This is a genomic window from Pseudomonas sp. MF6747 (genome assembly GCF_963890955.1).
In the GTDB taxonomy this organism is placed as follows: domain Bacteria; phylum Pseudomonadota; class Gammaproteobacteria; order Pseudomonadales; family Pseudomonadaceae; genus Aquipseudomonas.
Window position 1 is genome coordinate 168567 of sequence record NZ_CAWPSZ010000023.1, and the last position, 57671, is coordinate 226237.

At 57.6% G+C, this 57671-nt stretch carries 53 protein-coding genes (2 of these 53 cut by a window edge); 11 read left to right on the forward strand and 42 right to left on the reverse strand.

Going from position 1 to position 57671, the window contains the following annotated elements; genetic code table 11:
• From AACW30_RS19695 to AACW30_RS19705, 3 genes are all read right to left on the reverse strand, one after another.
• On the reverse strand, positions 1-132 hold the start of the coding sequence (locus AACW30_RS19695; RefSeq protein WP_200623118.1) for an acyl-CoA thioesterase. It extends 666 nt beyond the left edge of the window; 132 of the gene's 798 nt are visible here — the first part of the coding sequence; it begins with the start codon at positions 130-132; its stop codon lies beyond the left edge, outside the window.
• Between the two features lie 90 nt (positions 133-222).
• A complete protein-coding gene (locus AACW30_RS19700) occupies positions 223-984 on the reverse strand; it encodes a CHAD domain-containing protein (RefSeq protein ID WP_200623119.1) in 762 nt (253 codons plus the stop codon).
• A gap of 43 nt (positions 985-1027) precedes the next feature.
• A complete protein-coding gene (locus AACW30_RS19705; RefSeq protein ID WP_010176194.1) occupies positions 1028-1306 on the reverse strand; it encodes a hypothetical protein in 279 nt (92 codons plus the stop codon).
• A gap of 216 nt (positions 1307-1522) precedes the next feature.
• Between AACW30_RS19705 and AACW30_RS19710 the strand changes: the two genes are divergently transcribed.
• Complete coding sequence (locus AACW30_RS19710) at positions 1523-2560, forward strand: patatin-like phospholipase family protein (RefSeq protein WP_106576847.1); 1038 nt, start codon at positions 1523-1525, stop codon at positions 2558-2560.
• Positions 2561-2682: 122 nt separating this feature from the next.
• Here AACW30_RS19710 and AACW30_RS19715 read toward each other — a convergent pair whose 3' ends face one another.
• From AACW30_RS19715 to kdpF, 6 genes are all read right to left on the reverse strand, one after another.
• Entirely contained in the window at positions 2683-3372 is a 690-nt protein-coding gene (locus AACW30_RS19715) for a response regulator (protein ID WP_106576848.1), read from the reverse strand.
• Between the two features lie 37 nt (positions 3373-3409).
• Positions 3410-6061: a sensor histidine kinase gene (locus AACW30_RS19720; RefSeq protein WP_200623120.1), complete on the reverse strand. Its 2652-nt coding sequence runs from the start codon at positions 6059-6061 to the stop codon at positions 3410-3412.
• Between the two features lie 126 nt (positions 6062-6187).
• Positions 6188-6733 (reverse strand): potassium-transporting ATPase subunit KdpC, encoded by a 546-nt coding sequence (gene kdpC, locus AACW30_RS19725; protein ID WP_106576850.1) that lies wholly within the window; start codon positions 6731-6733, stop codon positions 6188-6190.
• A gap of 64 nt (positions 6734-6797) precedes the next feature.
• Complete coding sequence (gene kdpB, locus AACW30_RS19730) at positions 6798-8855, reverse strand: potassium-transporting ATPase subunit KdpB (RefSeq protein WP_442793489.1); 2058 nt, start codon at positions 8853-8855, stop codon at positions 6798-6800.
• A gap of 11 nt (positions 8856-8866) precedes the next feature.
• Complete coding sequence (kdpA, locus tag AACW30_RS19735) at positions 8867-10561, reverse strand: potassium-transporting ATPase subunit KdpA (protein WP_106576852.1); 1695 nt, start codon at positions 10559-10561, stop codon at positions 8867-8869.
• Positions 10562-10570: 9 nt separating this feature from the next.
• On the reverse strand, positions 10571-10660 hold the full coding sequence (gene kdpF, locus AACW30_RS19740; protein WP_003218754.1) for a K(+)-transporting ATPase subunit F: 90 nt from the start codon (positions 10658-10660) through the stop codon (positions 10571-10573).
• A 393-nt stretch (positions 10661-11053) separates the two neighbouring features.
• Between kdpF and eat the strand changes: the two genes are divergently transcribed.
• Both eat and AACW30_RS19750 read left to right on the forward strand, forming a co-directional pair.
• A complete protein-coding gene (gene eat, locus AACW30_RS19745; protein ID WP_200623122.1) occupies positions 11054-12418 on the forward strand; it encodes an ethanolamine permease in 1365 nt (454 codons plus the stop codon).
• Positions 12419-12528: 110 nt separating this feature from the next.
• Complete coding sequence (locus AACW30_RS19750; protein ID WP_083359476.1) at positions 12529-12696, forward strand: DUF2897 family protein; 168 nt, start codon at positions 12529-12531, stop codon at positions 12694-12696.
• Between the two features lie 8 nt (positions 12697-12704).
• Here the strand turns inward: AACW30_RS19750 and AACW30_RS19755 are convergent, their stop codons facing one another.
• Together AACW30_RS19755 and AACW30_RS19760 are read right to left on the reverse strand one after the other, a co-directional pair.
• On the reverse strand, positions 12705-13553 hold the full coding sequence (locus tag AACW30_RS19755; protein WP_119739307.1) for an urea carboxylase-associated family protein: 849 nt from the start codon (positions 13551-13553) through the stop codon (positions 12705-12707).
• Between the two features lie 14 nt (positions 13554-13567).
• Positions 13568-14212 carry a GntR family transcriptional regulator gene (locus tag AACW30_RS19760; protein WP_200623331.1) on the reverse strand — a complete coding sequence of 215 codons (645 nt, stop codon included), beginning with the start codon at positions 14210-14212 and terminating at the stop codon, positions 13568-13570.
• A 133-nt stretch (positions 14213-14345) separates the two neighbouring features.
• Between AACW30_RS19760 and AACW30_RS19765 the strand changes: the two genes are divergently transcribed.
• Positions 14346-14924 carry a TetR/AcrR family transcriptional regulator gene (locus AACW30_RS19765; protein WP_200623123.1) on the forward strand — a complete coding sequence of 193 codons (579 nt, stop codon included), beginning with the start codon at positions 14346-14348 and terminating at the stop codon, positions 14922-14924.
• A gap of 27 nt (positions 14925-14951) precedes the next feature.
• Here the strand turns inward: AACW30_RS19765 and AACW30_RS19770 are convergent, their stop codons facing one another.
• The 24 genes from AACW30_RS19770 to mtnA all read right to left on the reverse strand — a co-directional run bounded on the left by AACW30_RS19770 (position 14952) and on the right by mtnA (position 43739).
• Positions 14952-15284 carry a ComEA family DNA-binding protein gene (locus AACW30_RS19770; protein WP_200623124.1) on the reverse strand — a complete coding sequence of 111 codons (333 nt, stop codon included), beginning with the start codon at positions 15282-15284 and terminating at the stop codon, positions 14952-14954.
• 157 nt (positions 15285-15441) lie between these two features.
• Positions 15442-17439, reverse strand: coding sequence for a polysaccharide biosynthesis protein (locus tag AACW30_RS19775; protein ID WP_200623126.1), 1998 nt, complete (start codon positions 17437-17439; stop codon positions 15442-15444).
• Positions 17440-17559: 120 nt separating this feature from the next.
• Complete coding sequence (locus tag AACW30_RS19780) at positions 17560-18120, reverse strand: sugar transferase (RefSeq protein WP_106576857.1); 561 nt, start codon at positions 18118-18120, stop codon at positions 17560-17562.
• Between the two features lie 20 nt (positions 18121-18140).
• On the reverse strand, positions 18141-19253 hold the full coding sequence (locus AACW30_RS19785; RefSeq protein WP_200623129.1) for an acyltransferase family protein: 1113 nt from the start codon (positions 19251-19253) through the stop codon (positions 18141-18143).
• The gene (locus tag AACW30_RS19790; protein ID WP_200623131.1) at positions 19246-20256 is read right to left on the reverse strand and encodes a UDP-glucose 4-epimerase family protein; all 1011 of its coding nucleotides are present in this window, start codon (positions 20254-20256) and stop codon (positions 19246-19248) included. Before AACW30_RS19790 ends, AACW30_RS19785 begins: the two co-directional genes overlap by 8 nt.
• Before the next feature lie 2 nt (positions 20257-20258).
• Positions 20259-21365 (reverse strand): DUF1972 domain-containing protein, encoded by a 1107-nt coding sequence (locus AACW30_RS19795; RefSeq protein ID WP_200623133.1) that lies wholly within the window; start codon positions 21363-21365, stop codon positions 20259-20261.
• Positions 21355-22449 carry a glycosyltransferase family 4 protein gene (locus tag AACW30_RS19800; RefSeq protein WP_200623136.1) on the reverse strand — a complete coding sequence of 365 codons (1095 nt, stop codon included), beginning with the start codon at positions 22447-22449 and terminating at the stop codon, positions 21355-21357. The genes AACW30_RS19795 and AACW30_RS19800 overlap by 11 nt, the downstream gene beginning before the upstream one ends.
• Before the next feature lie 10 nt (positions 22450-22459).
• Positions 22460-23149, reverse strand: a complete 690-nt coding sequence (locus AACW30_RS19805) for an acyltransferase (protein ID WP_200623138.1) — start codon at positions 23147-23149, stop codon at positions 22460-22462.
• The gene (locus tag AACW30_RS19810; protein WP_200623140.1) at positions 23130-24023 is read right to left on the reverse strand and encodes a hypothetical protein; all 894 of its coding nucleotides are present in this window, start codon (positions 24021-24023) and stop codon (positions 23130-23132) included. Before AACW30_RS19810 ends, AACW30_RS19805 begins: the two co-directional genes overlap by 20 nt.
• A complete protein-coding gene (locus AACW30_RS19815) occupies positions 23998-25200 on the reverse strand; it encodes a hypothetical protein (protein WP_200623142.1) in 1203 nt (400 codons plus the stop codon). The genes AACW30_RS19810 and AACW30_RS19815 overlap by 26 nt, the downstream gene beginning before the upstream one ends.
• 29 nt (positions 25201-25229) lie before the next feature.
• Positions 25230-26678 carry a hypothetical protein gene (locus AACW30_RS19820; RefSeq protein ID WP_200623144.1) on the reverse strand — a complete coding sequence of 483 codons (1449 nt, stop codon included), beginning with the start codon at positions 26676-26678 and terminating at the stop codon, positions 25230-25232.
• A 13-nt stretch (positions 26679-26691) separates the two neighbouring features.
• Positions 26692-27951, reverse strand: coding sequence for an O-antigen translocase (locus AACW30_RS19825; RefSeq protein ID WP_200623146.1), 1260 nt, complete (start codon positions 27949-27951; stop codon positions 26692-26694).
• 2 nt (positions 27952-27953) lie between these two features.
• Positions 27954-29084, reverse strand: a complete 1131-nt coding sequence (locus tag AACW30_RS19830) for a DegT/DnrJ/EryC1/StrS family aminotransferase (protein WP_200623148.1) — start codon at positions 29082-29084, stop codon at positions 27954-27956.
• Positions 29085-30166: 1082 nt separating this feature from the next.
• On the reverse strand, positions 30167-30412 hold the full coding sequence (locus AACW30_RS19835) for a lipopolysaccharide assembly protein LapA domain-containing protein (RefSeq protein ID WP_106576868.1): 246 nt from the start codon (positions 30410-30412) through the stop codon (positions 30167-30169).
• Between the two features lie 24 nt (positions 30413-30436).
• A complete protein-coding gene (gene ihfB / locus AACW30_RS19840) occupies positions 30437-30733 on the reverse strand; it encodes an integration host factor subunit beta (RefSeq protein ID WP_003218804.1) in 297 nt (98 codons plus the stop codon).
• A 132-nt stretch (positions 30734-30865) separates the two neighbouring features.
• The gene (locus AACW30_RS19845) at positions 30866-31150 is read right to left on the reverse strand and encodes a hypothetical protein (RefSeq protein ID WP_200623150.1); all 285 of its coding nucleotides are present in this window, start codon (positions 31148-31150) and stop codon (positions 30866-30868) included.
• 163 nt (positions 31151-31313) lie between these two features.
• On the reverse strand, positions 31314-33008 hold the full coding sequence (gene rpsA / locus AACW30_RS19850; protein WP_064451489.1) for a 30S ribosomal protein S1: 1695 nt from the start codon (positions 33006-33008) through the stop codon (positions 31314-31316).
• Between the two features lie 119 nt (positions 33009-33127).
• Positions 33128-33817 carry a (d)CMP kinase gene (cmk, locus tag AACW30_RS19855; RefSeq protein WP_016971485.1) on the reverse strand — a complete coding sequence of 230 codons (690 nt, stop codon included), beginning with the start codon at positions 33815-33817 and terminating at the stop codon, positions 33128-33130.
• Positions 33814-36024 carry a bifunctional prephenate dehydrogenase/3-phosphoshikimate 1-carboxyvinyltransferase gene (locus tag AACW30_RS19860; RefSeq protein WP_234452488.1) on the reverse strand — a complete coding sequence of 737 codons (2211 nt, stop codon included), beginning with the start codon at positions 36022-36024 and terminating at the stop codon, positions 33814-33816. Before AACW30_RS19860 ends, cmk begins: the two co-directional genes overlap by 4 nt.
• A gap of 28 nt (positions 36025-36052) precedes the next feature.
• On the reverse strand, positions 36053-37165 hold the full coding sequence (hisC, locus tag AACW30_RS19865) for a histidinol-phosphate transaminase (RefSeq protein ID WP_119739277.1): 1113 nt from the start codon (positions 37163-37165) through the stop codon (positions 36053-36055).
• A 9-nt stretch (positions 37166-37174) separates the two neighbouring features.
• A complete protein-coding gene (gene pheA, locus AACW30_RS19870) occupies positions 37175-38269 on the reverse strand; it encodes a prephenate dehydratase (protein ID WP_003172650.1) in 1095 nt (364 codons plus the stop codon).
• A complete protein-coding gene (serC, locus tag AACW30_RS19875; protein ID WP_169368523.1) occupies positions 38269-39354 on the reverse strand; it encodes a 3-phosphoserine/phosphohydroxythreonine transaminase in 1086 nt (361 codons plus the stop codon). Before serC ends, pheA begins: the two co-directional genes overlap by 1 nt.
• Before the next feature lie 231 nt (positions 39355-39585).
• On the reverse strand, positions 39586-42243 hold the full coding sequence (gyrA, locus tag AACW30_RS19880) for a DNA gyrase subunit A (protein ID WP_106576873.1): 2658 nt from the start codon (positions 42241-42243) through the stop codon (positions 39586-39588).
• 425 nt (positions 42244-42668) lie between these two features.
• On the reverse strand, positions 42669-43739 hold the full coding sequence (gene mtnA / locus AACW30_RS19885) for an S-methyl-5-thioribose-1-phosphate isomerase (RefSeq protein WP_200623152.1): 1071 nt from the start codon (positions 43737-43739) through the stop codon (positions 42669-42671).
• Between the two features lie 109 nt (positions 43740-43848).
• Between mtnA and AACW30_RS19890 the strand changes: the two genes are divergently transcribed.
• From AACW30_RS19890 to AACW30_RS19905, 4 genes are all read left to right on the forward strand, one after another.
• Positions 43849-45180, forward strand: a complete 1332-nt coding sequence (locus tag AACW30_RS19890; RefSeq protein ID WP_200623154.1) for a TRZ/ATZ family hydrolase — start codon at positions 43849-43851, stop codon at positions 45178-45180.
• 63 nt (positions 45181-45243) lie between these two features.
• Entirely contained in the window at positions 45244-45942 is a 699-nt protein-coding gene (ubiG, locus tag AACW30_RS19895; RefSeq protein ID WP_003189760.1) for a bifunctional 2-polyprenyl-6-hydroxyphenol methylase/3-demethylubiquinol 3-O-methyltransferase UbiG, read from the forward strand.
• Between the two features lie 4 nt (positions 45943-45946).
• A complete protein-coding gene (mupP, locus tag AACW30_RS19900; protein ID WP_106576876.1) occupies positions 45947-46618 on the forward strand; it encodes an N-acetylmuramic acid 6-phosphate phosphatase MupP in 672 nt (223 codons plus the stop codon).
• Positions 46619-46795: 177 nt separating this feature from the next.
• A complete protein-coding gene (locus AACW30_RS19905) occupies positions 46796-47536 on the forward strand; it encodes a YciK family oxidoreductase (protein ID WP_200623156.1) in 741 nt (246 codons plus the stop codon).
• Positions 47537-47690: 154 nt separating this feature from the next.
• On the opposite strand, the gene AACW30_RS19910 is transcribed toward AACW30_RS19905, so the two are convergent.
• Genes AACW30_RS19910 through AACW30_RS19935 form a run of 6 tightly spaced genes read right to left on the reverse strand, consistent with a single transcriptional unit; the run spans position 47691 to position 53848 of the window.
• Positions 47691-49205: an ABC transporter substrate-binding protein gene (locus tag AACW30_RS19910; RefSeq protein WP_169368520.1), complete on the reverse strand. Its 1515-nt coding sequence runs from the start codon at positions 49203-49205 to the stop codon at positions 47691-47693.
• The gene (locus AACW30_RS19915; RefSeq protein WP_200623158.1) at positions 49187-50206 is read right to left on the reverse strand and encodes an ABC transporter ATP-binding protein; all 1020 of its coding nucleotides are present in this window, start codon (positions 50204-50206) and stop codon (positions 49187-49189) included. Before AACW30_RS19915 ends, AACW30_RS19910 begins: the two co-directional genes overlap by 19 nt.
• Positions 50203-51159 (reverse strand): ABC transporter ATP-binding protein, encoded by a 957-nt coding sequence (locus AACW30_RS19920; RefSeq protein ID WP_106576880.1) that lies wholly within the window; start codon positions 51157-51159, stop codon positions 50203-50205. Before AACW30_RS19920 ends, AACW30_RS19915 begins: the two co-directional genes overlap by 4 nt.
• Positions 51156-52013, reverse strand: coding sequence for an ABC transporter permease (locus AACW30_RS19925; RefSeq protein ID WP_119739262.1), 858 nt, complete (start codon positions 52011-52013; stop codon positions 51156-51158). Before AACW30_RS19925 ends, AACW30_RS19920 begins: the two co-directional genes overlap by 4 nt.
• Positions 52010-52957: an ABC transporter permease gene (locus tag AACW30_RS19930; RefSeq protein WP_119739260.1), complete on the reverse strand. Its 948-nt coding sequence runs from the start codon at positions 52955-52957 to the stop codon at positions 52010-52012. The genes AACW30_RS19925 and AACW30_RS19930 overlap by 4 nt, the downstream gene beginning before the upstream one ends.
• 3 nt (positions 52958-52960) lie before the next feature.
• On the reverse strand, positions 52961-53848 hold the full coding sequence (locus AACW30_RS19935) for a proline iminopeptidase-family hydrolase (protein WP_200623160.1): 888 nt from the start codon (positions 53846-53848) through the stop codon (positions 52961-52963).
• A 183-nt stretch (positions 53849-54031) separates the two neighbouring features.
• Between AACW30_RS19935 and AACW30_RS19940 the strand changes: the two genes are divergently transcribed.
• The gene (locus AACW30_RS19940; protein ID WP_200623162.1) at positions 54032-54796 is read left to right on the forward strand and encodes a LuxR family transcriptional regulator; all 765 of its coding nucleotides are present in this window, start codon (positions 54032-54034) and stop codon (positions 54794-54796) included.
• Between the two features lie 94 nt (positions 54797-54890).
• On the forward strand, positions 54891-55823 hold the full coding sequence (locus AACW30_RS19945; RefSeq protein ID WP_200623164.1) for a proline iminopeptidase-family hydrolase: 933 nt from the start codon (positions 54891-54893) through the stop codon (positions 55821-55823).
• 99 nt (positions 55824-55922) lie between these two features.
• On the opposite strand, the gene AACW30_RS19950 is transcribed toward AACW30_RS19945, so the two are convergent.
• Entirely contained in the window at positions 55923-57425 is a 1503-nt protein-coding gene (locus tag AACW30_RS19950; RefSeq protein ID WP_119739254.1) for a nucleobase:cation symporter-2 family protein, read from the reverse strand.
• A gap of 158 nt (positions 57426-57583) precedes the next feature.
• On the opposite strand from AACW30_RS19950, the gene AACW30_RS19955 reads away from it, so the two are divergent.
• Positions 57584-57671, forward strand: the 5' end (the start) of a protein-coding gene (locus tag AACW30_RS19955) for a nucleoside-binding protein (RefSeq protein WP_200623165.1). It continues 746 nt past the right edge of the window; the window shows 88 of its 834 coding nt (coding positions 1-88); its start codon is at positions 57584-57586; the stop codon falls past the right edge of the window.

A 57671-nucleotide genomic window follows, 5' to 3' on the forward strand; every position in this document is an offset into this window, starting at 1 on the left:
GGCGCGCAAGGCTTCATATTGCAACGCAGCCACCAGGCCACCAAAGGTCGCGCGGCCCTGAGCCCATTCGGCGGGGATGGTCACGTCCAACGGGTTGTTACGGGCTGCGTCGAGCAAATCACTAAAGCGCATGGCGACCTCACATCAAGAAAACCGATGGGGCGATGTTAGCCATCGGGCTGACAAGGTACAGCGCTCATTCCGGCCAAAAACCGGACCGACCTAGAAACAATCCGCACTGAGTTTGTCCAGCACCCGATCCGCCTCGCCTTCTGCCTTGCTCATGGTGCGATGCCACATTGGCACGCAGGGTTGCAAATCCGCTTGGTGCCCGGCCTGCGCCAGCCACTGCCAGCAGTCGTGCCAATCGCCCAGAGCGCCTTGGGCTAGCTTGAGGCGCGACATGGCTTTGGCAGGCAGTTTGTTCAGTTCGGGGTAGGCCTCGGCGGCGTAACGCACCCGCTTGATCAGCAACCGCAGGCGGTGGCGATCATGGGTTGGGTCTTTGAGGGCATCACCGAGTTTGTGCCATTGCTTGCCCAAGCGCTTCTCGATGCGCGGGCGCAGGCCCTTGAGCAGTTTCTGGTGCTGCGAAGCCCGGATAAAGCGTGGGAACGCATCGAGAATCTGCAGCAAGTGCGCCACTTCCGGGCTCTGCGCCACATGGCGATAGGCGTCGGGTTGCAGGCGCAGGCGCCGTTCAGCGGCCTGGTGATAGCCGTGCTGATGCAGGTACGCCGCCAGGACCTCGCGGTCGCGTAGCGGCGTAGTCATCTGGCCGACTGTGCTGGCGGCCAATTCGAGTTGTTCGACTCCCGGCAACCCGCGCAGCGGGCGCAACAAACTGCGCAGGCGCCGCACGGTGGTGCGCAGGTCATGCAGGGCTTCATCGTCGGTGACGGCGGCGAGGCGAGCCTGGCAGCTCAGTAACCCTACTTCCAGGCCAATGACCTGAGCGACTAACTGATCGACCAAAGCTGACATGCCTTCCTCCCTTGACGATGAACATCCTGGTTGCCGCTAGGACTTAACGTCCGGCGCGCGACTCACGAATATAGAACCGCGCCTTTTCGGCCTTGTTGGAGCAGCCTTCAAACGCTTCGAATTGCTGCTGGGTCTTGGCGCCAGTCAACAAGGACAATGCCTTGGAGTAGCTCACGGTGCCGGCAAAACCTTCAGCCTTGGCCAGGTCCAGTTCATGCCACGCGGCATCCAGTTGCGTGCCACAGCTGTCGCGGTATGCGGTTTTCCCGGCACAGCCGGCCAGGGCCAACACAATCACAGGCACACACATCCAGGCTTTCATCGATGACACCTCAAATAAAGAAAAACAGTCGTAGGGTGTAGACGTTGCCTACAAGGAAAAGTGCCTTGTCCGCAGCCTGAAATCAGAGCGCCTATCGTCAGAGCATACCCGAGCACTGCGCTTATCCTGGAAAAATATTACAGCCCCCCGGCGAAGATTGAAGCTTGCCCCTCAATGGGTGCATTGTGGGCACCTGCCTTGGGAAGGACATGGACCATGAAGAAGCGTGTTGCCTTGGTGCTGGGCTCCGGTGGAGCCCGCGGTTATGCCCATATCGGCGTGATCGAGGAGATCGAACGGCGCGGCTACGACATTGCCTGTATCGCCGGCTGCTCCATGGGCGCCGTGGTGGGTGGAATCTATGCGGCCGGCAAGCTTGACGAGTACCGCAACTGGATCGAAAGCCTCGACTACCTCGATGTACTGCGCCTGGTCGACGTAAGCTTTCGCCTGGGTGCGATTCGTGGCGAAAAAGTCTTCGGCCAGATCCGCAAGATTGTCGGCGAGATCAATATCGAAGAACTGCGCATTCCCTACACCGCCGTAGCGACAGACCTGACCAACCAACAGGAAATCTGGTTTCAGGAAGGTTGCCTGCACCAGGCCATGCGCGCCTCCGCGGCGATTCCAAGCCTGTTCACGCCCGTGATGCAGGGCAACCGAATGCTGGTGGACGGCGGTCTGCTCAACCCGCTGCCGATCGTGCCGGTGGTGTCGAGCCACTGCGACTTGATCATCGCGGTCAACCTCAACGCCACCAACCAAAAACATTACCAACTGCCCGTGATCCAGCGTCCACCGGCGTTCAAAAGTCGTTTCAACAGCTTGGCCAAGTCATTGGGTTCACACCTGCCGTTTCGCCGCAAACAAGCCGAACAGTTGATGAAGCTTGAGCAGGAGGCTTTGCACGCCCAGACAGCGGAGATCAACCCATGGCTGGAATCGGCCGAACCCGAATCCCAGCAACCTGCGGCTGCACCGGAGAAGGCCGGGGCGCCAAAGTCAGCAACCGGTTCGTTCATCATCGACAACGTCGGGCCGGCGTCGCTGCTGGACCTGATCAACCAGAGTTTCGAGGTGATGCAGACATCGCTGGCGCAGTACAAGATCGCCGGTTACCCGCCGGACGTGCTGATCAACGTGCCGAAGCGTGTGTGTCGGTTTTTCGAGTTCTACAAGGCGCCGGAGTTGATCGCTTTGGGGCGGGAGATTGCCAGGGATACGCTGGACAAATATGAGAGTGAGCAGAGTTGAAATGTGTGCTGTGGCTGATGGCCCTATCGCGGGCAAGCCCGCTCCCACATTGTGATCTGTGAACACATTCAATGGTGGGAGCTGGCTTGCCTGCGATAAGGCCTGCGCGGACGCCGCGAAACTCAGGCATTCAACAACCGATACCCCACCCCCGCCTCAGTCACGATAAACCGTGGCTGAGTCGGGTCATCCGCCAACTTCTGGCGCAAATGCCCTACCACAATGCGCAGGTAGTGACTGTCTTCAGTGTGGGTCGGCCCCCAGATATCCTTGAGCAATTGTTGCTGGGTGATTACCCGCCCCGGATGCCGCGCCAGTTGCGCCAGCACCGCGTACTCCTTGCGGGTCAGCGCCACTTCGGCACCGTCCAGTAGCACGCGGCGATAGGCCAGGTCCACCGTCAGCGGGCCAAAACTCAAGGCCGCTTCCTGAGCCTCCCCCGCCGGTGCCTGGCGCAGCAGCGCGCGAACGCGGGCGAGAAACTCCTGGATACCAAAAGGCTTGGTCACGTAATCATTCGCGCCGCCATCCAGCGCTTCAACCTTCTGCACTTCACTGGCGCGCACCGACAGCACCAGCACCGGCACCGTCGACCACTCGCGAAACTCGCGCAGCACTTGTTGGCCGTCCATGTCAGGCAGGCCGAGGTCGAGCACCAGCAAATCCGGTTTGCTCAACGCCGCTTGGGCCAGGCCCTCGTTGCCGGTGCCGGCCTCGATCACCTTGTAGCCCTGGGAGGCCAGGCTGATGCGCAGGAATTTGCGAATCTGCGGTTCGTCATCAATGACTAAAATCGTCGCGGTCTGGCTCATGGTGTCCAATCAAAATCCGTGAAAAAAAGAGGGTAGCTCAAGCCTCGCGTTCCAGGCCAGGCTGAGTCGGCAACGGCAGGAACAAGGTGATGCACGTGCCCCGCCCTTCAATGCCCTCGGCGACGCTGATACGCCCACCGTGTGCGCCGACCATGCCCTGGCAAATCGCCAGGCCCAGGCCCGTGCCCTGCCCGCCGCGATCACCGCGGGCGGCGGTGTAGAACATATCGAAAATCTTCGCGCGCTCGTCTTCGGGAATCCCCGGCCCTTCATCGGCTACCGCAAAAAACAATTGGTCATCCGCCACGCCCGCGCTCACCTCCAAACGGCCTTGGGCGGGTGAGAAACGCGCGGCGTTTTCCAGCACGTTGACCAGCGCTTGTTCGATCAAGGCGGCGTGCACATACAGCAACGGCAGCTCGGCCGGCACGTCAGTCTTGACCTGCAGCGGCGCCAGCACCGCGCGCAAACGGCCAAGGGCGCTGCCGACGATATCGCCGGGCGAAACCCAATCACGCGCCAGTTTCAGCGCACCGTGGCCCAGGCGTGTCATGTCCAGCAAATTCTGGATATAGCGGTCCAGGCGCTCGGCTTCATCGCGGGTGCCCTCAAGCAATTCACGGCGATCCTCCAAAGGAATCGCCTCGCCGAGCGCCAACAGGCTGTCGATGCTGCCGCGCATCGACGTTAACGGCGTACGCAGGTCGTGGGATACAGAGGCCAGCAAGGCGCTGCGCAGTTGTTCGGTTTCGCCGTGCAGACGCGCCGATTCCAGCTCCTGCGCCAGTTGCGCCCGCGCCAACGCCTGGGCCAGCGGCTGGCTCAATGCGGTGAGCAGGCGACGACGCTGCCCGCTCAGATCCAGGCCCGGTTTGGGGCTCACGCCAAGCAAGCCCAGCGGCCCCTCCTCGCCCGACAGCGGCCACCACCACCAGCGCCCGAACGGCAACGTGCCGGTGCCCATGCCGGCCGGTTGATCGTGCTGCCAGGCCCAATCGGCGGCGGCGCGTTCGGATTCGGTGAGGTTCAGCGCGGAACCGGTCTCGACCTGCCAGTCGCCATGCGCGTCCCGGTTGACCAGGCAAAGCTCCATATCGCTCCAGCCTTCCAGATGATGGGCCGCCGCACTGATCACCGCCTGGCGATCGGTGGCGGCGGTGAGTTTGCGCGACAGGTCGAGCAGTTCGCTGGTCTCTTCCTGAGTATCGCGCAAGGCCTGCAGCTGCCGACGCTGACGTGCGGCCAGGTTGCCGGTCAACGCCGCCATCAGCAGAAAGAACAGCAGGGTCAACACGTCCTCCTCGCGCTGGATGGCGAAGGAGAAGTTCGGCGGGATAAACAGAAAATCGTAGGTCAGAAACGACAGCGCCGCACACACCAGCGACGGCCCCAGGCTGCTGCGCACGCCCACCAGCAATACCGCCGCGAGAAACACCAGCGAGATGTTCGGCAGCGGCAACACGCTGGCCACCGCCCAGGCCAACGCCGCCGCCACGATCGTCGCAACGACTGCCAGGCCATAATCGAACCACACCAACCCGCGCACATCCGGCAGTCGCGGCGGTGCGGGCATGTCGTCGCTGTCGAGCACGTTGATTTCCAGACCGCGCGCGTTGCGCAGCAAGCGCGCCGCCAACCCACCGCCGAACAACCGACGCCGCCAACGCATGCGCGACTGCCCTACCAGCAGCAGGCTCGCGCGGCGTTCGGCGGCATGCTGGATCAGCGTCTTCGCCACCTCGCCCGCGCGCAACAACACCACTTCGCCGCCGAGGCGCTCGGCCAGTTGCTGGGCGTTTTGCAGGCGCAGGCGCGCTTGCTCATCGCGCGCGCGGCCGTTGTCGATATGCACCAGGCTCCAGGGCAAATGTCGGCGTTGAGCGACGCGGCTGGCGTGACGCACCAGGCGTTCGGCCTGCGCATCGCCATCCACGCCCACCAGCAAGCGGCCGCGCACCGCCGGCGCAGCCTGGCCCAGTTGCCGATAGCCTTGGGCCAAGTCGTCATCGACGTGGGCGGCGGCGGTCTGCATCGCCAGCTCGCGCAGGGCCATCAGGTTGGTCTGGGTAAAAAACGCGTCGATGGCCGCACGGGCCTGCTCCGGCACGTACACCTTGCCGTCGCGCAGACGCTCCAACAGCTCGCGCGATGGCAGGTCGATCAGCAGCAACTCGTCTGCCTCTTGCAGCACCCAGTCCGGCAGGGTTTCGCGCACTTGCACGCCGGTGATCCCGCGCACTTGGTCGTTGAGGCTTTCCAGGTGCTGGACGTTGACCGTGGTGAACACGTTGATGCCGGCGGCGAGCAGTTCCTGAATGTCCTGCCAGCGTTTTTCATGCCGGCTGCCGGGGGCGTTGCTGTGGGCCAGTTCGTCGACCAGCACCAGCTTGGGCTTGGCGGCGAGCAGGCCATCCAGGTCCATTTCTTCGAGCATCACGCCGCGGTATTCGGTACGCACCAACGGTTGCTGCGGCAAGCCGCTGAGCAAGGCCTCGGTCTCGGCGCGGCCGTGGGTTTCGACCACCCCGGCGATCAGCCGCACGCCCTGGCGCAGCTGGGTATGGGCGGCCTGGAGCATGGCGTAGGTCTTGCCCACGCCCGGCGCAGCGCCGAGAAAGACTTTGAGCCGGCCACGGCCGTCCCGGGGCAGATCGGCTAAGAGGGCGTCGGCGCGGCCGGAGTCGCTCATGCTTTGCGGTTCCTTCAGGTGTTTATCTGGAGTCCTTCAGGCCGCCATCGCGGGCAAGCCCGCTGCCACAGTAGGAATGTATTCCCCTGTGGGAGCCGGGCTTGCCCGCGATGACGGCACCACTACTTACAACTTTTCCAGCGCCATGTTCAGCGCCAACACATTCACCACCGGCGGCCCCACCAACGGGCTTTCGATGTGCTCATCCAGCAAGCGCTGCAGGGTTGCCACCGGCACATTTCGTGCGGCTGCCACCCGCGCCAGTTGATAGGCAATCGCCGGTGGAGGCAAGTGTGGATCAAGACCGCTGCCAGAGGTAGTCAGCGATGCCAACGGCACCGGCCCCTGGCCTGGCACTAGTTGTTTATTGGCATCATCGAAAACCCGCGTTGCCAACGCCGGGTTGCTTGGGCCCAGGTTACTCGCGCTGCTGGAAACCGTCGCAAATGCGCCGGCCGACGGGCGCGGATGGAACCACTGATCACCGGTAAAATCCTGGGCGATCAGGCTGGAACCGCGCACTTTGCCGTCGGCATCGCGCACCAGGCTGCCGTTGGCCTGGTCAGGAAAAGCAACTTGCGCGACACCGGTCACCACCAATGGGTAGGCGACGCCGGTGATCAGGGTCATGAGTACCAGCAGGCTCAAGGCCGGGCGGATCATGGTGGACATTTCAGATTCCTCACGTGAGTCATTGCAGCCTGTGGGCGCCGACGTGGCGCCCCCAGGAATCGGGTCAAACCAGGTGCAGCGCGGTCAGCAGCATGTCGATCGCCTTGATGCCCACGAACGGCACCACAATCCCGCCCAGCCCATAGATCAGCAGGTTGCGACGCAGCAACGCCGCCGCACTCGCCGCCTGCACGCGCACACCGCGCAGCGCCAGCGGGATCAGCACCACAATGATCAACGCGTTAAACACAATGGCCGAGAGAATCGCGCTCTGCGGGCTCTGCAAATGCATCACGTTGAGCACGCCCAATTGCGGGTAGATCGAGGCGAACAGTGCCGGCAGGATCGCGAAGTACTTGGCCACGTCGTTGGCGATGGAAAACGTGGTCAGCGCGCCGCGCGTCACCAGCAGTTCCTTGCCGATCTGCACCACGTCCAGCAGCTTGGTCGGGTCGCTGTCGAGGTCGACCATGTTGGCCGCCTCGCGCGCCGCCTGGGTACCGTCGTTCATCGCCATGCCGACGTCGGCCTGGGCCAGTGCCGGGGCGTCGTTGGCGCCGTCACCACACATGGCAACCAGACGACCGTCGTTCTGTTCGTGGCGAATGCGCGCGAGTTTTTTCTCTGGCGTGGCTTCGGCCAGCACATCGTCCACGCCGGCTTCGGCAGCAATCGCCGCAGCGGTCAGCGGGTTATCGCCCGTCACCATCACGGTGCGAATCCCCAGTTTGCGCAGCTCGGCAAACCGTTCGCGGATGCCAGGCTTGACCACGTCCTTGAGGTGGATCGCACCGAGCAATTTGCCGTCGGCGCATACCAGCAAAGGTGTGCCGCCGCTTTGGGCGATCTTGTCGATTTCCCGCGAGAGTGCCGGTTGCAGGTCGCGGCGTTGTTGGCCGATAAACGCCAGCAGCGAATCCACCGCGCCCTTGCGGAACACACGGCCTTCGTAATCGACACCGGACAAACGCGTTCCAGCACTGAAGGGCACCGAGGTCAGTTGGTCCAGGGTCGGCTCAGCCTGCGGGTGCAAGGCGCGCAGGTATTCGACGATGGATTTGCCCTCTGCGGTGTCGTCCGCCAGCGATGCCAGCAGCGCACCCTCGGCCAAATCCCGACCACTGACGCCAGGCGCGGCGATCACTGCCGCGCAGCGACGGTTACCAAAGGTGATGGTGCCGGTTTTATCCAGCAGCAACACATGCACGTCACCCGCCGCTTCCACCGCGCGCCCGGATTTGGCGATCACATTGAGGCGTACCAGACGGTCCATGCCGGCGATACCGATGGCCGACAACAGGCCGCCGATGGTCGTAGGAATCAGCGTCACCAACAGTGCGACCAGGAACACCAGCGGCAAGCTGCCATTGGCGAAGTGCGCGAACGGCTGCAGGGTGACCACCACCAGCAGGAAGATCAGGGTCAGGCCGATCAGCAGGATATCCAGCGCGACTTCGTTGGGGGTTTTCTGGCGTTTGGCGCCTTCCACCAGGGCGATCATGCGGTCCAGCGTGGACTCGCCCGGGTTGACGGTGATGCGGATCAGCAACCAGTCCGACACCAGCCGCGTGTTGCCGGTGACAGCCGAACGGTCGCCGCCGGACTCGCGGATCACTGGCGCGGACTCGCCGGTGATCGCCGCCTCGTTGACCGCCGCAATGCCTTCGATGACCTCACCGTCACCGGGGATCATTTCTCCGGCGGCGACGCGTACGACGTCGCCTTTGCGCAAGCTGGTGGCCGGCACAACCTTGAAGCTGCCGTCGGCCTCCTTGCGACGTGCGCTGAGGCCTTCACTGCCAGCCTTGAGGCTGTCGGCGCGGGCCTTGCCGCGACCTTCGGCCAAGGCTTCGGCGAAGTTGGCGAACAGCACGGTGAACCACAACCACACGGCGATCTGCACGGCGACGAACGTCGGCACGGCGGTGTCGGGCACGAAGCACAACACGGTGGTGAGGATGGCGGTCAGTTCGACCACCAGCATCACCGGCGAACGTTGCAGCTGGCGCGGGTCCAGCTTGACGAACGCCTGGCCCAGCGCCGGGCGCCACAAGGCAGAGATGGCGGTTTTGGCGGGCTCCTGGGTGTGCACCGGGGCCGCATTTTTTGCAGGCATATTCATTTTCATATCCCTCAGAAGCCCATGCTCAGATGTTCAGCGATTGGGCCCAGTGCCAGTGTCGGCAGGAAAGTCAGGCCGCCCACCAGCAAAATGGTCACGGTCAACAGGGTCACGAACAGCGGGCCATGCGTAGGGAAGCTGTTCTGGCCAATCGGAGCGGTCTTTTTCATCGCCAGGCTGCCGGCCAGGGCCAGTACCGGGAGGATGTAACCGAAACGCCCCAGCAACATCGACAGGCTCAACATCAGGTTGTGGAACGCGGTGTTGGCACTGAAACCGCCGAACGCCGAACCGTTGTTGGCACTGGCCGAGGTGTAGGCATACAGCAGCTGACTGAAACCGTGCGGGCCGGGGTTGCTGATGGCACCCGCCGGACCTGGCAGGCTGGCAGCGATGGCGCCCAGCACCAGCGTGCCGATTGGCATCACCAGCAAGGTCACGACCAGCAATTGCACTTCCTTGGCCTGCAGCTTCTTGCCGAGGTATTCCGGGGTGCGGCCGATCATCAAGCCAGCGAGGAACACTGCGATCAACACGTTGAGCAACATGCCGTACATACCGGCGCCGACGCCGCCGAAGATCACTTCGCCGACCATCATGTTGACCAGTGCCACCATGCCGGTCAGCGGGTTGAGGCTGTCTTGCATCCCATTGACCGAACCGTTGGACGCCGCCGTGGTGGCCACCGACCACAACACTGTGCCGGTGGTGCCGAAGCGCGCTTCTTTGCCTTCCAGCGGTGCGGTTTGTTCAACCGCTGGGTTGTTCAGAGTCGGGTTGGGCTGGTATTCGGCCCACATCGACGTCGCGCCGCCGATCAGGAACAGCGCCAGCATGCAGCCCAGAATCGCGCGGCTCTGACGCAGGTCCTTCACGTAGTGACCGAAGGTGAACACCAACGCCACCGGGATCAGGATGATTGCCGACAGCTCGAACAGGTTGGCCCACGCCGTCGGGTCTTCAAACGGATGCGCCGAGTTGACACCGAAGAACCCGCCGCCGTTGGTGCCCAACTGCTTGATTGCAATCTGGCTGGCCGCCGGGCCGAGTGGGATCACTTGGTCCACGCCCTGCATCGTCACGGCGTTCACGTAGTGCGCGAAGGTTTGCGGCACGCCCTGCCACACCAGGAACAGCGCGAACACCAGGCACAATGGCAACAGGCCGTAGAGGGTAGCGCGGGTCATGTCGACCCAGAAGTTACCCAGGGTCTTGGTGGATTTGCGCCCGATCCCACGGCACAGCGCGACCAGCACAGCCAGGCCGGTGGCGGCGCTGACGAAGTTCTGCACGGTAAGGCCGATCATCTGGCTGAGGTAGCTCAGGGAGGCTTCACCGCTGTAGTTCTGCCAGTTGGTGTTGGTCATGAAACTGACCGCGGTGTTGAAGGCCAGCGTCCATTCCTGACCCGGCAATTTCTGCGGGTTCAGTGGCAGGTATTCCTGGAACAACAGCACAGCGAACAGCAACACGAAACCGGCCAGATTGAACGCCAACAGCGCCAGCGTGTACTTCTGCCAGCTCTGTTCCTGATGCTCGTCCACGCCGGACAGGCGATAACACGCGCGCTCAACCGGGCCGAGCACCGGCGTGAGCCAGGTGCGCTGGCCTTCCATCACCTTGTAATAGAACCTTCCCAGGAACGGTGCCGGCACCAGCACCACGGCAAAGAAGGCGATGATCAGCCAATAGTCATAACTGTGCATAGCCTGCTCCTAGTTCCGATCCGCGCGTAACAGCGCAACCAGCAGATAAATGAACAGCGCCACGGCCAATAGCAGTGACACCCCGTCCAGAACGCTCATGGAAGTCTCTCCGTTTTGCGGCGATTGCCGCGTGTGAGGCAATTGTCCGCAGGAGTGGCGTAAAGGAACGAGAGCGACGCTGGGGGCCGGGCGTAAAGACGGCGTAAAGAGTGGGTTTATGCGGGGTTTACAGAGGTCGATGGAGGCTGTTGGGGCCTCATCGCGGGCAAGCCCGGCTCCCACAGGGGATTGCGGTTACCTGTGGGAGCCGGGCTTGCCCGCGATGACGGCAGCTCAAACGCCCCTGCACTCAACTGGTGCAATGACAGAAGATTTCAAACGCCAAACCGTCTCCTCGACGACAGTTCGGCGTCTTTACGACAATGAATGGCGCACTGGCATGGCCGCTGCAACACCTTGAATCATTCCAAACGGTTCAGGGAGAGCAACACGATGAATACACAACTCAAACCCACCTTGGGCACCCTGCATCTGTGGGGCATTGCCGTCGGCTTGGTGATTTCCGGCGAGTACTTCGGCTGGAGCTACGGCTGGGGCGTCGCCGGTACGTTGGGCTTTCTGGTGACCTCGCTGATGGTCGCCGCCATGTACACCTGCTTTATATTCAGCTTCACCGAACTCACTACGGCGATTCCTCACGCAGGTGGCCCATTTGCCTACAGCCGTCGCGCATTCGGTGAGAAAGGCGGCTTGATCGCAGGCCTGGCGACGTTGATCGAATTTGTCTTCGCCCCGCCTGCAATTGCCTTGGCCATCGGCGCTTATCTGAATGTGCAGTTTCCGGCACTCGACCCCAAACACGCGGCCGTCGGTGCCTATATCGTCTTCATGGGCCTGAATATTCTTGGGGTGAAACTCGCGGCCACCTTCGAGTTGGTGGTATGCGTGCTCGCCGTCGCCGAACTGTTGGTGTTCATGGGCGTGGTAGCGCCGGCGTTCAGCTTCAGCAACTTCGCCCTCAATGGCTGGGCCGGGTCCGACACCTTCGGCGCGCCGGCGATAGCCGGGATGTTTGCGGCCATTCCTTTCGCCATCTGGTTCTTCCTTGCCATCGAAGGTGCAGCGATGGCTGCCGAGGAAGCGAAGGACCCCAAGCGCACCATCCCAAAAGCCTACATCAGCGGCATCCTGACGCTGGTGGTGCTGGCCATGGGTGTGATGTTCTTTGCCGGCGGCGTGGGCGACTGGCGCACGCTGTCGAATATCAATGACCCGTTGCCGCAAGCGATGAAAACCGTGGTGGGCGACAGCTCCGGCTGGCTGCACATGTTGGTGTGGATCGGCCTGTTCGGCCTGGTGGCGAGTTTTCACGGCATCATCCTGGGCTACTCACGCCAGTTCTTCGCCCTCGCGCGCGCCGGCTACCTGCCCTCCTTCCTCGCCAAACTGTCGCGTTTTCAGACACCGCACCGGGCAATTATCGCCGGTGGTGTGGTCGGCATCGCCGCCATCTACAGCGACGGCCTGATCAATCTGGGCGGCATGACGCTGACCGCCGCGATGATCACCATGGCGGTGTTCGGTGCCATCGTGATGTACATCATGAGCATGCTCAGCCTGTTCAAACTGCGCAAGACCGAGCCGCTGCTGGAGCGTACCTTCCGTGCGCCGGGCTACCCGATTGTGCCGGGCATTGCGCTGATGCTGGCGGTGGTGTGCCTGGTGGCCATGGCCTGGTTCAACGCGCTGATCGGGCTGATCTTCCTGGGCTTTATGCTGGTGGGATTCATCTACTTCCAACTGACCGCGCAGGACCGCGCCGACGCACCGGCCGATGCGATGTTGACGGGGCTCTGAGGCTACTGGAGCATAACGGGCCTACAATGAACTACTAAGAAAGCCCGTTACTCAAAGCAGCTATTACCGTGGGAAATTTCCCCACGATTTGCTGCCTCAAGGAGAGCCCTATGCCGTGGTATGCCTGGTTGATTTTAGTGGTCGCGATCGGTTCGATCGTCGGTGGTTTATTGATGCTGCGTGACAGCGCCAACAAGGTGGAACTCACCGACGAACAACGCAAACGCGTGGCCGAGCGCAACGCCCAGGCAGACTCAAAGGACGCCCAGGACCGCTGAAGCTGCCGCTACTCCCACGCCGCCTTGGCAATATGCAATCCGTGCTGCCCCTTGTAGGCAGCACGCTCAGGCTGGCTCCAGCCATTGAGCAACTCCTCCTCCAGGCGATAAATCTCCACACCCAACGGGCGACACACCGTTAACGGATCCTGCGCGTCCGGCCCCCACATCGGCAGCGACAAATCCCCGCCAGGACACGTCGATAAAGCGCAGAGCAAGTCAATCTCGGCAAAAAACTCCAGGTAGTCGCCCTTCTGCGCCGGGCAGGCTTTCATGAAGTACATGTCGTCGTGATTGAGGCCGGTGCACTGGAAAATGTTCAACACATCATGCACATCGAACTCCGTCAGGCCGTGGGGTAGCACCGCGCGCGTCAGGTTTGAGTGGCAATGGTGATGAAAGTCTTCGCCGGTAAGCATGCGATTCACATACGGATCGCAGCGCGTGCCGAGCAAATCGTGCAGGCGTCCGCCATGCTCGTCGATGCCATAACTCGCCAGGCTATCATCGGTGATGGTCACCAGCGGCCGCAGAAACGGCAGGTTCGACCACAGTCGATCATGAGTGCTGACATGTGCGCCTTGTAACTGGCGGGTGCGCGCAGCCCAAAGACGTTCGCGAGGATCGTTGGCATTCCACACATTGAAGTCACCCACTTGTGGCCCAACCGGCGTGGTAACACGGAACACATGCCCAGCCGGCACCTTCCACGCCCTGCCCGTGCGGATCGGCACTTCGAACTGCTCGATCAATGTGCGCTGGTCCGCACGCTCACGAATGCGCTCATAAAACGCGGTATCAACCTGCAGCGCAGAACCTTTACTGACCTGGTAAGCGGCCGGGTAGTCTTTATACATGGGGCAATCCTCCATCAAGGGTGATCAAACAAGGCCAGGGAAAGGCGTTCGGAATCGTCCAGGTACAGGCTCATCGCCTCCTGTGCAGCCGCTTTGTTGCCGCCCGCCAGCAACGCGTAGATCTCCTGGTCACGCTCCAGCCAGGGCGACTGGAAACGCTGCTCATCGGGTGCCGCGCAAAACACCAGGCGCAATTGAGCAATCACCTGGGCGAAAAATTCATCAAACAGCGGGCTGCGCATCAATCCGACAATCCGTTGGTGGAGCGCCAGGCTGTGAGTCGCCACCGCGCGCCAGTCTTCACGCTCCCTGGCCAGGGAGGTGGCTTCGATTGCGTTTTGCATGTGCTCGGACTGAGCATCCGTCAGCCCACCGCTCTGGGCGATAGCCTGCAATTCGAGGGTTCGGCGTACAACGAACAGGTCACGCACTTCATCTCGTTCCAGTCGCCGCACCATCACGCCTTTGTTGCGCACATAACGGGTAAGCCCTTCCTGCCCCAAACGGTGCAAGGCCTCGCGAATGGTATTGCGCGATGCGTTATAAATTTTGACCAGATCCACCTCGACCAGCGCCATGCCGGGCAACAGCCGCCCGCCAATGATGTCGGCACGCAGTTCACGTGCAATCTGATCCGCCAGAGACAAGCTGAGCGTCATCACCACCTCACGATTGTTGAACAATCCCTGAACCAGATGTAATCACTTTTCATGCCAGTACCGCTGAACGATGTGTAGATGGGTAAAAAAGCTTAACTCCGTTAACATGCCCGCTCGTCCACGAGGCCGCCCCATGCGTTATTCAGCAGACCATAAAGCCCAGACTCATCAACGCATCATCAAGGAAGCCTCAATGCGCTTTCGCCGCGACGGCATCAGCGCGACCGGCCTGCAACCCCTGATGAAGGCACTCGATCTGACGCACGGTGGCTTTTACGCGCATTTCAAGTCCAAGGATGATCTGGTGGAAAAGGCCCTGCAGGCTGCGGCTGCAGAACTGGACGCGCATTGCGAAACACTGTTCAGCCAGGCACGGCCGCTGGATGCATTCATAGACAACTACCTGTCTGAATGGCACCAGACCTCTCCCGCTGAAGGCTGCCCGCTACCGACCATGTCTTCGGAATTGGGCCTGAGGGGACAGCAGAGCCCGACCACAGATGCTGTGCTTGAAGCGCGATTAAGGCAGGTTGAATCAACGTTGGTTCACGCGAATGCCAACGAACGAAGCCTGGTACTGATGTCGACGTTGGTAGGGGCACTGGTGCTGGCCAGGAGCGTAGAGAGCCAAGCGTTGGCGACGCGGATCATGAAAGTTGTGCGCGAGAACTTGAAAGCTCAAATCTCAGACAAAGAAAAGGCCGGTCAATGACCGGCCTTTTGAGCAAGGTTTACAGCCTTAATTAATTGCCAACCTGTCGCGGTTCTTCTCCAACAATGCCTTACCGATACCTTTGACTTCCAGCAACTCGTCTACCGCAGTGAAAGGCCCATTGCTGTCGCGATAGGCGACGATCGCCTTGGCCTTGGCGGCGCCAATGCCGAACAGATCGCGGCGCAGGACTTCAGCGTCGGCCGTGTTCAGATTGACCTTGGTCGTTTCTTCAACTTTCGCCATCTGGGCGACGATAGGCGTTGGGACTTCGGGTTTGACGGACGGGGCTGCGGTGGTGGCGACGGAGACACTCGTGAGGAAGGCAAAGATCAGGGAAGAGATATAGGTGTTTTGCATAGGTGACGCTCCATGACATCGGTAGAAGAAAAGCAGCTTTCCGAAGCTGCCTTTCTAACTTAGGTGATGTTTGGAGGGAGTCAAAAGTGAGTCGGTTACAGCGTGTGTTTTTCTATTCGGGCAGAGTGACTCACCCGTAAAGTTGTAACTTTTAAACTCATGGTTCAAGCCGACGCTGCTGATATATCCAGTCAACAATTTCCCCATCCGGCGTATAACCGCTGACGGTGTCGCGCAACAACTGGCGAACCCGGCCGAAATCGTCTTGATCGACTGCGGCCAGCAACTCAGAAAGCTTGACCTTCAACACTTCCCACGGCAAGTAGTCCTCGTTAGCGCTCATGATCATCGGATGTTGCGTTGCAACAACATTGTCTCCGATTAGCAACTCTTCGTATAACTTCTCGCCCGGCCGCAAACCGGAAAACTCAATGGCAATATCGCCGTGAGGATTTTTGTCGGACCGCACGCTCAGCCCTGACAGATGGATCATTTTTTCAGCCAGTTCGACGATCTTGACCGGCTCCCCCATATCCAGCACGAACACGTCTCCGCCCAGCCCCATGGAACCCGCTTGGATGACCAACTGAGCCGCTTCAGGAATGGTCATGAAGTAGCGGGTGATCTTCGGGTGCGTGACCGTCAGCGGTCCGCCAGACTTTATCTGCTTGTGAAACAGCGGGATCACCGAACCGGAGGAGCCTAATACATTGCCAAATCGAACCATCGTAAAACGGGTTTTATTCACCCGCGACACGTTGGACTTGTCCCCAAACAGCACGGGGGCAGGTTCGCGGCTCAACGCCTGCAACGTCAACTCGGCAAGTCGCTTGGTGCTGCCCATCACGTTTGTTGGGCGCACTGCCTTGTCGGTGGAAATCAATACAAAATTCGATGCGCCCGCTTGAACCGCCGCCTGCGCCGCGTTCAGCGTGCCGATAACATTGTTCAGCACACCCTCTGCGATGTTGTGCTCAACAATGGGTACATGCTTATAGGCGGCAGCGTGGTAAACGGTATCCACCCGCCAGGCCTTCATGACATCCAGCAGTTTTGACGGGTCCCTTACTGAACCCAAGATGGGTAGCAGCTTTACCGGTAGCGATTTACGAGTAATACGCTGTTCCAACTCTGAAAGAATACTGTAGAGATTGAACTCGCTGTGCTCAAACAAGAGCAAGGTTTTAGGCTTAAGCTCCAGAATTTGCCGACAGAGCTCTGAACCGATCGAGCCACCCGCACCCGTGACAAGGACACTCTGCCCCTTGATGCAATGCTCAAGCAAATCGCCTTGCGCAGGCACCGAATCACGACCCAGCAAGTCCGCAATATCGACCTCTTGAATATCGTCAACCTTGACCCTTCCACTGGCCAGGTCCATAAACCCCGGGACGCTACGAACGTGGAGCGGAAAACCTTCGAGAAAACCGAGAATCTCCCGGCGCCGACCGCGATTGGAGGACGGGATTGCCAAGAGAATTTCTTGTGCGCCCGTGACGTCGATCATCCTCTGGATATGTTTGGGCTTATAGACTTGGAGGCCCGAGATGACACGGTCCGAAATAGACGCGTCATCGTCAATGAACGCAACCGGGCGCATCACTCGCCCCATACGAAGCGCTGCCACAAGTTGATTCCCCGCCGCGCCGGCACCATAGATTGCGACGCGTGAAAGACCGTCGTCCCGGCTGGTAAACGGGACATGTTGGGCAGCGGCAAACCAATCACCTAAAAAGTACTGACGCATGGTCAAACGCAAGCCACCGACCATGATCAAGCTCAACCACCAATAGTTGAAAATGATCGACCGGGGCACCACGTTCTGATGATTGCTATACCAATAAACAACAACACCCAGGATTAAAGAAGAAAGACTGACGGCCTTGATGATTGCGACCAACGCATCATTGCCAAAATAACGCATGACAGCGCGGTACATACCGAAGCGAATGAACAGAGGTATCGCAACCACCGGCGCCGCCAGAAACAACCATAAGTGCATTTTGACCGGGTTGACCATCTCGTCGATTCCGAGACGGACTAAGAAAGCCATCCACAGCGCCAAAAATACGAGTATGACGTCTGCCAATACCTGAATCAGTCGTTTTTGATGACGAGGCAATTTTAATAGCCACGTACGCAACCGGTTTATCATGACTCACCTATCGCCTATGCGTCAGATCAAAAATTTTTTGTTGATCGCGTTACAACGCAGAACAAAAAACATACTTTGCATAATCAACCTGAATCGGCCAATCAAACACTTGGTACGGTATTAATGTGAAACACCATCACGTTTAATGACCTTCAAAGCTGTTAAAAACAAGATTTTAAGGTCGAAAAGAACGCTCATGTTTTTCGCGTAAAAAGCATCATAGCCAACCTTAACCGGTATGGGCAACTCATCACGGCCGTTGACCTGCGCCCACCCCGTGAGACCTGGACGGATGAGGTGTACGCCTTGCTCGGTACGCAGCTCAATCAGATCGGCCTGATTAAAAAGCGCGGGCCTTGGTCCTACAAAACTCATATCACCTGCGATGATACTCCACAGCTGAGGCAACTCATCGAGGCTGGACTTTCTAAGAAAGTTGCCAATCGGCGTCAAGTATTTAGACGGATCGAGCAGCAAATGCGTGGCGACAGCAGGCGTACCAATTCGCATTGAGCGAAACTTTGGCATCCTGAACAATACGTTGTTCACCCCTACGCGGTCAGACCAATACAGTGCAGGCCCCTTTGACGTCAATTTAACTGCCACCGTAACAAGCAAGATCGGGATCAAGAGTATGAGCAAGGCAAAGAGGCTCAGTACTAGATCAAAAAAACGCTTCATGTTTTCACCAACCTTTCAATTCACAACCGTTTAGACGAATACTTAGCAAACTTTCCCGAATATTTGGCGATTGAAAGGGACAGCCAGGACGCCAGCGCTTTTTTGCGCAGAATACAAGGGTGTTCTATCAAATGCCACGACAGGACAGCCGGAACCAATGCAACGGGAAGCGCCACGAGAATCATTTCAACGGGCGATATTCCTTTCCACGTGTGCGCAAGGATCTCCTGAGTAGGAAAAGCATATATGTACAAACCGTAAGAGTAATCCCCGAGCTTATTGTATTGGCGTGCGAACCACTGGGTGTTGAAGGCAACGAAAAAGACGGAATAACTCCATGCGATCACGAACACTTCTACGAACAAGGGAGACCTGTAGGAACACAACGCGGCCAACCAGCCAAGGGTTAACATCCAGACGCTCAGCCGAACCTTGGTTCGGTAGGCATAAAATATCATCCCGATAACAAATGCGAAGCTCCACTGCACCCACGTGCGAAGCTGGAAACCTGCAATCAGGTACTCATTTTTTTGCAACAGGTTGAATACTGTATAAAACACAAAATACAGTACAAAAAATATCGACACCCGACGAGTATGTGTCAAACAACCGACAACACCGAGCGCAAACACCATTGCGTACAGCAGCACCTCGTAATACAACGTCCATAGAGAACCATTGATTCCGGGATAGGGATTATCCTGAAACAAGCCTGGCAACTGAAAGTGAATATCCTTCAGTTTCAAGTTCCCTGTGATGTATTTATGTACTTCTTTAGAAGAAAAATAATCATGCAAACTAAAATCGGTAAACAACGGACCAATTACCCAGGCGCTTAACACCAATACAACCAACAGCGCAGGGTACAACCTTAAAAATCTGGCCACGATAAAATCAATTTTGGTCTTGGACCGCTCATAACTCAGCGATATGAAAAATCCGGATATGCAAAAAAAAGTAAATACGCCTAAGCCACCGAGTGTTATTCCAAGCTGAGCCATCAACGGCTCAACTTCGGTAGCGCCACGAGATAGCGGAAACGAGTGTGACACCAACACAAAAAATGCCGCCACCATCCGGATAAAATTAAAATTATTATCCCTGGACTTAAGCATCTCAGCCAAATTACCCATGGGACGGTCCATTCTGCTTTTTTTGATAATGCCGAGCCGTGATTGCAAAAGCCTCGTCAGTAGTTACTGGAGGTGTCCAGTTTAAGCATTCCCGCGTGTCTGTGATATCGACTTGAAGCGAACCGCACAACCGTTGCAAAAAATCTTTCTTGCCGATTATCGCTGCTGCAACATTCAATAACGCGTAAGGAAAAGCAAACACATAGGATGGCTTGTTCATCGCCACGGCGAGCTTTTTCAGAATCTGTCCAATAGACAGATCGTCACCATCGCTTACGAGGAACACGCGGTTCGAAGCGGCAGGATGTTTGATGCACACGCAAATCAGATCGACCAAATTACCAATGAAGACTAGGCTTCTTCGGTTATCAATCGTGCGAAAAGGAAGTGGCAGCTTCCTGTCAACGACAGAGAGCATTCGTTCAAAGTTGGCTTTCACGCCTGGCCCATACACCAGGACGGGCCGAATGATGACGACGTCCATTGAAGTGTGACGCGCCAGCTCCAAGAGCGCTTGCTCTGCCTCCAGCTTGGACACTCCATAATCGTCGAGCGGCGCAGGGACATCCTTTGGCGTAAACGCACGGCCAGCGCTGGTTTCTTCACCATTGACTTTAACCGAGCTTATATAAATGAATCTCTGAACGCCGGCGTCAGCGGCTTGCCGAGCCAGGTTGAGCGTAGCGTTCACATTAACTTCCCGAAACGCCTGCAATGGATTGCTATGGGTTTCGTTCATGATGTGCGCTCGACCGGCAGAGTGAATGACCACGTCCACACCCGACAGTGGCGCTGTCCAGTCGATGCCCCCTGTCAACGAATCAATAATAAAATCCTGCACGCCAGGGAGCGGCGAAGGGACCGTCTTGCGGGTTACATTCACCACTTGATACTGAGCCTTAACCAACGCATCCAGCACTGAGCGCCCTACAAATCCCGTTCCGCCTGTGAGAAGTACAGTGGACGCACCTGGAGCGGGACTAACGCTAATTTCATCCAGCATTGCTAAGTCCTCTCAGATGAAAGAAGCGTTTTGAATAATTTGTCGTATTGAGAAGAGACACCTTCCCAACGATAACGACGCACCGCAATCTCATGCATTTTTCCACCCAGCTCAGCGCGCTCGGTTTCATTGGCAAAAAGACGTGACGCGCAATCGACAAGTGCCCGGCTGGACGAAAAAAACTTTGCACCGTCCTCAGTAGACGCACGATTGAAAGATACGTCGAATGCAATCACAGGCAAACTCAGCCACATGGCCTCAACCAGGGACGGGTTGGTGCCACCCGCACTATGACCGTGAATGTAGACGGTCGCGTTACTGCGCAACGGGCTCAGTTCCTCACTCTTGTAGATAGGATCCAATAAGTGAAGATGCCCGACGCCCGCGTATTTATCCTGCAGGGCTACACCGTATTCGCTTTGTTTCCAATTCCCCACAATCACCAACGGCAAGCTACCCGTACTGAAGGCCTCGAGAATAATATGAATATTATTCTCCGGCTCGATCCTACAGACTGAGAACGCGTAAGGCTTACGAAGGAATGGATAATGCTCAAAGTCCGCCTCTCCCAGTGCACTGGTAGCCGCCTGATCGCCACCGTAGGCAATAAGAGTACTTTCACGTGAGTACTCATCGCGGACATAGTCTTGAAGCACTTTATTATCGGTAACAATAGCATCGGCGTATTTAACTGCCATGGCTTCTGAGAACTTCAGGAATTTCTTCGCCAGCACTGACCACTTAGCCCGTTTCCACTCGTAGCCGTCGATATTGACTACAATCTTTTTCTTGGTAAGCAGCTTTAAAAAAGGAAGCGCAATACAACCCGACAAACCCAGCACCACCAAAATATCATGCTTTCGGTAGGCATGCAGCATACTGACAATATCATAAGGAATACTTTGCACGCCGTTAGCTTTCAACGGAAGGTAAATCAAGTCGGCATTGCGATACTTTGCAGGCCGAGTTGAATATGACCGTGCGCTGCAATAGACCGAGATCCCATATTCTCGGTCAAGGTAAGTGACCAATTGCTCCGATAACGTTTCCCACCCACCATACTGGGCTGGGAGACCGACCGTGCCGATCACTGCTATTTTAAACCCCATTAAACACCTCAATCACATCACTTTCAAAGTTATCAACTGAGAAACTAAGTGACTTCACTCTTGCAGCCTCAGACAAGCGAAAGCACACCTCAGGACTTTTATGGAGAAACGCCAGTTTGGCGGCGATGTCCTCCACACGGTTTGAATCAATGAGATAACCTTCCTTGTCCTCCGACACCAGTTCGACAGGTCCGCCTACCGGAGGAACAATACAAGGTACACCAAACGAAAGCGCCTCGAGAATCGTCAAGCCAAACGTCTCCACCCACTCTTCCGGCTTCGAAAGGCTCAGTAAAACACTCGCCCTCTGATAATAAGGAATCACATCCTTGCACCGGGAAATAATGGTCAAGTTATCAGGCAACGTGACGGACGAAAAAAAATCATCCACCTCAGAATCACTGGCACCGAGCACCAAGTTAAATTCGATATCCTGTTGACCGCTTAACAGATCAGCAATACGTACGAATTCATTCACACCTTTGTAAGCTTTTAAGGAGCAGATCATCAGCACATTGAATTTATTACTCGACGCGTAAGGATATACGTGATTCGCACCACTACTGGCCATGTCCTGAGGAATCGAATTATAAATCACACGACTTTCTATGTTCGTAAAAGACTCAGCCTTGGCTAGAAAGCGCGAGACGAAAATATTTTTGCTGGAGCACCTTTCAACCATCCACCGCAGAAACAGCTTCAAGGGTCTAGGGCGGATTGACGTTTCATGAATATGATAAATAACCTGGATGCCGAGCACTCTCCCTGCTAGCGCCGCGCCGAAGGGAAGTAACGTATTGACATAGAAAATCGCAGAGGCGTGACGATAGCGTAATAATTTTATAAACAGAATCAGCTGCGAAAGACTATAGCTCAACAGCGTCAAATATTTATTTTCAAATCTCTTATAAAAATAGCGTTTTTGCACGCATGGCGCCGAAGAGAGAAAACCGCCTTCAGCGCCCCCTCCCACATATAATTCGGCCTCAAAGCCTTTCTTTGCCACTGCCTCAATAACCTGCAAAAGAACCTTAGGGCTCCCGCTGTAGTCATTCAACAAATGGAAAAATATAATTTTTTTCACTGCAAATCCTTTAGCTGCGTTCTTTTATGCGCTTTGCCGGAACGCCTGCGTATATGGAGTTAGCAGTGTATCGCCCCGCCTTCAAGACTGCTCCTGCGGCTACAACGCATCCGTCCTCAAGAACAACACCATCCAGAACAGTCACTTTAGCCCCTATCCAACAATTATTGCCGATGTGGATCCCTTCATTGTTAACGCCCTGAAGACGAATCGGTATTGCGGGGTCGGAAAAATTGTGATTCTCCGAATGAAACGAAACATAATTCCCGATGATTGTGTCACTTCCTATAGTAACGCCACCGGCGCAGCCTAAAAAACTACCGCTGCCAATGCCCACATCGTTACCTACCGAGAGCCCTTCGCCTAATTTAGTCAAACTACCCGTACACTCGATTGTCACATTTTTCTTTAAGGAAACCCCCCGCCCGAAGACAATACCCTTGACCGCCAATGCGTCGATAAAGCATCCATCATCAATAACCAAGCCTTTACCTGTAGTGATCATCGATCTGGCTTTTAGAGTAACGCCCTTTCCTACAAGAATAACTGACAACCTTCTAAACTTTAAAAACCCGTTTATCGCCATTACCACTTTTGACAAAACGAGATTCAACAGATAGGCATCAGAAATGCGCTTATCAATTTTGATGCCACGTTTTCTCACTTTTAAAGAAAGAAATTCAACTAATTCTATCAGCATTATTTTTTCCTTTAAACGACGTGCAATAGGAACGGAAAAATCCTGCGTTTTTATAGGAGAGGCTTTTTCTTAACGAGGAGACGAGCAGATACACCTCCATAAGGCCATGAAAGAGGTATCCCTTATGCTCGAAGATGACGCGTAAGCCCAAGATCATTTCCTGAAAGCGAAAAATGGCTCGTTCGGCGCTGTCCGATGTATGTTCGGAAAGGTCGTGCTGCAAACACGTGTCCAACACATAAAAATGAGGATAAAAGGATTCATACTTTACAAAGAATGCGGTATCCGTCGCATAAAACTTAAGACGCTCATCAAACAGCGGTGACATTTTCTCATAACAAAACTTATTGAAAATCACACCACTATTGATAGCTAGTTTATTACGCGATGAGTTTATGCCACTGTCAACGTCGTCGGATAATCGGCCGAAGAACCAGAAGCGTAATCCCGGACTTACCAATTTTTCTCTTGAGTAAACTTTTGGCACCATGACGCCAAACAAATCAACTGCTGAAGTGGCTTCGAATTCAAGTGCGCCGGAAATCGCCTCTACGTAATTCTGGCTTGAGTAATCCGTATCGTCATCCGAGATCATGAAATGCGTCGCCCCCCCTGCAAACGCCATGTCTGCAACGCGATTATAAATGTAAGCTAAACCGTCATTATTACCTTCAAGCCACGTCAAATTCTCAGCCGATAACGCCGGAGAGCATTCAGGCGTGTTATTCCATATAAAAAATTCAACGTCGATACCTTGCGCACGAAAAAGTGCGACATTACTCAATAACGTCGTGATGGCAGCAGATTCTCTATAATGCCTTTTATAAAGAACGATCAATATCGAAATTTTAGCTTGCACGATATTTCGACTCATACATCACCACCACTGCGATCGACGCAAAAAGGTACAGTACTACACTATTCGTATATGACTGAAAGAAAAAGCTGCTCAGGAAAAACGGGTAACTGATTACCATATAATCAGCCACCCCCCTCATAAATACATTACCCCCAATACGCAGCTGTTGGGTAGCGATGACAATCCTGCTGTAGAAACAGATCAGACCGAGCATCAAAGCGACGCCCAGATAACCAGAGGACGCCAGCAGATTCAACCACAGTGAATCAAACCAATATAGTTGACCTGGTCCAATAGCACCGAAACCCAGACCCAGTGGCATTGTATTGAGTGATTCAAGCACCACCAACCACTGCCGAACCCGGTCAAGGGCAGAAAGATCTTCCGTATATCCCAGTGCAAGGTATAGAAAAATAGAGCCCGTCACGCAGATAAAATAACTATATCCGAGAAAGCCGATAAAAAAACTTCGACGTAATAACTGTAACACTGCCAGGAAAAACACAGCTGAAACCATACCGATAGCTGCCGTCCTCACCGAACCATAAATAATCAGCGCAGTGGAAAAAATGGCCACCAACAGATACAGGAAAAAGCGTCGGTCATAGGTCTTCTCCCTAAAGGCTTGCACAAGCAGACAACACGCAAAGAGCGTGGTGTTCAAATTGAAGGCCGCAAACTCAAGGGTGCCCGTAAAGAAACCCGACATTCTCGGATTTCCGTCTCTCATGGAATTATAAGTCTCCAATTCGAAACCTTTCTCGGACAATAGCGGCCAATACCAGAATTGTTCCGGATCGCTGATTGTCAGGTATTGATAAATGGCATAACCGCCTGAGACAAACGTCATTACGACGAGTGTTGAAAATATAATACGCAACTTCGTTTCTAGCGCCAGACCCAGGCACACCGCATTGATCATGAGGGCAAAGAGGATCGGCATAGCAAACGACCGGAACATCCGAAATGATGCTTCGGAAAGCTCGCCGCAGATACAATAAAATATTATAAAAAACAGAATAATCAACAGCTGTTCTTTATACCGCTCGGGAATTGTATAACGTGTTCCGATTTGGAAAAATGTGATTAACCCGGTCAGAAGCACATACGCCAGTACAAGCCCTTCGCGCCAGGCTCCAACGGCACTGGGGGCGTGGAGCGTTAAAATGACATAGTCCGAGAGTATGAGCATTATTAGAAGTAAGCGTAACGCTAATGACCTCATGCTTTACCCGACCGGCTTTTTTTAGAGAGAAGCTCGCTGATTTTCAAACGTGCAAGTTTAATGGCTACTTTAATTTTCTGCGTGGCGCTGAGCTCGAGAAACAGAACACGCATAAATTTTTTATCAAATTCAATTAATCTGGAAACGACCTCCGGCGGAATTGCCGAGGTTATTTTTCCCGGCTGCTCGTAGACGCTAATATCCCCCGTCCACGCCACGTGCTTCTCCATCTCATTGGCGCACATAATATCTTCGTAGAGACAAGCCAGATACCGTGACTTAACTGCCTCATACCCATTAACAGCCAGCACTGACGCAATGACAGCTCTATCATTACCCCCCTGAAAAACACTGTTAATAAACCCCTCTACACTTTCACTCTTCAAATTATCGGCGGGTGAATAACCTTGTATAGGCGCGCGTAACCCGACACAACGGCGCCCATTGAAAAGTTGCTCCGCGAAGGCAGTCCCACCCGGCGTTGGATAACTGTCGACGTAAAAATCTGCACGTTCCAAGAGTGCCAGATAGCTTTCGTATGGCAGCGAGGAAACCACTTTAAACCTGTTCCAGTATCGCAACTTTAATGGCCACCACCACGTATTGGTAAGCGGGTTGGCACCGACGATCCAGAAGGTTGAATGTTTAAACTCAGTCAGCACCTTGCGTATGGCGGGCCTAAGATCATAGCCTTTGACCGGTTTGAACTTGAAGGGCGACGCCGCACTGAAAAAATTTAACGTGCTATTTTTATTGGGTAGGCTGTGATGCTTTGGTACCAACTTGCTTGTCAACGGAATCCCTAGAAAAGACTTACTTCCAGAGATCGTTTTTTTCAGGTCTCGACGACGGCCAAACGTGCTTAGTTCAAAGTAGACATCTGCCACCGAGCTGCCGTAAGTAAACACATGATCAGCATGATTTACAAAATAGATCTTCGCCGTGCTGACAGTCTTTAGAATCTTGCATGCGATGACAGAAACCATATCATCTGGGTGAATATGCATCACCACTCTTTTATACGGTTTGAGGCACTGAATAATCTCAGCAATTTTCTCGAGGGGTGTGGAAGCACTGGTCAGGGTGCTTTCGGAAAAAAAACCTTGAGTTCGTTCGATCGCACTCTGGGCACTTTTACGCGTTATCAGCAGAGCAGGCTTTTCCGCATGCATTGTCGAAAGTTGCTCCATCAGCCGCGTGTGCCCGCCAATCAGATAGGGCTCCGAGATCAGATGAATACAATCCTTCAACGGCGAGTGAATTTCGTCCACTGAGAGCATACTCATGCATCGAGCAGTTAATATTTCTTCCAGTTCGGGGTCGTCATAAATACCTTTATCGGCCGCCCACAGTATCGCCCCATACACTTCCGCTAAATCGACGCTCTTGTTGACGTCTGTTTGCATCAGAATCAAATTGCGGATTGAAGATAGCAAGCGACTCATGGGCAACACATCCTCATCCTGCGTTATTTTTATTCAACTTTCTATAAATAAGAAAGTACATGACTATCAAGTACATACCGTAATTAGCTGCGTGAGCCCATGTCACACCCACCGGACCGCCCACCTTGGTCAGCAACACCGTAAGCACGTAAAAACTGAGTGCAAAAAATACCTCTGTAAGAATATACATTTTAACCATTGCCTTACCCAACATCAGGTAAGCAAGAATCCAGCTGGCAATTTTAAGCGTGTCTCCCAGCATCTGCCATGCGAAAAAATCCCGCATCGGACTGAACGCCTGGGTAAACAGTAAGCCGATAATAAAATCCCTCAAGCTGTAGATCACTACTCCGCACACCATCGCCACAGGAAGAATCAGTTTATAACCTTGAAGAATCTCTCTCTTGATGTCCAGCGGGTTGATCAGCTCTGACAACTTGGGTAAAAAATACAAGCCCAGCGTTGTTGTCACTAATAGAAGATAAGCGGTACTCAGACGCCACATGGCTTCCCAATACCCAGCGGTTTCCCAGCCAAACTCCGCACCTAGATAATTACGCACCAGAATATGGCTAACGGGCACGCATGCAGCAGTCGTGAGCGCCATGGCGGTAAACTTTGTCAGGTTTATCGCAATTTGCCTGTCTAACTTTCCGAGTAGATTGGAAAATCGGAACCATTCGGTTCTGTAACACAGCAGGCATGTCACGAGGAAGGCGATAGACTGATACAGCACCAATGAAATCAGCGCACCATATAGACCAAACTGTCTTACCATAATGATAATGACTAGTAAAGAAAGGAGGCTTCCACCGATATTAGCCAGTATGTATCGATTAATTTCCTTTTTACCATTAAGGATCGCAAGCAATAATGTATTGAATGAAAAGAATATGACGGTGGCCGCACACCAGATAAATACGCTGTACAAGGCCTCATCATTAAAACACCACACAGCCAACGGCTTGCTGAATATAACGATAAGCACCGATATCAATACAGATCCCATACAGGCAATTGTACCCGCCGTGCGCCAAACCCGGCGCTGCGCATCTTCATCGTTTTGATATTCAGCCGTGTACTTCGTGACGCCAGTACTGATGGCTCCTGTCGAGAACGTCGTTACCATTTGCACGGCATTCTGAAACTGCCCCAGGGCAGCGTAGCCCGACGGGCCTACATAGATGGCCAACATTTTATTGATGCCCAGCAAGGTGAGCATCTTGATAACGACCGCAATACCGTTGAGGAAGCTTGTTCTGAGCAGCGTCATATTCAGGCGTCTACAGAGAAAGCGTTACACGCCTCAACGACACTTTGGACTTCTGAATCGGTCATGATCGGGCTCATCGGCAAGCTCAATACTTCGCGATGAATGCGCTCTGTGGTAGGAAGCGATTTATTATAAAACTCGGCGCTTGCATAGGCCTGCTGCTGATGAGGCGGAATCGGATAGTGAATTAATGTTTGAATACCCGACGCGTTGAGATGATGTACCAGTTTTTCCCGCACCTCGGAGCGCACCACGAACAGGTGCCAGACGTGAGAAAAATGCTTCATTACATCGACGTCGCTGCCCAAGGGCAGTTTAATCAAGGGATTTTTAATGCCATTCATATAAAGGCTTGCCACACGCCGACGAGCCTCGGTCTGTGCCTGCAGGTACTTGAGCTTGACGCTCAACATTGCGGCCTGAATCTCATCCAGGCGGCTATTTACGCCTTGCACCAAATTCTTATATTTTTCGTGTGAACCGTAATTTCGCAGAGCCTGAATCATGCTGACTAACTCAGCATCGTTAGACGTGATGGCGCCTGCGTCACCCAACGCCCCCAGGTTTTTACCTGGGTAGAAACTGAAACCGGACGCGTCACCCCAGTTACCAGCACTTCTGCCGTCGATCTGCGCACCATGCGCCTGGGCACAGTCCTCGAGTACCAGTAGATTCTCACGCCCGGCAATCCTATTGATCGCGCGCATATCGGCCAGTTGCCCATAGAGATGGACCGGCAGGATCAATCGAGTTTTCGCCGTCAGCGCACGCTCGACCTTCTCAGGACAAAGATTGTAGGTATTTTCGTCAGGCTCGACCAAAACCGGTTTCAGGTTGTTTTCCGTCACAGCCAGCAGCGTTGCGATGTAGGTGTTGGCCGGAACGATGACTTCATCGCCGTCCTTGAGCTTGCCCAGCTCTTTCCAGGCACGAATGGTCAGTGTCAAAGCATCAAGGCCGTTGGCAACGCCGACGGTGTGGCTGGCACCGGTATAAATGGAAAACTCTTCCTCGAAGCGCTTGAGAAACTCACCTTGAATGTACCAGCCCGAGTCGATGACACGTGTAGCCGCCTCAACGAGCTCTTCACGGAGAGCGTTGTTCAATGACTTTAGATCGAGAAATTGAATCATCAAAAATACCTGACGTAGGTGCTTCATTATTAGGTGCGTGAGGGCACAGAAGGCCTCTGCGCCACCGCAAATTCATGCCCTCTTTGATCCGACTAGGATCGGAAATCCGGGCTGCGATGCCTGATCGCTCCAAGCGTCACGCTTGATTGATCGGCTCCGCGAAATTTTCCATCTCTAACTGTGCGCGTAGGTGTTATCGACGCTGGGGCGTTGATGATACAGCGCCTATTCTCTAATTCAACAAAACTGAATGATGAAAAAGCGACTAACGTTGAAAGGGCTGCCCAAAATGATACTAATCTGCCACGCCCCATTAGTGCGCAACTATTAAATAGCTCGCTAACTTATTAGGTGTATAAGACCTTCAACAGCTTTCGCATAATGAGCCTACAGAAAATACGCACGCCAAACGGCGCCCTTACTGAGTCGTCGCACTAGCGTTTGCTGATTTGTTCGCTGCTCGATTCAAAGCGGAGGGTTAATCGTTCCAGAGCAATAATCCCTACTTGCGTTGTATTGGAGGGTAATCACAAGGAATACGGGCGACCGCGGACGCTGCCATCCGAGACACTAATGACAGAAATTTGCTTTGAGGTAAAACGAGTTGAAGCTGCGCAGAGGGCAGTTTTGCAAGATGGGTATACAAAAATTTTCAATTTTACACGTTGTTAATCTATCTACGAACCTGGCGCTGCAACCAAATAGGGCGCATTACGCGCTATCTTTCAGCAGCATTTTCCCGCTTAGCCTGAATCTAAAATCTAACACCTAACACCTAACACCTAACACCTAACACCTAACACCTAACACCTAACACCTAACACCTAACACCTAACACCTAACCTGTCAGACATACGTGTAGTACATATCCGAGCACTCAGAGTGCGGCACCTGAATACTCAAACAAGAAACATTGGAACGGCTAACCTCTGGATATCCAACTGCGGCGCTAAATACGCGCTGGCCAACCCTATTACATCCAGACGCCGCCATCAGTCACCTTCCAGTCGAAGGCCTACGCGCTAGAGCTTTAGCTGTTAAACAACGGCCTCACCGCACGTCTTGGGTATCAGGATAGACTGTTAACCACGCGCTGCCGAGATCGACCTGTGGCGCCGGCTACGCGCCAACCCAACGCCTAGCAGTGGACCAATCAACATCCCGATGATTAACGCGACTACTACAAATACCGACACTGGCATCTGTACAGTCGTCCAGCCCAGGAATGAAAGGGCCACGCTCTGCTGGTTTTCCAGCACAAAGCCTAAAATCACTAGCGCAACAATCAACGCTACCAGCACAAAAACAACGCGCTTTGCTCCACGCATAAATTTCTCCTACCCCAAAAAGACTCAGACGCCTTCTTCTTCGTCTTCGTTCACCCGGTCCCGCAATTCCTTTCCTGGCTTGAAGTGAGGCACAAACTTGCCATCAAGGCTGACTGACTGCCCGGTTTTTGGGTTACGGCCGACGCGCGGTGCGCGGTAATGCAAGGAGAAGCTGCCAAAACCACGGATCTCAATCCGATCCCCAGTAGCCAAACATTGGGACATTTGCTCAAGCATAGTCTTGATAGCCAGCTCTACATCCTTGGATGAAAGCAGCCCTTGATGGGTGACAATTCGTTCGATCAACTCCGACTTCGTCATATTTTTCCCTTCTTTTTCAAGCAGCTAGGAAAAGCGCTTCAAAGGTTTTAGCATGACTTGATGAATTTGAACAGCCCACTCGACAACTTATCTGCTGCATAGGCAGACACCCGCAACATGCGCCTTTGAGCCTCAATTACAGATCACCAGCATAGTGCGAGTTACAGCGCCGGCGGGATTCCAGCCGAACAGGTAGTCGCCCTCTTCGTCCTTAGCATCGCTAGATCGGGTGATGACCCTATAGCCTTGCATCTTGCACTCGCGGGCAGCGCGCTTCTCGCACTTGCTCCAATTGCCACCAAGGCCCGAACAGTCGACCTCGATACCGCTGACACCACGCTTGACATGAGTTTTGGCGCTGGTGGTAGAGCAGCCGGCAAGCATGACTACGGCGAAGATTAAAATAAACTTGTTCATCCAAATCCTTATTGAAACAACATCACTGACAACCGTGCTTTTAATAAAACTATAGCCAGTTCTGACACTATGCAGCGCACCTTGGTTCTCAGTATTGATTCAACGAATTTCAGGCACAAAAAAGGGCGACCGAAGTCGCCCTTTTTCTATGGTCTGACAGAACTTAGTTCTGTTTTTCCATCTGTGCACGCAGCAGGTCGCCCAGAGTGGTAGGACCAGCAGAAGGCTCAGAAGAGGCTGGCTTGTCGCGCAGGCTCTGAATGGCTTCTTTCTCTTCGATCTCGTCTTTCGACTTGATGGAGAGCTGGATTACGCGGCTCTTGCGGTCAACGCTGATGATCTTGGCTTCTACTTCCTGGCCTTCTTTCAGAACGTTACGTGCGTCTTCAACGCGGTCACGGCTGATTTCGGAGGCTTTCAGAGTCGCTTCGATATCGTCGGCCAGAGTGATGATGGCGCCTTTAGCGTCAACTTCTTTCACAGTGCCTTTAACGATTGCGCCTTTATCGTTCTCTTGAACGTACTCGGAGAACGGATCGCTTTCCAGTTGCTTGATACCCAGGGAGATGCGCTCGCGCTCTGGGTCAACCGACAGGATAACGGTGTCCAGCTCGTCGCCCTTCTTGAAACGACGAACAGCTTCTTCGCCAACTTCGTTCCAGGAGATGTCGGACAGGTGAACCAGGCCGTCGATGCCGCCGTCCAGACCAATGAAGATACCGAAATCGGTGATCGACTTGATGGTGCCGGAGATTTTATCGCCCTTGTTGAACTGGCCAGAGAAATCTTCCCATGGGTTAGATTTGCACTGCTTGATGCCCAGGGAGATACGACGACGCTCTTCGTCGATGTCCAGAACCATAACTTCCACTTCGTCGCCGACTTGCACGACTTTCGAAGGGTGGATGTTTTTGTTGGTCCAGTCCATTTCGGAAACGTGTACCAGGCCTTCCACGCCTTCTTCCAGCTCTGCGAAGCAGCCGTAGTCGGTCAGGTTGGTAACACGCGCGGTTACGCGGGTGCTTTCTGGGTAACGAGCTTTGATAGCAACCCATGGATCTTCGCCCAGCTGCTTCAAGCCCAGGGAAACGCGGTTACGCTCACGATCGTACTTCAGAACCTTGACATCGATCTCGTCGCCAACGTTGACGATTTCGGAAGGATGCTTGATACGCTTCCAAGCCATGTCGGTAATGTGCAGCAGGCCATCGACGCCACCCAGATCGACGAATGCGCCGTAATCGGTGAGGTTCTTGACGATACCTTTGACTTGTTGGCCTTCCTGCAGGGATTCCAGCAGAGCTTCACGCTCGGCGGAGTTCTCTGCTTCCAGGACGCTGCGACGGGAAACGACAACGTTGTTGCGCTTCTGGTCGAGTTTGATGACCTTGAATTCGAGTTCTTTGCCTTCCAGGTGCGTGGTGTCGCGCACTGGACGAACGTCGACCAAAGAACCTGGCAGGAACGCACGGATGCCGTTAACGTCGACAGTGAAGCCGCCTTTAACCTTACCGTTGATAACGCCCTTGACCACTTCTTCAGCTGCGAAGGCTGCTTCGAGAACAATCCAGCATTCAGCGCGCTTGGCTTTTTCACGGGACAGCTTGGTTTCACCGAAACCGTCTTCAACCGAGTCCAGAGCAACGTGAACTTCGTCACCGACATTGATAGTCAGGTCACCAGCATCGTTGTAGAACTGTTCCAGCGGGATCAGAGCTTCAGACTTCAGACCAGCGTGAACGGTTACCCAGCGAGCTTGGTAATCGATATCAACGATAACACCGGTGATGATGGAGCCTGCCTGAAGGTTCAGGGTTTTTAGGCTTTCTTCAAAGAGTTCCGCAAAGCTTTCGCTCATTTTAATTCCTGTTGATAAGGGCGAAGAATACGCCCATCTCCACACCCCAGACGGTGTGGGTCAGTTTCAATTAAAAGAAGCACCGCAGGACTATGACTGGTCCCCTGCAGCCTTCTTGGTCACCCGGCGATATCGCGAATGGCGATTTCACTCAAGATGCGTTCCAGCACCTGCTCGATGGATAACTCCGTGGAATCCAGCTGTATGGCGTCAGCCGCCGGCTTGAGCGGGGCTACCGCACGCTGGGTATCACGCTCATCGCGTGCACGGATCTCATCTAGCAGACTCGACAGACTAACACCATCGACTTTGCCCTTCAACTGCAAGTAACGGCGGCGCGCCCGCTCTTCGGCGCTGGCGGTCAGGAAAATCTTCAACGGCGCATCTGGAAACACCACGGTACCCATGTCGCGACCATCCGCGACCAGGCCCGGCGGCTCCTGAAACGCCCGCTGGCGCTGCAGCAGCGCGTCTCGCACGGCCGGCAGCGCGGCAACCTGGGAGGCCCAGGAGCCAACTTGTTCGTTACGCAGATCATCGGTCACATCATCCCCTTCGAGGATGATGCGTTGCGGATGACCTTCCGTCGCGCCGACGAACTGCACATCAAGATGCGCCGCCAGCAGCTTCAGGGATTCTTCGTTGGTCAGGTCGACGCCGTGGTTACGCGCGGCAAAGGCCAGCAAACGGTACAGCGCGCCGGAATCCAGCAGGCACCAGCCCAGGCGCTTGGCCAGAATGCCGGCAATCGTGCCTTTGCCCGAGCCGCTTGGCCCGTCGATGGTAATCACCGGTGCTTTGATATTCACAATTGAGCCTCTTGGGCAACACGAATGCCGACATGGGCACACAGTGTAAGAAAGTTCGGAAAAGATGTAGCCACATTGGCACAGTCACGGATACGAATCGGCGCTGTCGCCCGCAGCGACGCCACACTGAAGGCCATGGCAATCCGGTGATCGCCATGGGAATGCACCTCGCCGCCGCCTATCAGGCCACCGTCAATGATAATCCCATCAGGTGTCGGTTCACACTTCACGCCCAATGCCAGCAGACCGTCGGCCATTACCTGGATACGGTCGGATTCCTTCACGCGCAACTCTGCAGCGCCGCGCAACACGGTACGGCCCTGAGCACAGGCCGCCGCGATGAACAACACCGGAAACTCATCAATCGCCAGCGGCACCAACGCCTCAGGAATCTCGATGCCGTTCAGCGCAGCAGCACGCACGCGCAGATCGGCGACCGGCTCACCGCCGACCTCACGCAGGTTTTCCAGCGTGATGTCCGCGCCCATCAGCCGCAGGATATCGATCACGCCGGTCCGTGTCGGATTGATCCCCACATGCTCCAGCAACAGCTCGGAGCCTTCGGCAATCGACGCCGCGACCAGAAAGAATGCCGAAGAAGAAATGTCCCCCGGCACCTCAATATGCGTGGCAGTCAACGCATGGCCCGACTCAACCGACACCGTAGCGCCCTGCACCTGCACCGGATAACCGAAGCCGCGCAGCATGCGCTCGGTGTGGTCACGGGTCGGCGCAGGCTCGGTCACCGACGTTTTGCCCTCGGCATACAAGCCTGCCAGCAACAGGCAGGATTTGACCTGTGCACTGGCCATTGGCAGCGTATAGGTCAGACCTTTTAATGCCTGACCTCCACGAATAGTCAACGGCGGACGCCCTTCCGGCCCGGTTTCAATCACCGCGCCCATTTCGCGCAGTGGCTTGGCCACGCGGCTCATCGGGCGCTTGGACAGCGAGGCATCGCCGGTCAACACACTGTCAAAGCGCTGCGCCGCCAGCAAGCCGGACAACAGCCGCATCGATGTTCCGGAGTTGCCCAGGTAGATCGGCCCCGGCGCCGGTTTCAAGCCATGCAGGCCAACACCATGGATGATCACGCGCCCATGGTGTGGCCCCTCAATCACCACGCCCATGTCGCGAAACGCCTGCAAGGTCGCCAGGGCATCTTCGCCCTCAAGGAAACCCTCAACCTCGGTCACGCCATCGGCCAATGAGCCGAGCATGATCGAGCGATGAGAGATCGACTTGTCGCCCGGCACCCGAATCTGTCCGCTCAAGCGACCACCCGGGCTGGCGAGGAAGGTCTGCTCATCGGCGTTCACAGCAGTTTCCATATAGGCCCGGCGCGCCAGAATTTTGCTGAAATGTTCACGCGCCACCCGCGCACGGGTAAACACGCCCAATAATTGATGGCCATCCCCGGCATCGACCGCGTCGCGCAAGGCGTCGAGGTCGCTGCGGAAGGTGTCCAGGGTGCGCAACACCGCCTCGCGATTGGCAAGGAAGATGTCATGCCACATCACCGGATCACTGCCGGCGATACGCGTGAAATCGCGGAAACCACCCGCGGCGTAGCGGAAAATATCGAGATTTTCGTTACGTTTAGCCAGCGAGTCCACCAGACCAAAAGCCAGCAGATGCGGCAAATGACTGGTCGCCGCCAGCACCTCGTCGTGACGCTCGACCTGCATGTGCTCGACATCAGCACCCAGCTCGCGCCATAAGCGATCGACCACAGCCAAGGCTGCCGGGTCGGTTTGCTCAAGCGGCGTCAGGATCACTTTATGACGACGGAACAACTGCGCATTGGACGCCTCGACACCACTCTGCTCGGAACCGGCAATCGGGTGGCCCGGTACAAACCGCGCCGGCATGCCGCCAAACGCCCGTTGCGCCGCGCGCACCACATTGCCTTTGGCACTGCCGACATCCGTGAGAATCGCCTGCCCCAAGTCCATGCCGGCCAGCAAGGCCAGCAGCTTCTCCATCGCCAGAATCGGCACCGCGAGCTGGATCACGTCCGCCCCCTGGCAAGCCAGCGCCAGGTCTGCTTCACAGCGATCCACCACGCCCAACTCAACCGCCAACTTGCGCGATTGCGGGTCCAGGTCCACCCCGACCACTTCGCCACACAGCCCGCTTTCGCGCAGGCCTTTGGCAAACGAGCCGCCGATCAATCCCAGACCCACCACCACCAGGCGACCGATCATAGGCACAGCAGGTTGCAATGCAGTGACATCAACCACGAGCCAGAACCTTGGCCAATGCCTCCAGGAAGCGGCTGTTTTCCGCCGGCAAACCGATGGTGATACGCAGGTGGTTCGGCATGCCGTAGTTGGCCACCGGACGCACGATCACGCCTTCGCGCAGCAGCCCCTGGAATACCGGGGCGGCGACTTGAGCGAGGTCGACGCAAATGAAGTTGCCCTTGGACGGAATCCAGCCCAAGCCCAACTCACGAAAACCTTCCTGCAGTTGCAGCATGCCGCTTTCGTTGATGCGACGACCTTCTTCCAGGTACTCGGCATCTTTCACCGCCGCACACGCCGCCGCCAGGGCGAGGCTGTTGACGTTGAACGGCTGGCGCACGCGGTTCAGCACATCAGCCACCACCGCCGTCGACAAGCCGTAGCCAACCCGCAACGACGCCAGGCCGTAAGCCTTGGAGAAGGTGCGCGACACCAGCAGGTTCGGGTATGCCGCGAGAAAATCCAGGCCATCCGGCAGGTCGCTGCCTTCGGCGTACTCGATGTAGGCCTCGTCCAGCACCACCAGCACATGTTCCGGCACGTCCTGCAGGAAGTCGTTCAGCGCTTGCGCATCGAACCAGGTGCCGGTCGGGTTATTCGGGTTGGCGATAAACACAACGCGGGTCTGGGCGTCGATGGCCGCCAGCATGGCCGGCAGGTCGTGACCCCAGTCCTTGGCCGGAATAACCCGCGCGTCGGCGCCGACTGCCTGAGTGACGATCGGGTAGACGGCGAACGCGTGCTCGCTGAACACGGCATTCAGGCCAGGCGCCAGGTAGGCACGGCCGACCAATTCAAGGATGTCGTTGGAGCCGTTACCCAGGGTCACCTGGTTCAACTCGACCCGGCAGTTTTCCGCCAGCAGGGACTTGAGGGCAAAGCCATTACCGTCCGGGTAGCGGGTCAGCTCGGCCAACTCCTCACGAATCGCCGCCAGCACCTTGGGGCTCGGGCCCAGCGGGTTTTCGTTGCTGGCCAGCTTGACGATCTTCGACGGGTCCAGGTTCAACTCACGCGCCAGCTCGTCCACGGGCTTGCCGGGAACGTAAGGCGACAGTTGTTGCACGCCCGGCTGAGCCAGGGCGAGGAAGTTGCCACTCATGTTAAAGCCTCACAAAACCGCTTTCGGGTAAGAGCCCAGCACCTTGAGTGCCACGGCTTCCTGACTGATTTTCTCCAGCACACCTTTAACCAATGGGTCGCGGTGATGGCCGATGAAGTCGATAAAGAACACATAAGTCCATTTACCGCTGCGCGAAGGGCGTGTCTCGATTCGCGTCAGGTCAATCCCGTTGTCGTGGAACGGCACTAGCAGCTCATGCAGCGCACCGGGCTTGTTGCTCATGGAGACAATGATAGAGGTCTTGTCGTCGCCGGTCGGCGGCACTTCCTGGCTGCCAATCATCAAGAAACGCGTGGAGTTGTCCGGGCGGTCCTCGATCTTCTCGGCCAGGCGCGTCAGGCCATACAGGCCTGCAGCCATGTCACCGGCAATCGCGGCCGAATTCCACTCGCCCTTGACCCGCTTTGCCGCTTCGGCGTTGCTGGACACCGCCACGCGCTCGACATTCGGGTAATGCGCGTCCAGCCACTTGCGGCACTGGGCCAGTGACTGGGCGTGGGAATAGATGCGGCTGATGCTGTCGGTCTTGGTGTTCTCGCCCACCAACAAGTGGTGGTGAATACGCAGCTCGACCTCTCCGCAGATCACCATGTCGTGCTCAAGGAAGCTGTCCAGCGTGTGGTTGACCGCGCCTTCGGTGGAGTTTTCCACGGGCACCACGCCAAAGTTCACCGCACCGGCCGCCACTTCACGGAACACTTCGTCAATCGCTGCCATCGGCTTGCTGATCACCGCGTGGCCGAAATGCTTCATGGCCGCCGCTTGCGTGAAAGTGCCTTCCGGGCCGAGGTACGCGACTTTCAACGGCTGCTCGAGGGCCAGGCACGAGGACATGATTTCACGGAACAACCGCGCCATTTCTTCGTTGCCCAACGGCCCCTTGTTGCGCTCCATCACGCGCTTGAGCACCTGGGCTTCGCGCTCAGGCCGGTAGAAAACCGGCACTTCGCCTTCAGCCAGGGATGCCATTTTTACCCGTGCCACTTCCTGGGCACACCGCGCGCGCTCACTGATCAGCTCCAGGACTTTCTCGTCCAGGCTGTCAATGCGTACACGCAGGGCCTTGAGTTCTTGCTCAGACATTAGCCGTGTTCCTTTTCGAACTCTGCCATGTAGGCAACCAGCGCGTTGATCGCGTTGATGTCGACAGCGTTATAGATAGAGGCGCGCATGCCACCGACCGAACGGTGGCCCTTGAGGTTCAGCAGGCCACGTGCGTCGGCACCGGCCAGGAACGGCTTGTCCAGGCGGTCATCAGCCAAGCGGAACGGCACGTTCATCCACGAGCGGTCAGTGAGGTTGATTGGGTTGCTGTACAGGCCGCTGGCGTCAATGAAGTCGTACAGGGTGCGCTTCTTCTCTTCGTTGAGCTTGCCCATGGCGGCGACACCGCCCTGCTCTTTGAGCCACTCGAACACCAGGCCCGAGAGGTACCAGGCAAATGCCGGCGGCGTGTTGTACATCGAGCCGTTGTCAGCCGCGACCTTGTAGTTGAGCATGGTCGGGCACACCGAACGGGCGCGACCCAGCAAGTCTTCACGGATGATGTTGACCAGGATGCCGCTCGGGCCGATGTTCTTCTGCGCCCCGGCGTAGATCATGCCGTACTTGGACACATCGATCGGGCGCGAGAGGATGTCCGAGGACATGTCGCACACCAACGGCACATCGCCCACTTCCGGCACCCAGTCGAACTCCAGGCCGCCGATGGTTTCGTTGGCGACGTAGTGAACGTAGGCCGCATCCGCAGACAGCTTCCACTCGTTCTGACCCGGAATGGCGAAGTAATCGTAAGGCTTGGCGGTGCCTGCGACATTGACGTGGCCGTAACGCGAGGCCTCTTCAATGGCCTTCTGGCCCCAGATACCGGTGTCGATATAGTCGGCCGTGCCGTCTTCGGGCAGCAGGTTCAGCGGCAGTTGAGCAAACTGCTGGCTCGCGCCGCCTTGCAGGAACAGCACTTTGTAGTTTGAGGGGATGTCCAGCAAGTCGCGCAGATCCTGCTCGGCCTTAGTGGCAATGGACACGAACTCATCGCTGCGATGGCTCATTTCCATCACGGAGAGGCCTTTTCCATGCCAGTCGAGGAGTTCACCCTGCGCACGCTGCAGGACTGCTTCAGGAAGCGCCGCGGGGCCGGCACAGAAGTTATAGGCTCTCTTGCTCACATCCAATCTCACTCTGATCTGGTGGTAGTCACACAAACATATCAGCCGACACCCAATCCAATATGGGAGCGGGCTTGCTCGCGAAAGCGATCCAACAGGCGACATCTCTGGTGAATGTCAGTCCGCTTTCGCGAGCAAGCCCGCTCCCACACTCGATCTCCACAGCTGTCGATATTTCCGTTCGGACAAACAACAAGGGGGCGAATCTTCATCCGCCCCCTGTGTGTCCGCTTATTCCTGCGGTTCTTCTTCGTCTGCGGCAGCATCGAGGGTTGGCTCGTCGACGTTGTCATCGCCAGCTGCGATCACCTCGCCGTCGAATTCCTCACCTTCTTCCAGCTCTTCGCCTTCAACTTCCGACGGTTCCTGCACACGCTCCAGGCCGACCAGTTTTTCATCCTTGGCCAGCTTGATCAGGGTCACACCCTGGGTGTTACGGCCCAGGCTCGACACCTCGGCCACACGGGTACGCACCAGGGTGCCCTGGTCGGAAATCAGCATGATTTCCTCGCCATCGAGCACCTGGACCGCGCCGACCAGACGGCCGTTGCGATCGTTGCTGACCATGGCGATAACGCCCTGGCCGCCACGCTTGTACTCCGGGAACTCGGTGATCGCGGTGCGCTTGCCATAACCACGCGCCGAAGCGGTGAGGATCTGGCTGCCTTCTTCCGGAATCAGCATCGAAATCAGCTTCTGCCCTTCTGGCAGACGCATGCCGCGCACACCGCGGGCGGTACGGCCCATGGCACGCACGTCGGATTCCTTGAAGCGCGTTACTTTGCCGCCGTCAGAGAACAGCATGACTTCACGCTCGCCGTCGGTGATGGCAGCGGAGATCAGCACGTCGCCTTCGTCCAGTTCCAGGGCGATCAGGCCCACGCTGCGCTGACGGCTGAAGGATTCCAGCGGGGTCTTCTTCACGGTGCCTTTGGCGGTGGCCATGAAGATGAAGTGACCTTCGGTGTACTCATCGACCGGCAGCATGGTGGTGATGTATTCGTCACTGTCCAGCGGCAGCAGGTTGACCAACGGGCGACCACGGGCGGCACGCGAGGCTTCCGGGATTTCGTAGGTTTTCAGCCAGTACACTTTGCCTTTGCTGGAGAACAGCAGCAGCGTGGTGTGGCTGTTGGCGACCAGCAGGTGAGCAATGTAGTCCTCATCCTTCACGCCGGTAGCCGATTTGCCTTTACCGCCACGACGCTGGGCCTGGTACGCAGCCAACGGCTGGGTCTTGGCATAGCCACCGTGGGAGATGGTCACCACGCGCTCTTCTTCCGGGATCATGTCACCCAGGGTCAGGTCGAGACGGGCGTCAAGGATTTCGGTGCGACGCACATCGCCGTATTCGGCGCGGATCACTTCCAGTTCTTCGCGGATCACTTCCATCAGGCGCACGGCGCTGCTGAGGATGCGGATCAACTCGCCGATCTGGTTGAGAATTTCCTGGTACTCGGCCAGCAGCTTCTCGTGCTCCAGACCGGTCAGGCGGTGCAGGCGCAGTTCCAGAATGGCCTGGGCCTGTTCCGGCGACAGGAAATACTTGCCGTCACGCAGACCGTATTGCGGGTCGAGGGTCTCAGGGCGGCACGAGTCGGCGCCGGCGCGCTCAACCATCGCCACAACGGCGCTGGATTCCCACGGCATCTTGATCAGCGCTTCTTTGGCTTCCGACGGCGTCGGCGAAGCCTTGATCAGGGCGATGACCGGGTCGATGTTCGACAGGGCAACGGCCTGGCCTTCGAGGATGTGACCACGTTCGCGCGCTTTACGCAGTTCGAACACGGTACGGCGGGTAACCACTTCGCGGCGGTGACGCACGAAGGCTTCCAGCAGATCCTTGAGGTTCAGGATGCGCGGACGGCCGTCGATCAGTGCAACCACGTTGATACCAAACACGCTTTGCAGCTGGGTCTGGGCGTAGAGGTTGTTGAGGATCACCTCAGGCACTTCGCCACGACGCAGCTCGATCACCACGCGCATACCGTCTTTGTCGGACTCGTCGCGCAGCTCGGTGATGCCTTCCAGCTTCTTCTCTTTAACCAGCTCGGCGATCTTTTCGATCAGACGCGCCTTGTTCAACTGGTAAGGCAGCTCGGTGATGACGATCTGCTGACGGCCGCCGACCTTGTCGATGTCTTCGATGATCGAGCGGGCGCGCATGTAAATGCGGCCGCGACCGGTGCGGTAGGCTTCGATGATGCCGGCGCGACCGTTGATGATCGCGGCGGTCGGGAAGTCCGGACCGGGGATGTATTGCATCAGCTCATCGACGGTCAGCTCGGGGTTGTCGATAAGTGCCAGGCAACCGTCGATGACTTCACCGAGGTTGTGTGGCGGGATGTTGGTCGCCATGCCCACGGCGATACCGCTGGAGCCGTTGACCAGCAGATTGGGGATCTTGGTCGGCATGACGGCCGGGATCATTTCGGTGCCGTCGTAGTTCGGCACCCAGTCCACGGTTTCTTTGTGCAGGTCGGCCAGCAGCTCGTGCGCCAGCTTGGTCATGCGCACTTCGGTGTATCGCATGGCCGCAGCGTTGTCGCCGTCGACCGAACCGAAGTTGCCCTGGCCGTCTACCAGCAGGTAGCGCAGGGAAAACGGCTGCGCCATCCGAACGATGGTGTCGTACACCGCAGTGTCGCCGTGAGGGTGATACTTACCGATCACGTCACCGACAACACGGGCAGATTTCTTGTACGGCTTGTTCCAGTCGTTACCCAGCTCGCTCATCGCGAACAGCACACGCCGGTGCACGGGCTTCAAGCCATCGCGCGCATCAGGCAGTGCCCGCCCGACAATTACGCTCATCGCGTAGTCGAGGTAGGACTGTTTCAGCTCGTCTTCGATATTGACCGGGAGGATTTCTTTGGCCAGTTCGCCCATGAGAAGCCTGATTCCTTTTTCGGGTGAAACCTCGTCACATCCTATGGGACGAACGAAGCTCGCCGCTGCCGGCAGAGTGCCTGACAACGACTTACGACAAATCAACGAGTTATGACACGGATCTGCACGTTATGGGCAGCCCCTTGAGGCAGCCCTGGAAACCGCCGGATGTTATCACAATCGCCGCCACGCACCTATCCCCCAGATGCGCATGGAGCATAGTTAGTTGACGGATGACGGGCCTGAGGGCGACGAGAGGGGCTCAGAGGTGGGGTGGTGCTGTTTTTTGAGGGCAGATCCAAGGGTTTTATTGACTTATAAGGCCAATCGGGGGCAAGCGCCCTCCCACACTCGAAGTGTGAACACAGTCAAAATGTGGGAGGGGGCTTGCCCCCGATAGCAGCCTGACAGTCACCACCCCCCCCTCAATGCAGGCGCTTACGGCACATCAACTTGGCCAGCTTGGCGGTGTCCGGGCGCTCGACGATGCCTTTTTCGGTCACGATCACATCAATCAGATCAGCCGGGGTGACGTCGAACACGGGATTCAAAGCTGCCACATCCAACCGTTGCCCCATGACGTCCAGCAACTCACCGGGATCACGCTCCTCCAGGGCGACGTCTTCGCCCGTGGCCATCATCAAATCGAGTGTCGAGCTGGGCGCCACCACCATAAAGCGCACGCCATGGTGCATCGCGCACACGGCCAACTGATACGTGCCGATCGTGCCGACCACATCACCGTTGGCGGCAATGCAGTCGGCGCCGACGACCACCCAGGTCACGCCCTTGGTTTTGAGGATATGCGCGCCAGCCGAGTCAGCATTCACCGTGACCGCAATACCCTCGCCTGCCAGCTCCCACGCCGTCAGCCGCGAACCCTGCAGCCAGGGGCGCGTCTCGTTGACATAGACATGCTCGACCAACCCTTCCAGAAACGCGGCGCGTATCACCCCCAAGGCCGTGCCGACCCCGCCTGTGGCCAGTGCGCCGGCATTGCCGTGGGTCAGGATCGCCTGGGCGTTGCCCTGGTGCTTGCGAATCCGCTCGAGGCCCAACTGGGCCATGACCACATTGGCCTCTCGATCACTTTCATGGATCGCAATCGCTTCCGCTTCCAGCGCCGCCAGCGGGTCGGCGTGCTTCTTGATGCGGTCCAGGCGATCGCGCATGCGCTTCAAGGCCCAGAACAGGTTCGCGGCTGTCGGACGGCTATCAGCCAAGAGTGCGTAGTCTTCTTCCCACGCGGCCTGCCAGTCGCCGCCTTCAGCGATGCGTTCACGCGCGGCGAGCACCAGGCCATAGGCGGCGCTGATACCAATGGCCGGCGCGCCGCGCACCACCATCGTGCGTATGGCATCGGCCACTTCAACCACAGTGGTGCAGGCAACCCAGGACTCCCGAGACGGCAAGGCACGCTGATCGAGCAGGTGCAGCGCGCCATCACGCCATTCGATGGCCTTCACTTTCTCCGCTGCTAACAGTCGGTCGCGCATCCCTTACCCCGCACTCATGAACAAAAGCCGCCGATTATAGCGATCCGCCAGCCAGGACGCTCGGGTATACTTCGCCCTTCTTTTATAGCTGCCCGGGAAGAAGCCTGCGATGACCTCCACTGCCGCCCCGCTCGACTTATTGCTGCTGCCGACTTGGCTGGTACCTGTCGAACCTGCCGGCGTGGTGCTCAAGGAACATGGCCTGGGCATCCGCGATGGTCGCATCGCCTTTATCGGGCCACGGGCCGCGGCATTGAAGCTGGCCGCCACCGAGGTGCGCGAGCTGCCGGGCATGCTGCTCAGCCCGGGCTTGATCAACGCCCACGGCCATGCGGCGATGAGCCTGTTTCGCGGGCTGGCCGACGATCTGCCGCTGATGACCTGGCTGGAAAAACACATCTGGCCCGCCGAAGCCAAGTGGGTCGATGAAGCCTTCGTGCGCGACGGCACCGACCTGGCCATCGCCGAGCAGCTCAAGGGCGGCATCACCTGCTTCTGCGACATGTATTTCTACCCCAAGGTCGCCAGCGACTGCGTGCACAACAGCGGCATGCGCGCGCAGATCGCGATTCCGATCCTCGACTTCCCGATTCCCGGCGCCAGCACGGCCGACGAGGCGATTCGCCAGGGCGTCGAGCTGTTTGGCGACCTCAAGCATCATCCGCGCATCCGGATCACCTTCGGTCCCCACGCGCCGTACACCGTGTGCGATGAAAACCTGGAAAAAATCCGGATAATTGCCGAAGAGCTGGACGCCTCGATCCACATGCACGTGCACGAAACCGCCTTCGAAGTGCAGCAAGCCGTCGAGCTGACCGGCGAACGCCCGCTGGCGCGCCTGGGCCGCCTCGGCCTGCTCGGTCCGCGCTTCCAGGCCGTTCATATGACCCAAATCAGCGAGGACGACCTGGCTTTGCTGGTAGAAAGCAACACCAGCGTCATCCATTGCCCGGAATCGAACCTGAAACTGGCCAGCGGCTTTTGCCCGGTGGAGCGTCTGTGGCAGGCTGGCGTCAACGTGGCGATCGGCACGGACGGCGCCGCCAGCAACAATGACCTCGACCTGCTGGGCGAAACCCGCACCGCCGCCATGCTGGCCAAAGCCGTCGCCGGTTCGGCCACGGCTCTGGACGCCCACCGCGCCCTGCGCATGGCCACGCTCAACGGCGCGCGCGCCATGGGCCTGGAAAGCGAGATTGGCTCGCTGGAGGTCGGCAAGGCTGCCGACATCGTGGCCTTTGATCTTTCGGGGCTGGCGCAACAACCGATCTATGATCCGGTCTCACAGCTTATCTATGCCACCGGACGCGATTGCGTGAAACACCTTTGGGTCGCCGGCAAGCAGTTGCTCGACGACCGGCAATTGACCCGCATGGATGAACAACAGTTGACCGCCACGGCCATTGCCTGGGGCCAACGCATCAGCGGGCACAGCGAATAACGCAGGGTTCGCACCTACGCTTGAACACCTGCAAACCGATTTATCAGATTTAGAGGATTCACCATGAGCAACGTCGACCACGCCGAAATCGCCAAATTCGAAGCCCTGGCTCACCGCTGGTGGGACCGCGAAAGCGAGTTCAAACCCCTGCATGACATCAACCCGCTGCGGGTCAACTGGATTGACGAACGCGTCAACCTGGCCGGCAAAAAGGTACTCGACGTCGGTTGTGGCGGCGGCATCCTCAGCGAAGCGATGGCCCAGCGTGGCGCCACCGTGATGGGCATCGACATGGGCGAAGCCCCACTGGCCGTCGCGCAACTGCACCAGCTGGAATCCGGCGTGAGCGTGGAATACCGCCAGATCACCGCCGAAGCCCTGGCCGAGGAAATGCCCGAGCAGTTCGACGTGGTCACCTGCCTTGAGATGCTCGAGCACGTGCCAGACCCCTCCTCGGTGATCCGCGCCTGTTTCCGCATGGTCAAGCCAGGCGGCCAGGTGTTCTTCTCCACCATCAACCGCAACCCCAAGGCCTACCTGTTCGCGATCATCGGCGCCGAATACATCATGAAGTTGCTGCCGCGCGGCACTCACGACTTCAAGAAATTCATCCGCCCTTCCGAGCTGGGCGCCTGGAGCCGCCAGGCCGGGCTGACCGTCAAAGACATCATCGGCCTGACCTACAACCCGCTGACCAAGCACTACAAGCTGGCCAACGACGTTGACGTCAACTACATGATCCAGACCCTGCGCGAGGAGTAAGCCTGTGAAGTTGCGAGCGGTTCTCTTCGATATGGACGGTACGTTGCTGGACACCGCGCCGGACTTCATCGCGATCTGCCAGGCGATGCGCGCCGACCGCGGCCTGGCGCCGATCAATGACCAGCACATCCGCGATGAAATCTCCGGCGGCGCGCGGGCGATGGTTGCCGTGACCTTCTCGATGGACCCGGAATCCCCAGGCTTTGAAGCCCTGCGCCTGGAGTTTCTGGAGCGCTACCTCAAGGGCTGCGCGATCCACAGCAAGCTCTTCGACGGCATGGAAGAACTGCTGCAGGACATCGAAAAATCCAACCTGGTCTGGGGCGTGGTCACCAACAAGCCGCTGCGCTTTGCCGAACCGATCATGCAGCAACTGGGCCTGGCCGAGCGTTCGGCGCTGCTGATCTGCCCGGATCACGTGAAGAACAGCAAGCCAGACCCGGAGCCGCTGATCCTGGCGTGCAAGATGCTCGACCTGGACCCGGCCAGCGTGCTGTTCGTGGGCGATGACCTGCGCGATATCGAGTCCGGCCGCGACGCCGGCACCCGCACCGCAGCGGTCACGTTCGGCTACATCCACCCGGACGACAACCCCCGCAACTGGGGCGCCGACGTGGTCGTGGACCACCCGTTGGAGCTGCGCAAGGTGCTGGATAACGCACTGTGCAGTTGCTGATTGTTAGACGATCTCGCCAACACTGAGATCAATGTGGGCGCTGGCTTGCCTGCGACAGCGGTCTGCCAGCCAGCCCATCTGGAGACAGGCACTGTGCTATCGCGGGCAAGCCAGCTCCCACCTGAAATGGATTCCACTTCAAGAGCTGTAACATCTTGAATTCTGTCGAGGCTATTTATGTTTGATTACTGCGCACGTCCAGAATTGCTCAAAGGCCGGGTGATCCTGGTGACCGGCGCCGGTCGCGGGATTGGCGCGGCGGCGGCAAAAACCTACGCCGCCCATGGCGCTACCGTGCTGTTGCTGGGCAAAACAGAAGCCAACCTGGCTCAGGTGTATGACGAAATCGAAGCGGCAGGCCAACCGCAACCGGTGGTGATCCCGTTCAACCTCGAGACCGCCCTGCCCCATCAATACGATGAGCTGGCCGCGATGATCGAAAAGGAATTCGGCCACCTCGACGGCCTGCTGCACAACGCCTCGATCATCGGCCCACGCACGCCGATCGAGCAGCTGTCCGGTGAGAATTTCATGCGGGTGATGCACGTTAACGTCAACGCAATGTTCATGCTGACCAGCACGCTGCTGCCGCTGCTCAAGCTGTCCCAGGATGCGTCGGTGGTGTTCACCTCCAGCAGCGTCGGGCGCAAGGGCCGTGCCTACTGGGGCGCGTACGGCGTGTCGAAGTTCGCGACTGAAGGCTTGATGCAAACCCTGGCCGATGAGTTGGAGGATATCGCGTCGGTGCGTTCCAACAGCATCAACCCAGGCGGCACGCGCACCAGCATGCGTGCACAGGCGTATCCAGGCGAAAACCCGATGGAAAGGCCGGCGCCGGAAGACATCATGCCGGTGTACCTGTACCTGATGGGGCCGGACAGCGCGGGCGTCAATGGGCAGGCGTTTGATGCGCAGTAAAACCTGACACAGCACAAATCAAACTGTGGAACCTGGTTTAAGTGGGAGCTGGCTTGCCTGCGATGGCCTCACCGCGGTGTATCTGACATACCGAGTGGATGCCATCGCAGGCAAGCCAGCTCCCACATTGTTTTGCGGTGTATCTGGGGAGGGGTTAGTTTTTCACTACTTCTTCCAGGGTGAAACGCCCCAGCGGGTTCTGCAGGAAGTTGCTCACATTCTTGCGTGAGATATTGATGTACGGGCTGTAGTACAGGTCGATCCAGTTCACATCCTGTTTTGCCAGTTTCTGCAACTCGATGTACATCTGCTCACGCTTGACCGGATCAGCCTCGATCCGCGCAGCCGCCACCAGCTCCTTGACCTTGTCGTTCTTGTAGCGGGTCATGTAGTTCTGGTTGGTGTCGTGGCCCAGCACGAAAGTGGTTTTCTGGTCCGGGTCGAGGATGTCGTTGGTCCAGTACATCACCGAAATATCGTACTCACCGTCCACCAGCATCTGCCAGCTTTGAGTCGGGTCAACTTTCTGCAGGTTGGCGGTCACGCCGACCTTGGCCAATTGGTCCTTGATGATCACCGCAATCTGCTCGTCGGCTTCGTTGCCGGCGTTGACCACGTAGTTGAGCTTCAAGTCCTTGGCACCGGCCGCCTCCAGCAGCTTCTTGGCGGCGGTCGGGTCATACGGGCGTTGCAGGTTGTTGGCGTAGTGGTACAGCGAGCCTTTCGGGATGTAGGAATAGGCCACGGTGCCCTGACCGTAAGTGGCGGTCTTGACCAGCGATTGTTTGTCGATGGCCATGTCCAGCGCCTCGCGCACTTGCGGTTTGGCCAGCAAGCCGTGGGCGTGGTTGATCAGCAAGTGGTCTTCGCGGGTCGACGGGTCGGAGTGGATCACCACGTTCTTGTCTTTTTTCAGCTCTTCCACGCGGGAGAACGGTACGAAGATCGCTGTGTCGAGCTCGTTGTTCTGCACCATGCGCATGCGTGTGTTGTCGTCGGTGACCGATACCCACTCAACGCCATCCAGGCTCACGTTGTTGGCCTGCCAGAAGTTCGGGTTCTTTTTCAGAATCACCCGGTCGCCCTTGCGCCACTCGTCCACGGTAAACGCGCCGGACGTCACCGGGTTTTCCGAGTAAGCGTCTTCGCCCATCTTGGTCATGGCTTTTTCCGACAGGATCGACACCGTCGGCGACGCCAATTGCGAGAGGAAGGCTACAGCCGGAGTCTTCAGGGTGACGACCAGGGTGTGCGGGTCCGACGCCTTGGCCGTGTTGATCAGGCTGAACGGGTCGCTCCACAACGAGGCCTTGTTGTCGCGGATACGCAGCAGGCTGAACGCTGCGTCGTCGGCGGTGATCGGCGAGCCGTCGGAGAACTTCGCCTCGCGCAGTTTGAAGGTGTAGGTCAGGCCGTCCTTGGAAATATCCCAGCTTTCTGCCAGGCCCGGCTCCATCTTGGTGCCCAGGTTATCCACGCGCACCAGCGTGTCGTAGACGTTGGCGAACACCCAGGTGTCGCGGTTTTGCGCGCTTTTGATCGGGTCAAACGTGGTGCTGTCCTCACGGCAGCCGATGGTCAGCACACCGGCGGCCTGGGCCAGGCCGGCAGTAAGGGACCACGCGGTCAACGTAGCAGCGGCGAGCAACTTCAAGTGGCGCGATTGCATGTCATAACTCCTTGTTCATGAATGGCAGAAAGGGTGAGTGGCGCTTCAAGCACGCAACTGTATCGATGCTCGTGCAGGAAATGCGTCGGCGGCAACACCACGGAACACATCGTTCGGGCGAACCGGCAACGCGGGTGAAAGGCGCAGCCTGTGGGCAAACTCAGCGGGCTCGGTGGCTCACCGGGCAAAGGTTCTGCAGGCAACGGCCGATGCGGATCGATCTCGGGGATCGCCTCGATCAGCGCCGCCGTGTACGGATGGCGCGGTGCGGTAAACACCGCTTCCACCGGGCCTTCCTCGACGATTTTGCCCAGGTACATCACCGCCACGCGGTCGCACAGGCGCCGCACGATGGCCAGGTCATGGGCGATAAACAGGATCGCCAGGTTCATGCGCTGCTGCAGTTCCAGCAACAGGTTGATGATCTGGCCCTGGATCGACACATCCAGCGCCGCCACGCATTCATCGGCGATGATCAAGCGCGGTTCCACCGCCAGCGCCCGCGCGATACCGACACGCTGGCACTGGCCGCCGCTTAAAGAGCCGGGTTTGCGGCTGGCCAATTCGGGGCGCAGGCCGACCAGATCGAGCAGTTCATTCACGCGGGCCGGTATCTGCTGCGGCGCCACTTTGCGCTGTACGCGCAACACTTCGGCAAGGGTTTCGCCGATGGTGTGGCGCGGGTTCAGCGCGGCGTACGGGTCCTGGAAGATCATCGCGGTTTCATGGCGCAGGCGGGCGATATCAATAGCGCTGCCATGGGCCATGTCGACGCCATCGAACAGCACCTGGCCGGCGCTGATCGGGTTGAGGTGCAGGATCGCCCGGCCGAGCGTGCTCTTGCCGCTGCCGGACTCGCCAACCAGCCCCAGGGTTTCACCGGCGGCCAGGTTCAGCGAGACACCATTGACCGCCCTCACCCACTGTTTATGCAGGCTAAACAGGCCCGTACCGGGCGCCGCGAAACGCACCTCAAGGTCCTTGATCTGCAACAGGCTCATGATCGGTCTCCCAAGGGATAGTGGCACGCCACCCGCGCGCCTTGGGGCAACAACTGCGTGCACAAGGCGCCCGCCTGCGCACAGCGCGGGTTGAAGCGACACCCTTGCGGCAATGCGTCCAGCAACGGCGGCTGGCCGGGAATCGTGCGCAGCAACGCGTGCCCACTGCTGTGGGCAGGCTGACAATCAATCAGGCCGGCGGTGTATGGGTGTTGCGGGTTGGCCAGCAACTCGTATTTGCTGCCGTGCTCGCACAGGCGCCCGGCGTACATCACCGCGATGGAATCACAGGTTTGCGCCACCACACCGAGGTCGTGGGTGATCATGATGATCGACAGGCCGCGCTGATCGCGCAGCTCCAGTAACAGGCGCAGGATTTGCGCCTGTACGGTGACATCGAGGGCGGTGGTCGGCTCGTCGGCAATCAGCACTTCAGGATTACAGCCCAACGCCACAGCGATCATCGCGCGCTGGCGCATGCCGCCGGAAAACTCGTGGGGGTAGTTGTCGACCCGCGCCTTGGGATCGGGAATGCCGACCTGGCGCAGCACGTCGATGGCTTGCAGGCGCGCGTCTTTTTTCGACGCGCCCTGGTGCAGGCGAATGCCCTCGGCGATCTGCTCGCCGATACGCATCAACGGGTCCAGATGGCTGCTGGGGTTCTGGAAAATCATGCCCAGTTGCCCGCCACGCACGGCGCGCATGCCGGCCTCGTCCAGCGTCAACAGGTCCTGCCCGGCCAGGCGCACAGCAGCGCCTTGCACGCGCAAGTTGGGCGAGGGCAGCAGGCGCATCAACCCGCGACAGGCCAGGGTCTTGCCCGAGCCGCTCTCGCCCACCAGGCCAAGGATTTCACCCTCGGCCAAATCAAAGGACACGCGGTCGACCAAGGTGACATCGCGCCCGGCATTGTTGGCGATCACGCTGAGGTCACGCACTTGCAGCAGGCTCATGCGCGATCCCCCAACACTTGCGCCACGCCATCGGCGAGCAGGCTGAAGCCCATGGCCAGCGTGACGATGGCCAGGCCTGGAAAGGTGCAAATCCACCAGGCCGTGGTGATAAACGCCTGCCCTTCGGCCACCATCGTGCCCCACTCGGCGGTTGGCGGTTGCACGCCCAGACCCAGGTAACTCACGGCGGCGCCATTGAGCAGCACCAGCACGGCGTCAGACATGGAAAACACAATCGAACCGAACATGGCATTGGGCAGCAAATGCCGGAACAGAATGCGCCCATGGCCAAAGCCCAGGCTTTTGGCGGCCAGCGCAAACTCGCTTTCCTTGAGCACCAGGATCTGCGAGCGGATCAGCCGCGCATACGACACCCAGCCCACCAGCGCCATGGCGATATAAAAGCTTTTCAAACCTGGGCCAAGGATCGCCATGATCGCCAGCATCAGCACAAGAAACGGGAATGCCAGGATCACGTCGATCACGCGCATGCAGAAGCTGTCGAAGCGCCCGCCGATGTAGCCCGAAACCGCGCCGACAAAGGTGCCGATCATGAACGGGAAAATCACCCCGACAATGGCCAGTTGCAGGTCGATGCGCGCGCCCCAGATCACGCGCGAAAGGATGTCCCGGCCGTAGTTATCCGTGCCGAACGGGTGCGCCAGGCCAGGCCCTAGCAAACTGATGTCCGTGTTCTGCGCAATCGGGTCAAAGGGTGCGAGCCACGGTGCAAACAGCGCCAGGGCCAACCACACCAGCAGGATCAGCAGGCCCCACGCCGCCGTCAGCCGGCCATTGCGAAAACCAAAACGCAGGCGCAAACGCCACGGAGCAATCAGTGGGCGGCCGCTCATTGCATCTTCACCCGTGGATCGAGGGCCACCGTCACCACGTCGGCAACGAAGTTGACCACCACCGTCGCACAGGCCAGCACCATGGCCACGCCCTGCACCACCATGTAGTCACGGGTGAAAATGCCGCGCACCAGCAATTGGCCGATACCGGGAATCGCGAACAGGCTTTCGATCACCACCGTGCCGCTGATCAGCCAGCCGATGTTCACCGCCAGCAGGTTGACCGCCGGCACCAGCGAATTGGGCAACACATGCCGACGGAACACGGCGGCCTCCGACAGCCCACGCGCCCGCGCGGCGGTGACGTGATCGGCCTGCAATTCCATCAACATGCTCGCGCGCAGGTTGCGCACCAGCACCGCCGACAGCGCCAGGGCGATGGTCAGGCACGGCAGCAGCATATGGTGGGCCTTGTCCAGCCAGGTGCGGCCGTAGCCAGACACCGGGAACAGGCCCCACTTCACACTCAGCAACAGAATCAACATCAAGCCCAGCCAGAACGCCGGCATGCCCAGGCCGACGGTGGTGAACACACGAATCAGGTTGTCCGCCCATCCGCCCTTATTACGCGCCGCCCACGTCGCCAACGGCAGCGCAATCACCAGCGCCAGCAGCACGCTGCCAAGCACCAGCACCAGGGTCGGCTCGATGCGGGTGACGATCAGCTTCAAGGCATCGACTTTGTACAGCAGCGATTGGCCGAGGTCGCCCTTGAGCAGGTTCTTGAGGAAGTAGAAGTATTGCAGCCACAACGGCTGATCCAGGCCGTATTGGGCGCGGATTTTCAGCAAGGCATCCGGCGTACTGCGCGAGCCGAGCAAGGCCCGGGCCGGGTCGCCCGGGATCGAGCGCACCAGCACAAAGGTGATCAGGCTGATGCCAAACAGCACCGGCAGCAATTGCAGCGGCCGGGACAGCACAAAACGGTAGCGCGCCAGGTTCATCCGTCAGCCCCGGTGACGCGCGAGGAAGTCCAGCAGCACCGGGAAGTACGCGTGGGGCTCCTCATAAAAAGGCATGTGGCTGCTGTTGGGGAACACGTGCAACTCGGCATGCCTGGCGGCCCGCTTCATGCGATGCGCGCAGGCGGGCGTGAGCTCATCGTGCTGGCCGGTGGTGATCAGGATCGGCATCTTGAACTCGGCCATCTCGGGGATGCGGTTCCAGTCCTTGAGGTTGCCGATGTAGAGGAATTCGTTGGGGCCTTGCATGGTTTCGTACGGGCCCATGTTCCAGTCGCCGAGCGAGCGCTTGACCGGCTCCGGCCATTCATCCAGGCGGCAGACGTGGCGGTAGTTGAGCAAGGTGATGGCGGCTTGGTACTGCGGGTGGTCCAGGGTGCCCATGGCTTCATGACGCTGCATCATGGCCACGGTCTCGCTGCCGAGGGCGCCGCGCAGGCGTTCGAGTTCCTGGGACAGGTGCGGGATGTCGCCGACAGTGTTTTCGAGGATCAGGCTTTTCAGCGCATCGGGGTAATGGATGGCGTATTCGATGCCCAGCCAGCCGCCCCAGGAATGCCCGAGCAGGTGCACGCGGCCCAGGCCGAGGGCCTGGCGCACGGTTTCGACTTCTTCGACATAACGGCTGATTTCCCACAAGGAAACATCAGTCGGTCTGGCTGATGCGCCGGTGCCAAGCTGGTCGAATGCAACCACTCGCAGGTTATGCGCTTTGAGCCAGCCATGGGCGTCGCGCAAGTAGTCACACGGCAGGCCCGGGCCGCCATTGAGGCACAAGAGCACCTCATCGCCAGCGCCAAAGCTGTAGACCACGAGGTTATGGCCGTCGACTTGCACGTTGTACTGCTGGTCGGGGGCAATTTCACGCCACATGCATACATTCCTTGTGTTGTATCGGCCTGGCGGGTAGCGGCCGTTTATCAGGCCAACACTACCGAGGATGCCGTGCGTCCATAACCTAGTATTTCTTATAGGTTTGGCCTGGCAGTCCTTCGCCGGGGCGTGGCATTCTACTTGCCGCAAGTCGAGATTCAAATGAATTCGGGAGCAGAACGGATGCTGACCAGGCTGACTGCCTTCAATAATCGTCTGATGCCGGGCAGGAGCCTGGATGAACAGATGGACAATACCTTTATCCTGGCCCAGCAACTGGGCTTCGACGCGCTGGTGTACGACTACACGCCGGTGCCCATCGACCAAGACGGCTCGCTGATCACGCCCTCGGTGCTGGAGCTGCGCAACACGCCGCCCGACTGGCATGCGTTATGGTGCAGCGAAGGGTTTTACCAGATCGACCCGGTGCAACACCTGGCCCTGAGCACGGTGTCCCCGTTCGTATGGTCCTACGAGGCAAAAGCCCAGACCGCGCTGCAAAAAATCATCGACCCCTGCCACGCCCCCGTGTCTTCTTACCTGCATGAGCGCCAACTGACCTGCGGCGTCAGCGTGCCGATTCACCTGCCTCGCGGTGGTTTCGCGTCACTCACCGGCTTGCGCACCGGCAAAGCCAGCACGGTGTTGAAGGATGCGCAGCAGACCCTGGCGGACTTCAGCCTGATTACCCATGCCCTGCAGGAAGCGGCCTACCCGCTGTTCAGCAAAGAGCTGCGCACTTACCCGCATATTCGCCTGACCAAACGCGAGCGTGAATGCCTGAAATGGGCTGCCGATGGCCTGACCGCTGCCGAAATCGCCACCCAGTTGAGCCGCTCGCTGGCGGTGGTCACCCTGCACCTGGCCTCGGCGATGCACAAGTTGGGGGCCAAGAACCGCGTGCAGGCGGTGGTTCGCGCCACGCATTACCGCTTGCTGGAAGACTGAACCTTCGGCAAAACCTAGCTGTTTTGCTAGTTACTTAAACTTCGTGTGCGGACTATCGTATCCCTGATCCTTTTTTTTCAGAGCAGGGTACGAAATGGAATTCATCGAGAAAGTCCGCGAAGGTTATGCGGCATTCGGCGCCTACCAGACCTGGTACCGCGTCACTGGCGACCTGACCACCGGCCGTACACCGTTGGTGATCATCCACGGCGGCCCCGGCTGCACCCATGACTATGTCGACGCCTTCAAAGACGTGGCTGCCAGCGGCCATGCGGTGATTCACTACGACCAGTTGGGCAATGGCCGCTCCACCCATTTGCCGGACAAAGACCCGTCGTTCTGGACCATCGGCCTGTTCCTTAAAGAGTTGAACAACCTGCTGGACCACCTGCAGATCAGCGACAACTACGCGATCCTCGGGCAATCCTGGGGCGGCATGCTCGGCAGCGAGCACGCGATTCTGCAGCCGAAGGGCTTGCGCGCGTTTATCCCGGCCAACTCACCCACTTGCATGCGCACGTGGGTCAGCGAAGCCAACCGCCTGCGCCAACTGCTGCCTGAAGGCGTGCACGAAACCCTGCTCAAACACGAACAGGCCGGCACCTACCAGGACCCGGAATACCTCGCCGCCTCGCGGATTTTTTATGACCAGCACGTGTGCCGCGTCATCCCGTGGCCGGAAGAAGTGGCCCGCACCTTCGCAGCGGTGGACGCCGACCCGACGGTGTACCACGCCATGAGCGGCCCGACCGAGTTTCACGTGATTGGCAGCCTCAAGGACTGGAATGTGATTGGCCGCCTGTCGGCGATCAATGTGCCGACCCTGGTGATTTCCGGCCGACACGACGAGGCGACGCCACTGGTGGTCAAGCCGTTTCTGGATGAGATCGCGGACGTGCGCTGGGCGCTGTTTGAAGATTCCAGCCACATGCCCCACGTGGAAGAGCGCCAGGCGTGCATGGGGACCGTGGTGAAGTTTCTGGATGAGGTGTGCTCAGTGCCGCACAACGTCCTCAAGGCGGGCTAATTCCACTGTGGGAGCGGGCTTGCTCGCGAATGCTGGGTGTCAGTCAATGAAGGTTTCGACTGTTCCAGCGCATTCGCGAGCATGCCCGCTCCCACATTTTTAGACTTCGGTGGTTTCAGGTTTTACGGCCTTCCTTGGCACGTCAGCCACCACCGGAATCTCTTTCCCTTCAGCATCAAACAACTTGCCGCCGCTGAAGTAATCCCCATCGCGCAATGCTGCCACATCGTGGAAGCACAAACTGCGCTCAGTACCCGCCACGAACACCGACTGCTGGTCCGAGTTACCCGCGGTGAAGTGGTTGAACGCCAGGTTCAACAGGATCGCCATGATCGCCGACGAACTGATGCCCGAGTGGAAAATGGTCGCGAACCAGGTGGGGAAGTGGTCGTAGAAGTTCGGCGCCGCGATGGGGATCATGCCGAAGCCGATAGACGTGGCCACGATGATCAGGTTCATGTTGTTGCGGTAATCCACCTTGGACAGCGTGCGAATACCACTGGCCGCCACGGTGCCGAACAGCACGATCCCGGCGCCGCCGAGCACCGATGTCGGCACGGCCGCGATCACCCGGCCCATAAACGGCAACAGCCCCAGCACCACCAGAAACACCCCGCCCGTGGCCACCACAAAGCGGCTCTTTACCCCGGTCACTGCCACCAGGCCGACGTTCTGGGCGAACGCGCTTTGGGTGAATGAACCGAAGATCGGCGCGAACATGCTCGACAGCATGTCGGCGCGCAAACCATTACCCAGGCGCTTGGAATCGACCTTGGTGTCGATGATCTCGCCCACCGCGAGGATGTCCGCCGAGGTTTCCACCAGGGTGACCATCACCACGATGCACATGGAAATGATTGCCGCCACATGAAAGGTCGGCATGCCGAAATGGAACGGCGTGGGGAAACCGAACATGGGCCCCTGGGCCACACCGGAGAAATCCGCCATGCCCAGAAACACCGCGATCACAGTGCCGATCACCATCGCCAACAGAATCGACAGCCGCGAAATGGCCGCGCTGCCGATCTTGCTCAGCAGCAACACCAGCACCAGTGTCAACGCGGCGAGGCCGATATTGGCCATGCTGCCGAAATCCGCCGCGCGGCTGTTGCCGCCCATGGCCCAGCGTGCCGCCACTGGCATCAGTGTGAGGCCAATGGTGGTGATCACAATGCCGGTGACCAACGGCGGAAAAAACTTGGTGATCCGTGAGAACACCGGCGTGATCAGCAAGCCGATAAACGACGCGGCCATCACCGCGCCGAGAATCGCCGGTAGTCCGCCGGCGCCATCACTGCCGACTATCGCCACCATGGTCGCCACACCGGCAAAGGACACGCCCTGCACCAGCGGCAGCTGGCAGCCAAAAAATGGCAGGCCCAGGGTCTGCAACAGCGTGGCCAGGCCACCGGCAAACAGCGACGCGGCGATCAACAGGCCGATATCCGCCGGCGACAAACCGGCCGCCTGGCCGACGATCAACGGCACGGCAACGATGCCGCCGTACATGGTGAGCACATGCTGCAGGCCGTAAGCCATGTTGGCGGCGGTGCCAAGATTCTCATCTTCTGGCCGCTGCGGTGACGCCTTCGGGATAGTCATGGTGAGGGGTTCTCTGTTTTTGTTGTGCGAACACTGTATGCAATGTTTGGACTGCATGTCCATAGAGTTGTATACAATCAATCGAACAAGATACCCTCCATCGGCGTTACAAAAACAATCCGGCCGTCATGAGCCAGAACGCCAAAGGACCTAAAACAATGAAAAAGGCATTACAGGGCGCAACCGTTGCATTGACCCTTCTCGGCGGTGGGGAGGCTGTCGCGGTGGAATGGATGAACAACAGCG

Bases quoted from the DNA above. Each gene is read 5' to 3' on its own strand.
- AACW30_RS19700 (WP_200623119.1), bottom strand. From the start codon at position 984: ATGTCAGCTTTGGTCGATCAGTTAGTCGCTCAGGTCATTGGCCTGGAA.
- AACW30_RS19705 (WP_010176194.1), bottom strand. From the start codon at position 1,306: ATGAAAGCCTGGATGTGTGTGCCTGTGATTGTGTTGGCCCTGGCCGGC.
- AACW30_RS19710 (WP_106576847.1), top strand. From the start codon at position 1,523: ATGAAGAAGCGTGTTGCCTTGGTGCTGGGCTCCGGTGGAGCCCGCGGT.
- AACW30_RS19715 (WP_106576848.1), bottom strand. From the start codon at position 3,372: ATGAGCCAGACCGCGACGATTTTAGTCATTGATGACGAACCGCAGATT.
- AACW30_RS19720 (WP_200623120.1), bottom strand. From the start codon at position 6,061: ATGAGCGACTCCGGCCGCGCCGACGCCCTCTTAGCCGATCTGCCCCGG.
- kdpC (WP_106576850.1), bottom strand. From the start codon at position 6,733: ATGTCCACCATGATCCGCCCGGCCTTGAGCCTGCTGGTACTCATGACC.
- kdpB (WP_442793489.1), bottom strand. From the start codon at position 8,855: ATGAATATGCCTGCAAAAAATGCGGCCCCGGTGCACACCCAGGAGCCC.
- kdpA (WP_106576852.1), bottom strand. From the start codon at position 10,561: ATGCACAGTTATGACTATTGGCTGATCATCGCCTTCTTTGCCGTGGTG.
- kdpF (WP_003218754.1), bottom strand. From the start codon at position 10,660: ATGAGCGTTCTGGACGGGGTGTCACTGCTATTGGCCGTGGCGCTGTTC.
- eat (WP_200623122.1), top strand. From the start codon at position 11,054: ATGAATACACAACTCAAACCCACCTTGGGCACCCTGCATCTGTGGGGC.
- AACW30_RS19750 (WP_083359476.1), top strand. From the start codon at position 12,529: ATGCCGTGGTATGCCTGGTTGATTTTAGTGGTCGCGATCGGTTCGATC.
- AACW30_RS19755 (WP_119739307.1), bottom strand. From the start codon at position 13,553: ATGTATAAAGACTACCCGGCCGCTTACCAGGTCAGTAAAGGTTCTGCG.
- AACW30_RS19760 (WP_200623331.1), bottom strand. From the start codon at position 14,212: ATGACGCTCAGCTTGTCTCTGGCGGATCAGATTGCACGTGAACTGCGT.
- AACW30_RS19765 (WP_200623123.1), top strand. From the start codon at position 14,346: ATGCGTTATTCAGCAGACCATAAAGCCCAGACTCATCAACGCATCATC.
- AACW30_RS19770 (WP_200623124.1), bottom strand. From the start codon at position 15,284: ATGCAAAACACCTATATCTCTTCCCTGATCTTTGCCTTCCTCACGAGT.
- AACW30_RS19775 (WP_200623126.1), bottom strand. From the start codon at position 17,439: ATGATAAACCGGTTGCGTACGTGGCTATTAAAATTGCCTCGTCATCAA.
- AACW30_RS19780 (WP_106576857.1), bottom strand. From the start codon at position 18,120: ATGAAGCGTTTTTTTGATCTAGTACTGAGCCTCTTTGCCTTGCTCATA.
- AACW30_RS19785 (WP_200623129.1), bottom strand. From the start codon at position 19,253: ATGGGTAATTTGGCTGAGATGCTTAAGTCCAGGGATAATAATTTTAAT.
- AACW30_RS19790 (WP_200623131.1), bottom strand. From the start codon at position 20,256: ATGCTGGATGAAATTAGCGTTAGTCCCGCTCCAGGTGCGTCCACTGTA.
- AACW30_RS19795 (WP_200623133.1), bottom strand. From the start codon at position 21,365: ATGGGGTTTAAAATAGCAGTGATCGGCACGGTCGGTCTCCCAGCCCAG.
- AACW30_RS19805 (WP_200623138.1), bottom strand. From the start codon at position 23,149: ATGCTGATAGAATTAGTTGAATTTCTTTCTTTAAAAGTGAGAAAACGT.
- AACW30_RS19810 (WP_200623140.1), bottom strand. From the start codon at position 24,023: ATGAGTCGAAATATCGTGCAAGCTAAAATTTCGATATTGATCGTTCTT.
- AACW30_RS19815 (WP_200623142.1), bottom strand. From the start codon at position 25,200: ATGCTCATACTCTCGGACTATGTCATTTTAACGCTCCACGCCCCCAGT.
- AACW30_RS19820 (WP_200623144.1), bottom strand. From the start codon at position 26,678: ATGAGTCGCTTGCTATCTTCAATCCGCAATTTGATTCTGATGCAAACA.
- AACW30_RS19825 (WP_200623146.1), bottom strand. From the start codon at position 27,951: ATGACGCTGCTCAGAACAAGCTTCCTCAACGGTATTGCGGTCGTTATC.
- AACW30_RS19830 (WP_200623148.1), bottom strand. From the start codon at position 29,084: ATGATTCAATTTCTCGATCTAAAGTCATTGAACAACGCTCTCCGTGAA.
- AACW30_RS19835 (WP_106576868.1), bottom strand. From the start codon at position 30,412: ATGCGTGGAGCAAAGCGCGTTGTTTTTGTGCTGGTAGCGTTGATTGTT.
- ihfB (WP_003218804.1), bottom strand. From the start codon at position 30,733: ATGACGAAGTCGGAGTTGATCGAACGAATTGTCACCCATCAAGGGCTG.
- AACW30_RS19845 (WP_200623150.1), bottom strand. From the start codon at position 31,150: ATGAACAAGTTTATTTTAATCTTCGCCGTAGTCATGCTTGCCGGCTGC.
- rpsA (WP_064451489.1), bottom strand. From the start codon at position 33,008: ATGAGCGAAAGCTTTGCGGAACTCTTTGAAGAAAGCCTAAAAACCCTG.
- AACW30_RS19860 (WP_234452488.1), bottom strand. From the start codon at position 36,024: ATGATCGGTCGCCTGGTGGTGGTGGGTCTGGGATTGATCGGCGGCTCG.
- hisC (WP_119739277.1), bottom strand. From the start codon at position 37,165: ATGAGTGGCAACTTCCTCGCCCTGGCTCAGCCGGGCGTGCAACAACTG.
- pheA (WP_003172650.1), bottom strand. From the start codon at position 38,269: ATGTCTGAGCAAGAACTCAAGGCCCTGCGTGTACGCATTGACAGCCTG.
- gyrA (WP_106576873.1), bottom strand. From the start codon at position 42,243: ATGGGCGAACTGGCCAAAGAAATCCTCCCGGTCAATATCGAAGACGAG.
- mtnA (WP_200623152.1), bottom strand. From the start codon at position 43,739: ATGCGCGACCGACTGTTAGCAGCGGAGAAAGTGAAGGCCATCGAATGG.
- AACW30_RS19890 (WP_200623154.1), top strand. From the start codon at position 43,849: ATGACCTCCACTGCCGCCCCGCTCGACTTATTGCTGCTGCCGACTTGG.
- ubiG (WP_003189760.1), top strand. From the start codon at position 45,244: ATGAGCAACGTCGACCACGCCGAAATCGCCAAATTCGAAGCCCTGGCT.
- AACW30_RS19905 (WP_200623156.1), top strand. From the start codon at position 46,796: ATGTTTGATTACTGCGCACGTCCAGAATTGCTCAAAGGCCGGGTGATC.
- AACW30_RS19910 (WP_169368520.1), bottom strand. From the start codon at position 49,205: ATGCAATCGCGCCACTTGAAGTTGCTCGCCGCTGCTACGTTGACCGCG.
- AACW30_RS19915 (WP_200623158.1), bottom strand. From the start codon at position 50,206: ATGAGCCTGTTGCAGATCAAGGACCTTGAGGTGCGTTTCGCGGCGCCC.
- AACW30_RS19920 (WP_106576880.1), bottom strand. From the start codon at position 51,159: ATGAGCCTGCTGCAAGTGCGTGACCTCAGCGTGATCGCCAACAATGCC.
- AACW30_RS19925 (WP_119739262.1), bottom strand. From the start codon at position 52,013: ATGAGCGGCCGCCCACTGATTGCTCCGTGGCGTTTGCGCCTGCGTTTT.
- AACW30_RS19930 (WP_119739260.1), bottom strand. From the start codon at position 52,957: ATGAACCTGGCGCGCTACCGTTTTGTGCTGTCCCGGCCGCTGCAATTG.
- AACW30_RS19935 (WP_200623160.1), bottom strand. From the start codon at position 53,848: ATGTGGCGTGAAATTGCCCCCGACCAGCAGTACAACGTGCAAGTCGAC.
- AACW30_RS19940 (WP_200623162.1), top strand. From the start codon at position 54,032: ATGCTGACCAGGCTGACTGCCTTCAATAATCGTCTGATGCCGGGCAGG.
- AACW30_RS19945 (WP_200623164.1), top strand. From the start codon at position 54,891: ATGGAATTCATCGAGAAAGTCCGCGAAGGTTATGCGGCATTCGGCGCC.
- AACW30_RS19950 (WP_119739254.1), bottom strand. From the start codon at position 57,425: ATGACTATCCCGAAGGCGTCACCGCAGCGGCCAGAAGATGAGAATCTT.